We start from the raw sequence: 57,671 nt of genomic DNA, 5'->3' as shown, positions 1-57,671 counted from the left end.
ATTGAAGACGATATTGCGTTAACAGAAGAGCAATTCTTTGGTTTGGAACAAATTCAAACTTTAGAAAAGCAATACCGCACATTTAACTTAGTTACAGGAACTAATAGAACTATTGATATCCTTGGATATACGGCAAATAACGCCAATGGATTATCCAGTAAAGCGCAATCTGGTCTGAGATGGGCGGTAGCTAATTACAATAGACTAAGCGGTGTTTCATTGGACCTCAGGCTTACTTTTGGAACCAATTTCCAAGCAGCAGATATGGTGGTATATGATACTTCTAGCAGTAATTCTAGTAGTGGTGGTGTTGCCGGTTTCCCTAGTAACTCTGGAGTGCCAAATAAATTTGTGCAAATTTATAATTTAGAAGGCTTTTCTACTAATGTAAATGAGCACGTTATTACTCATGAAATAGGACACTCTATAGGTTTCCGTCATAGTGATTATTTTTCACGTCAGTCTTGTGGACAAAGTGGAGAAGCTGCTGGTACGGCAGGTGCTGTATATATTCCTGGAACTGCAACTGGATGGGATCCATCTAGTTTAATGAATGCTTGTTTTTCTGGGAGTACTGACGGAGAGTTCAATAACAATGACGTTACTGCATTGCAAAACATGTATTAATTTTTTAATTACCTCTTAAAATCAAAAGCGCTATCAATGATGATAGCGCTTTTTTTTTATTTTTAAACTTCTAATTTAATCTAGGGAAATTCCAACAGACTGCATCTGATAAAGCCCTTCTAAACAAACCATGTTCCTTCCAACTTTTTAAGCGAGATTTACTTGAAACATGTATCCTATAAGTGCCGTTAACCCCATAGCAAGCGTTCCCCAAAAGGTAATTCTGAGTACTGCTTTTAAAGGGTTAGAACCACCGGCTCTTGCAGCTACGATACCCAGCACCGCTAAAAATAAAATAGCAAAGGCGTACTGTATGTATTCCATACCGTTTAAAGGCGCTAGAAAAGCTACTACCACAGGTAAAAATCCGCCTACGGTAAAAGCCACTCCAGAAGAAAGTGCTGCTTGCAAAGGTTTTGCTTCTGTCATTTCATGTATCCCAAGTTCATCTCTTGCATGCGCTTCTAGTGCATTATGAGCTGTTAACTGTCGAGCTACTTCCAGAGCTGTTTCGGTCGTTAAGCCTCTTCCTTCGTAGATTTTTGCCAATTCTATGAGTTCTTCCTGAGGCGTGTCTATAAGCTCTTGTTTTTCTCGCGCCAAGTCAGATTTTTCTACGTCAGTCTGAGAACTAACTGACACATATTCTCCTGCTGCCATAGATAAGGCACCAGCCACCAAACCTGCTACACCTGCCAGTAAAACAGGATCTCGTGTACTGCTCGCTGCCGCAACTCCTATAATGATACTGGCGGTAGAAAGTATACCATCATTAGCTCCTAAAACTCCCGCTCTGAGCCAGCCGCTGCGATTCATGTAATGCTTTTCTGTTGATTGCTTATGCATGATTAATCTCCTATTAAATTAAAAGCGCCTTGGGTCAAGAACTTTGTCTCTGAATCAAAACTACTCTTATTTTCTATTACAGTAAAACCATTATAACTGCTTTTCACTTTTACTTCTTCTTGATTGAAATAATAGGTATCGCCTTCCTTTTGGTCTAAGACTAATACATAAAACACGCCATCTACTTCTACTACTGCTTCATTAGGTACCGCTTTTGCGAAAGCGGAATCTGTAATAATACTTGCATTTATAAACATTCCTGTTAAAAAGTGGGTTTTCTCTTCATTTTCTAGATGCCCGTGTACTTTAATCGTTCTGTTTTCTTCAATGGATGTACCTACCAAATGCACTTCAGCTTTGTACCTATCTGATGATGCTTCAGGAATTTTAAAGTCGATTTCTTGTCCTTTTTTTATCTTCATAATATCCTTCTCAAAAACAGAAAGTTCCAAGTGAATATGGTCTGTATCGATGATTTCTAAAATTTCAGTGGCTGGTGAAAGATAGCTGCCCTTTGAAATATTCACTTTGGTAATACTTCCTGAGATAGGTGCATAAATACTCACAACCGAACTGATAGTTCCAGAGCGCACAATCGATGGTGAGATGTGGAGCATTCTCAATTGTTTATCTAGACCTGTATGCTTTGCTACGGCAGTTTTATAATCGCTTTCTGCTTTTAAAAAGCTTTTTTGAGAGGTAATATTTTCAGCCTTCATACTTACTTGTCTATTGTACTCCGATTTGAGATAGGATAGTTGCTCATTTACTTCCAGGTACTCTTGCTGTAATTTTATAAATTCAGGATTTTCTAGGGTCACGAGGACTTGACCCTTGCGCACTACATCACCTACTAATAAGGAAGTAGTTTTAATATATCCTCCCATAAAAGCGTTGACTACTGCCCTATTTTCTGGTGGCACATCTATGATACCGTTGACAGAAACAATGCTCGGAAATGATTTTTCTTCTAAGGTTCCTAAAATCATATTGCTATGTTCCAATTGGGCTTGCGTGACCTGAATACGATTATCCATAGCAGCGGTACTTTCGGCTTCTATTTGATCAGATGTATTACTTTGTTCCCCACAACTGTATAGGGCAAGTATTAGACTTAAAGTTATTATGTTATATATATGACGTTTCATAACGTGTTATTTATAGGGTTAGGTAATTAATGGCAATAATGGTTTGATTGTATTCCTTGAGTTTATCGAGATGGCCTAGCTTGATATCATAAGCGCTTTCTAGACTTAAGATGTACTGGTAAAAATCTATTTCACCATTTCTAAAACTACCATCGGCTGTTTTTAATATTTCTTCAGAAAGCTTGTTGCCTTCGTTCTCATAATAATCTAACGCCTCTTGAAGCTGGGTGAGATTCACTTGTAACGCGTCTAACTTTGCACTTAATTGGATTTCATATTCGCTAGATTCTGCTGCAGCGATATCTTCTGCTATTTTTGCTGCTTTGATTCGAGAAGATTGTCCTCCAAAAAGCAGGGGTATTTTTAATCCGAATTGATAACCATAGAGGTTGCCATTCCATTGAGAATTGGAACCTTGAAAGTAGTTCAGACTGATATCAGGTAATAATTTTTGCTTTTCAAAACGGCGTTCTGCTTCTAACAAGGCTATTCTACTCTCATAAAAACTGATTTCTGGACTCTTCCCTATTTCTAGGCTGCGCATACTTACCTTAAGAGAAGGTTCTCTAGCGATAGTAATAGCTTGATCTACTTGAATTACTTTTAGTAAAGTACGGTAAGCAAGCATGACCTCTTTTTGTACTTGCATGTAGGCCAGATTGATTTGCTTTTGTTTAGAGGCAGCAGTGATTTTTTCCAGATAATTGGTCTCTCCCAGTTCAAATCGTCTGGTTGCTATCTTAGAGAAATTAGTGTATAAACTATCTAATTGCTTATACGTCTCTTCCTTTTCTCTAGAGATTTGATAATCATAATAAGCCGCAGTTACTTGACGTTTCATTCCCTTTTCCTTAATATCATATGCGTTTAAAGCAAGGGCAGAATTAGCTTGATTCCGTTTCTTTTCAGAAAAATAAACCGTTGGAAAACTGAAATTCTGCTGAATTCCAAAAACTTGTAAAGGCTCATTATTAAAAGCTAAGTTGTTCTCATCAAAATGATAATAAACCTCTGTTTTATCAAAACTAAAAGCACTGTTGATCAACGCATCAGATTGCTCTACTTGCAAGGCACTCGCTTTTAATCCTTCATTATTTTGAATTGCTAGCGGGATCAAATCCTCCAAGGTTTTAGGTTGTTGCTGCGCCCGTACATTCAGAGAAAATAGTAAGACCAGCACACTTGCACCAGCGATAGCCTTTTTAGAGGAGCCTTTCTTCTTTTCTTTAGATGGTGTATAGAGATAGGCATACAATACTGGAAGCACTACTAAGGTGAGTAAGGTAGCTGTTATTAAACCGCCTATAACTACCGTAGCAAGTGGACGTTGTACCTCAGCACCTACATTTGTAGAAATTGCCATTGGCAAAAATCCTAATGCGGCTGCAGAAGCGGTTAACAATACAGCTCTAAGCCTGTCTTTAGTTCCTTGTTTTATTAAAGCTTCCATACTCTCAAATCCTTCTTTTTGTAATTCTTTAAAATGCTCTATCAGTACAATTCCATTTAATACCGCAATACCAAATAATGCGATAAAACCAACTCCGGCCGAGATACTAAATGGCAAATCTCTTATCCATAACAATAAAACACCTCCTACAGCAGCAAGTGGTATTGCCGAGTAGATCATCAAAGCCTCCTGCACCGATTGGAACGCAAAGTATAAAAGAACAAATATTAAGATAAGCGCTATAGGTACAGCAACCATCAATCGTGATTTAGCACTTTGAAGGTTTTCAAATTGGCCACCGTAAGTGATAGAATACCCCACTGGCAACTTTATATTTTCATCGATAAGTTTTTGTATGTCATCAACTACAGACTGGAGGTCCCGATTGCGCACATTGATACCTACTACTATTCTACGTCTGGTATTATCTCTAGATATTTTGGCAGCTCCTTTTTGGTAACTGATATCTGCCAGCTCACTCAACGGAATTTTCCCGCCAGCCGGTACATCTATGTACAGATTTTTAAGATTATCAATATCTTGACGTTTTTGCTTATCAAGTCGTACTACAAGATCAAATCGCTTTTCACCTTCAAAAACACTTCCTGCTATTTTTCCTGCAAAGCCCATAGATATCATGTCATTCAGCTCTTGAATATTTAGACCGTATCTGGCAATTTTAGCACGGTCGTATTGCACGCTCATCTCTGGTAACCCAGCTACTTTCTCCACAGAAACATCTGCTGCACCTGGCACGTTTTCAATTAAAGCGCCTATTTCACTTCCTTTTTTTGCTAGCACTTCTAGGTCTTCACCAAAAATCTTTACTGCAATATCTGCTCGCACTCCTGTAATCAATTCATTGAAGCGCATCTCAATAGGTTGTGTAAATTCTACTTTCATTCCTGGAATCACTGCAAGTGCCTCTTTAAACTTATCGGCCAACTCATCTTTTGAGGAAGCAGAGGTCCATTCTGATTTAGGTTTTAATACAATAATCACATCACTTTCTTCCATAGACATAGGATCTGTAGGAACCTCAGCAGCCCCTATACGTGTGACTACTTGATTGACCTCAGGAAATTGCTTTAAGAGAATCTCTTCTATTTCTGTAGTTATTTCTATGGTATTACTCAATGATGTCCCCGTTTTCAATATGGGCTGAATCACAAAATCCCCTTCATCTAATGTAGGTACGAACTCGGCTCCCATAGTTGTAAACAGAAAGATGGAGAAGGCTAATAAACCGACAGCAATGCCCATTACTATTTTTTTACTCTGTAACGCCCAATGAATGACAGGTTCATACATTTTATTGAGCCACTTCATTAGTCTAACGGAGATATTTTTATCTGTTGCCGTAGATGGTTTTAAGAATATAGACGCTGCAACAGGCACATAAGTAAAACAAAGAATCATCGCTCCTATAAGAGCAAAACTAAAAGTCAACGCCATAGGTTTGAACATTTTTCCTTCTACGCCACTCAATGATAAAATAGGAATGAATACAATCAGAATGATCAGCTGCCCAAAAATGGCAGAGTTCATCATTTTTGAGGCTCCATTAAAGGTGATTTTATCTTTTAATTCTTGTCGCCCCGCTTTAGCGAGAGCATTAATCTCCCCCTTCTTTCTAGTGATTTCAAAAGCTATAAACTCAACAATAATCACCGCGCCGTCTATAATGATCCCAAAGTCAATGGCTCCCAGGCTCATCAAGTTGGCATCTACCCCAAAAATATACATTAAGGACAAAGCAAAAAGCAAACACAACGGAATAACCGATGCCACCACCAGTCCCGAACGGAAGTTACCTAGGAGCAATACCACCACAAAAATTACGATCAGACAGCCTAAAATTAGGTTTTCACTAACCGTAAAAGTGGTCTTTGCAATAAGCTCGCTTCGGTCAAGAAAGGGATTGATATAAACACCTTCTGGTAATGATTTTGAAATAGAAGCCACCCGTTCTTTTACAGCGTCGATAACCTTTTTAGAATTGGCATCCTTAAGCATCATTACTTGACCAAGGACTTTCTCCCCTTCGCCATTTCCTGTAATCGCTCCAAAACGTATGGCATTTCCAAAACCTACAGTTGCCACGTCTTTAATATAAATAGGAATGCCTTTTTTATTGATTACAACAATGTTCCTTATGTCTTCTAAGGAAGAAACAAGTCCTTCACCGCGAATAAAAAAAGCTTGATTTACCTTTTCAATATAACCTCCACCAGAAACACTGTTGTTCATTTCTAATGCCGTAAAAACATCGCGTGCTGAGATGTTCATCGCATTTAACTTTTCGGTATCTATGGCGACTTCATACTGTTTTAAGAGTCCTCCCCAAGTGTTCACCTCTACCACGCCGGGTATCCCAGAGAGTTGGCGTTTTACAATCCAATCCTGAATAGTCCTCAAATCTTCGGCGGTGTATTGATCTTTAAATTCTGGTTGTACATCAAGAATATATTGATATATCTCGCCTAAGCCTGTGGTGATAGGTCCCATTTCTGGTGTTCCAAATCCTTCAGGTATTTTATCTGAAGCCGATTTGATTTTTTCGGCAATAAGTTGTCTGGGTAAATAAGTTCCCATATCGTCTTCAAAAACAATGGTAACGACAGATAATCCAAACTTAGAAACCGAACGAATTTCCTTTACTCCAGGTAAATTTGCCATTTCTAGTTCTACGGGATAGGTAATGAATTGCTCCATATCCTGAGTAGAAAGATTGCGAGATGTGGTGATGACTTGTACCTGATTGTTTGTAATATCTGGCACGGCACCTATAGGAATTTGTGATAAAGAATACAGCCCAAACCCTACCATAAAGGCGGTAAATAAAAGAACAACAAACTTGTTCTTTATACTGAAATTAATAATTTGTGAAAGCATTTTGTCATAAAATAATATACATGAATAAAACCATAACACAATGGTGCTAGGGAACTTAAAAATAATCCTGATCTATTTATGAAAGCCTCGGTGGCTGGAAAAGTCCTTCTAAGTGTAGGGATGAGGAAGGCTCTTGGTAATGGAAATTATGTTCTTTACACTCTGGAAGTTCCATAGTTTTAAATTCTTCTCTAATAGAATTTAAAATAAAACTAGAACTGGAAGAAAGGTGGGACTGATGCTGGAATGGCAATTGCTCGTGATCTTCTTTTTCTTCTTGGTGATCTTTAGCATGGTCTGCCTTTAATTCTCCGTAATGCTTTGCAATAAATACGATTATGCTATCGCCATATTGCTCGTTATGAAATTGAGCGTGCTCTATAAATTCATCCATCTGAGATATATCATTAACATGCATCCCAAAGCTTTGCATCAGGATGATTAAAGAAACAGATAAGGAAAATAACTTTATCACTCGGTAAAGATAAGAAATTTAAAATGTCCTAATCAGTAACCAATGTTACTTTAAGTGATTATTAAACCTTTTGGATGGACTAAAAATAGAAGTAATGTTCCAAAAGTCAGTTGGTTATAGCATTCTTTTTTTTACAATCCCAGTATTGCCGCAGAGGGAACTTTCTAGAGTCCCAACCATATAAAATTTCCAAGAGAAATAAGCGAGCAGAGTGACGCCCAAAGAGTGAATTAAAATACAGTATAACCACTGGTTTGTGTTCCTGATCCATATATTTATTAGGGTATTCGTATGGCATTTGCAGTAGCTACTTATGTTATTTTACTTCTTTTAGGGAGGGCAAATCATCCTTTGATTATCTTTATAGCGATAATAGCTGTACTTACATTTACTTAGATCTATAATAAGAGCTGTTGCCAGAGCCATATGGTCACACCTCTTTTTTATGTACAACCCGCAGATCGCTAAAAAAAATCACTAATGATACAAGAACTTAAAGAATATTACGGTTCACAGTTTGAACTGCCACTTATAGAAGAAATTAACAATGTAGCTACCTTTATGGAAGTTCCCGCTGGACAAGATTTAATGAAACCGGGTCAGTATATTAAATCAATGCCCCTACTACTTTCTGGAAGTATCAAGATCATGCGACCCGATAGTGAAGGCAATGAGCTATTACTTTACCATCTAGAACGTGGTAATACTTGCGCCATGACCATGACCTGTTGTGTAGGAAATACTAAAAGTGAAATACACGCAGTAACAGAGACTCCTGTAAAACTACTCCTGATTCCTGTAGCTAAAATGGAAGAATGGTCGAGCAAGTACAAAACTTGGCGCAACTTTGTTTTTGCTAGCTACCACACTCGCATGATGGAACTCCTTGAAAGTATCGATAATATAGCTTTTAATAATATGGATGAGCGCCTGGAAAACTACCTCAACGATAAAATTAAAATATTAAATAGTAAGCATATTTACACTACTCATAAAGAAATTGCAGCAGACTTGCACACCAGTCGTGTAGTGATATCCAGATTACTTAAAAAGATGGAAAATATAGGTAAGATAGAACTACATCGCAGTTTTATTGAGGTCTTGTAACTTTTGTTACAAAACATCGATTCTTAACAGATTACCTTTATACCAGCAAACTTCTTCAATGGAAAGCATAGAAATACTTGGATATGTAGGAGCACTTTTAATAGGACTTGTTTTGGGACTTATAGGTGGTGGTGGTTCCATACTTACCGTTCCTATTTTAGTATACGCTCTTGCATTTAATCCTGTGCTAGCCACCGCTTATTCTCTTTTTGTCGTAGGTGCTACATCACTAGTAGGCGCTGTTAAAAATATGATGAAAGGAATGGTAGACTTTAAAACAGCTATTATTTTTGCAGTTCCTGCATTTATAGCTGTATACCTCACTAGAGCATATTTAATACCGGCGATTCCTGAAGAACTTTTTACACTAGGAGGCTTTTTGATTACAAAAAATATAGCCATAATGCTCTTTTTTGCACTCATCATGCTACTGGCATCTGTATCGATGATACGCAACAAAAGCAAAGAACCTGAAGCAGAAAGCATTATTACCTATAATTATCCACTTATCATTATAGAAGGTCTTGTAGTGGGTTTCATTACAGGAATTGTGGGTGCTGGAGGAGGCTTTTTAATCATCCCTGCCTTAGTGTTACTTGCTAAATTGCCTATGAAAAAAGCAGTAGCCACTTCTCTATTTATCATCGCTATTAAATCACTTATAGGCTTTTTAGGTGATGTAAAAAACCTAGAAATAGACTGGACATTTTTACTATCCTTTACAGCAGTTTCTATCGTTGGAATATTTATTGGTATATGGCTCAATAAATTTATTGACGGTAAAAAGCTAAAGAAAGCTTTTGGCTGGTTTGTCCTCATCATGGGCTTCTATATTATTTATAAAGAGCTCATTATGTAACATTAGTTACTGACAAAGAGGCTTATAGGTACTATTTTTATATGGTTCATCTCGTTTTGTGTTTCGCTTTCGCGAAAGCGAAACAGTTCACATTGCGAGGGCATAAAATAAACAAAAATGAAAATAGAACAAATCTATACGGGTTGTCTAGCACAAGGTGCTTATTACATAGAAAGTAAGGGCGAGGTTGCTATTATTGACCCATTAAGAGAGGTGGCTTCCTATCTCGATAGGGCAAAAAAAGACGCTGCACAAATCAAATATATCTTTGAAACCCATTTCCATGCCGATTTTGTTAGTGGTCACGTGACCCTTTCCAAAAAGACTGGTGCTCCTATAGTTTTTGGCCCAAATGCAAACCCAACTTTTGATGCGATTATTGCAAAAGATGGACAAGAGTTCCCACTAGGCGATGTAACTATTATAGCCCTTCACACACCTGGTCATACCATGGAAAGCACCACTTATTTATGGAGAGATGAGCATGGTAAAGACCATGCTATTTTTAGTGGTGATACCTTATTTTTAGGTGACGTGGGCAGACCAGATTTAGCTCAGAAAATAGGTGTTCTATCCGAAAAAGATTTGGCAGGCTTTCTTTATGACAGCTTGCGCAATAAAATAATGCCTCTTTCAGATGATGTTATTGTATATCCAGCCCACGGTGCTGGATCTGCTTGCGGTAAAACATGATGAAAGAAACTGTAGACACTTTGGGCAATCAGAAACAAATGAACTATGCCTTACGAGCAGACATGACCAAAGAAGAATTCATCGACGAAGTCACGCATGGATTAGTACCACCTCCACCCTATTTCCCGCTCAACGTCCAAATGAATAAGGAGGGTTATGAAGACCTTGATGAAATACTCAAAAGAGGCACACAAGCCCTTTCAGTCAAAGCCTTTAAAGCTGTTGCTATAGAAACTGGTGCTGTTGTTTTAGACGTACGCTCTCAAGATGAGTTTGCTAAAGGACATATCCCTAGGTCTATTTTTATAGGTCTTGACGGTAGTTTTGCCCCTTGGGTAGGCACGCTCATTGCCGATGTAAAACAACCCCTACTCCTAGTTACTGCACCAGGCCGTGAGAAAGAAACCCTCACACGACTTTCTCGAGTAGGCTTTGACCATAGTATAGGCTATTTAGATGGTGGTTTTGAATCCTGGAAAAAAGCTGCGATGGAATACGATACCGTAGCTTCTATCACGGCTAGCCAATTTGAAAAAGAAGAAAAAGAAAGACACTTGGAAGTCTTTGACGTGCGTAAAGAGAGTGAATACCTTTCTGAACATGTTGTAGATGCTCAAAATACACCTTTAGAATTTCTCAATGATCATTTAGCTTCCTTTCCAGAGCAAAGCTTTTTTGTGCATTGCGCAGGTGGGTATAGAAGTATGATAGCTGCCTCTATTTTAAAGAGTCGCGGTATACACAATTTGATAGATGTTAACGGGGGCTTTGAAGCCATTAAAGGAACCGGAATAAAAACAACAAATTATGTATGCCCCTCAACACTTTAAACGGCTTCTTGATTTTGTATCTTCGGTAAAATGAGTAGAAAACAGATCGTTTTTTACTGTAGTAATATCTGTGATGCTGCGATATTAATTGCTTACTTAATTTTTTTAAAAACAATCCTATGTCTATAACTAAAACGCTAGTAATTATGTCTTTTTTAAGCAGCCTTTTTGGCGCAACAGCTCAAGATACCAGTGCTATTAAGATACTTTCTACCACCGAATTTAAACAAGGTATTTCTAAAGATAGTGTTCAACTGGTAGATGTTAGAACTGCCCTTGAATTTCAAAGCGGTCATATCAAAGGAGCTTTAAATATTGACTTTTTAAAATCTAACCAATTTTTAGAAGACGTCCATAAATTGGATAAAGAAATCCCTATATACCTGTATTGCCGTTCTGGAGGTCGCAGCAATAAAGCAGCTCGACAACTAATAAGTCTTGGATTCAAAGAAATCTATGATTTACAAGGTGGATACCTAGGCTGGAAATAAAGGTATGAAGTTGTGCCTCATAAAAAACGAAATAAGTTATGGAAAAGTCAGACCTATCTCTTACAGATAAATTAGCTATTGATAGAACAAATCTAGCTAACGAACGTACATTTCTAGCCTATTTCAGAACGTTTATAGTATTCTTAAGTTCTGGTTTTGCTATTATTAAACTAGATATTTTAACAGATATCAGATGGGTAGGTTTTATGCTTATCAGTATAGCTCCTCTATTATTTTTAATAGGATTGTTTAGGTTTCTATATGTAAAAAAAGGAATTAATAAATATTATTAATTACATCAATTCTAAAACATGAAAATAAACCAGCCTACCATTCTAATGCTTATGATTTTATTAATATCACTAAGCATAAGCAGCTGTAAAGAGCTAGAAAAAGCGGAGTATACTAACCCCGATAAAGTAAAACAGAAAACAACTAACTATACCTCTGACCAACATCCCGGTAAAAAACTGATGGTGAACAAGTGCTATGTATGTCACCATCCTACTACTGAAAACAAAGGCCGTATTGCACCACCTATGGTAGCAGTAAAGTCACATTACATGACTAGTGATATTACCAAAGAAGCCTTTGCTAACGCCATGTGGAATTTTGTGGAAAAACCTTCTAAGGAAAAGTCTAAGATGCGAGGTGCGATACGTCGTTTTAACTTAATGCCCTATCGACCTTTTGTAGAAGAAGAAATCAGACAAATTGCCGACTATATTTACGATTTTAAAATCGATGAACCCGAATGGTTCCAAGAGCATATAGAAGAAGAAAGTAACGGCAAAATGCCATACCGCAATGATGGAAAAGAGGTGAAAAGTACCGCTTCTGATTTAGAAAACACACCTGCTGAACGCGGACTTGAATATGCATTAAACACTAAGAAAGAACTAGGCAAAAACTTGATGGGAACTATCCAAAAGAAAGGTGTTAAAGAAGCCGTATCCTTTTGTAATAAACAAGCCTATCCTATTACAGACAGTATGGCGACCGCGCAAAATGCAACCATAAAAAGAGTGAGCGATCAACCTAGAAATTCTATAAATCAAGCCAATTCAAGAGAATTGGAGATCATAGATAAATTTAAAAAAGCGGTAGCCCTTAATGATACCTACCAGCCTGTAACTGAAGTAAAAAATGGGCGTTCTCATTTTTACTATCCTATTATGACAAACTCGCTGTGTCTACAATGTCATGGCACAACTAGTAAAGATATACAGCCTGAAGTGCTTGCAAGTATTTCCCTATTGTATCCAGAAGATAAAGCCTTGGGTTATGATGTTAACGAAGTACGCGGCATATGGAGTATTAGCTTTGAATAGCATTAAAATAAAGCATCAACTCCTAATGTTTTACACCATAGGCCTCGTTTACAATATTCAATCACAAAATAAGAAACCGCATTATATCAGTTAGGAACTATTAAATACTATAAATGACTTCCATAAAAAGAGGCTTCTAAAAACTACTTTACGATGAAAACATTAGGAATGATTGGCGGAACATCTTGGCATTCAACTATTGAATACTATCGACTAATTAATGAATTAGTAGGTGAGAAAATTGGAACCCAAGGCAATCCACCACTAATTATACATAGTATAAATATTGAGTTAATGCGGAAACAGAATAAGGATGAGATCAATGCTAAATACCTCGATGTATCTCTAAAACTAGAACAGGCTGGAGCAGAAGCCATTATTATTTGTGCAAATACGCCTCATATGGTTTATGATTTTGTACAGCCACAAATTAACATCCCTATTTTACACATTGCAAATGCAACTGGTAAAGAAGCTAAAAGAAAAGGCTTAAAAAAGCTTGGATTATTAGGAAATAAACCTACTATGACAGGAGATTTCATCTCTAGTGTCTTAAGGTCTAATTATGATATAGAGACTATCATTCCTGAGTCCGATTACATTGTGCCAGCTCACAATTATGTATCTAAAGAGTTGACAAAAGGTCTCTTCACGAGCGAGGCAAAACAATTCTTTATGGATCAAATAGATTTGTTGGTAAAGCGAGGAGCTCAAGGAATTATTCTGGGATGTACAGAGCTACCACTTTTATTAAAACAAAAAGAGGTAAAGATCCCTGCGCTCGCTACAACCAATTTACATGCTCAAATGGCTGTGGATTTTGTTATCGACGGTACACATTAGAAAGATTGATTTACTTTCTTCACCATGCGGTTAGCTATCAACCTAACACTATATTAAAATAGCTCTTTAAGATATAAATCTCTAGAAGCAAATAAGTAATAAAAGGGGGCGATTACTAAACTAAAGTTCCATATTTAAAGCTGATCTAGAAGACGAAACTATTAATTTTCCCTCCTGTTTCAAACATATATGTATGACATTAGATTCTAAAGATTACATACTAGTTGGTTGACAAGCTGCTCTTTTATAGCATATCTATGTAATGTGCAACTTATTGAAATAAATATGCCAAAATATTTAAAAACACAAGGATTATTTATTTCTATTTTAGGCATCTCCATATTAATACTTTCAATGCTACAACTTAATAAAAACCTATCAGCGTTCCCAACGCCTAAGTCAAAAAGTCAACTCATTCAAAGCGGACTTTATAAACACATAACCCCTCCTGTTTACACAGGCATTCTATTAGCTTGTAGTGGTTATGCTTTATACAGCTATTATACGTTTAAAATACTCGTAACACTATTGTTGTCAGTGCTTTTATAAATAAGTCCCGCTTTTAAAGAGAAAAAGTGGAGTGCTAAGTTTCACGATTATAAAAACTATACAAAAACTACAGGCAAGTTCTTTCCCAAACTTTTGTGAAATAGATCTATTTATGACTGATTAGGCTTTCGCGAAAGCATCTATGTTGTTTTTTAGAACTTTGTTTTGTAACCTATGTTACTGTAAAAACCATTAATATAGCTTAAATTTATATCGTAAAATATTTCAATAAGTAAATACTATTATGGATAACTTGAATTTATTACCGGAACAACCTATTTCAATGCCAAGAATTGGAGATAAAGCTCCAAATTTTGAAGCCGTTACAACTAAGGGGGATATTAAAATGTCTGATTTTGCAAAAGACAAATGGATAGTTATGTTTTCACATCCAGCAGATTTCACTCCTGTTTGTACTACTGAAATGAGCGGATTTGCCATCAGAAAACCTGAGTTTGATGCTTTAAATACCGAGCTTTTGGGATTGAGCATAGACAGTATTCACGCACATTTAGGTTGGGTACAAAATGTAAGGGAGACTACAGGAGTTTATTTTGACTTCCCTATTATCGCAGATATTGATATGAAAGTATCAAAACTATATGGGATGTTACAGCCTAATGAAAGTGAAACAGCTGCGGTAAGAGCCGTTTTCTTTATAGACCCTGCAAAGAAAATACGTTTAATTATGTATTACCCATTGAATGTAGGCCGCAATATGGATGAAATACTTCGTGCGTTAGATGCTTTACAAATGTCGGATAAACACAAAGTATCAATGCCGTTAGACTGGAAAAGAGGCGATAAAGTAATTTGTCCACCACCAAAATCTCTTGATGCATTAAACGAGAGACTTGCAGATGATTCTGTAGAAAAAATCACTTGGTATCTCGCTAAAAAAGATCTCTAAAGAAATAAGGGCTTTATGTGGCAGCACTAAAGCACTTAATTAAATACTTGAAATTATGATAATAAAACAATTTGAATATAAGCCTTTAGCTCATTATTCCTACGTGATCGTAAATAATGGAGAAATGGCAATTATTGATCCAGAACGTGATCCTAGTCAGTATTACGCTTTCGCGAAAGCGAATAACGCAACAATCATAGCGGTAATAGAAACTCATCCACATGCAGACTTTGTCAGCTCACACCTACAGATTCACAAAGAAACTAGCGCAACTATCTATAACAGCAAAAAATTAGGCGCAGATTACCCTCATAAATCCTTTGACGATGGCGATAGTATAAAAATTGGAGATGTAATGCTAAGTGCTATCAATACACCAGGACACTCTCCAGATAGTATAACAATTGTTGCAACTAAAGATGATGAAACGGCCCTATTTACTGGAGACACTTTATTTATAGGTGATGTGGGACGTCCAGATTTACGTGAAAAAGCTGGTAATATGAAAGCTAAACGCGAAGAGCTTGCAGAAATGATGTATGACAGCCTTTCCACAAAGTTTAATTATTTACCAGATCATGCTTTAGTATATCCAGCACACGGCGCAGGTTCACTTTGTGGCAAGAGTATGAGTGATGCCGCTAGTAGTACTCTAGGAGATGAACGTAAAAGCAATTGGGCGTTTAAGAAACAGTCCAAGCAGAAGTTTATGGATACCATTCTTGATGGACAACCTTTTATACCTTCCTATTTTGGATTTGATGTAGATATCAATAAAGCTGGAGCAGAAAATCTAAAGCCGGCTATTGATAGAGTTCCGTTTAAAAGAGATACAACGGCGACTGGTTTAATTGTAGACATAAGAGATGAAGCTTTATTTAAAAAAGGTCATCTGTCAGGTAGTATCAATATACAAGCGGTTTCAGAAAATGCAAAGTTTGAGACCTGGCTAGGCGCAATCGTGGAGCCAGAAGAAGAGTTTACTTTGGTAATCGATAAAGAAGAGCGTAAAGACTACATACTCCAAAGAATTGCTAAAATCGGGTATGAAAAGCAATTAAAAGAAATCATTACGCTCCAAAAAGAAAACCTAATGGAAACTGACGTATTAGATTTAAAAGATTTCAAGAAAAATCCTGATAACTACACCATAATTGATATTCGCAATCTAAGTGAAGTTGATGAGGAAAAATTCTTTGAAAATGCAACATCACATCCATTAAACGAATTGAGACAAAGTGGAGTTCATATTCCAAGGAATAAGCCTGTAGTGGTTCATTGCCTCGGTGGTTATAGAAGTGCCGCGGGAAGTAGTATTTTATCAAGAATTTTAAAAGACACCACTGTGTTTGATTTAAGTGAAAGTATTAACGATTTTAAATAAATAATTATGAAGAACACAAACAACATAGGTTTAGATGTAAAAGCATCGCAAGCTACCGCTACAGAGTTAAATGATTTACTCTCCAACTATCAATTGCTCTATATGAACCTAAGAGGATTTCATTGGAACATAAAAGGGAAAAAGTTCTTTGAATTACATCTTAAATTTGAAGAGCTTTATAATGACGCATTAATAAAAGTAGATGAAATTGCTGAGCGTGTTCTCACTCTAAGTACAACTCCTCTGCACACCTATAATCAATACCTCAAGATCTCTGAAATAAAATCTGCAGAGAATGTGACTGATGGTGAAATAGCTATTAACAGCATTCTAGAATCGTTAAAGATTTTACTTCATAAAGAAAGAACCATTTTATCTATAGCTGCAGACGCTAATGATGAAGGTACTGTTGCGCTAATGAGTGATTATATTGTGCAGCAAGAAAAACTTGTGTGGATGCTGTCTGCATACCAGAATTAGAATGCTCCAAAAAAATAGTTGTTAAAAAAGCCCTTTTGCTATTTGCAAAAGGGCTTTTTAGTTTCTGCTTAAAATGCATACAGGGCAAATACAGAGAGGTTCCTGCCTGGATCATTAATGAGAACTCTTGTAAAATTTTCTTGATTGACAAAAGAGAAATTTAAGTGGCTGTTATAAGTGGTGTCAAACTACAGTAAACAGTAAAAAAACAAAAATCATGACTCAAAGAATTTCAAAATACCAGCGATTTAAAATGATGAATCCTATCATTCCGTTTTTTAAACTCATCTACCTCAGCATCAAGACTATGCTCGTGGTAGCTGATGGACACGGAGGTACTGATAGGGTAAAGTAAAGTGGTTGTAATTCCGCTTTCGCGAAAGCGGAACTTATAAAACAAATGTGATTCTTAGCAGCTTTCTAATTCCCTTTCACACGCGTCCACAATTCCACCAGTAACTTTTTAGCGTCACTAGTGTCTTTTTCGACCTCTGTAAAATATACGTTTCCAGTAGTATCCACGTCTATTTTGTATTGAAATACAAAGTTTTGGGAATTTGGCGCCATGCTTAAAAGTCCAAATCGCAAATCGTTAAAGTAGAGCTGGTCCTTCTTTTTAGTGATCGTGTACCAGTTCTCTGAAATAGCAATCATGCGTTGTACAGCTTCTTTTTCAACAAGATCACCTAGTAACTCGTGGTTCTTAGGATAACTTTCAAAAGTGATAGGTTGTGTGTCAAAAAACGAATAATTACTCCATAAAAAAGTTTTTTCAGTTTCTACATTTGCGCTCCACAGTACCGTATTTAAAGGAGCTGGTCTGGTATCGATTTTTAAATAATCAATATGTTGATTATTTAAAGCAGCCTCAAATTGCGAAAAGGCACTCCATTTTAAAAAGAAGGTAAAGAGTAAATACAAAGAACTTACTATAAGTCCCGTTTTATTATAAAAAGATCTTTTTTTAGAGCTTCGTTTTTGTCTTAACGCCAAAATTAAAAACGCTAAAAATGGAAGTGTATAGAGCGGGTCGATAACAAAAATGGTCTTAAAAGCCAGCCTCAAATCAAACGGCCAAAACAATTGTGTTCCCCAAGTTGTATGCGCATCTAATATAGGATGCGTGACAAATGCCCAAAAAAACAACCACGACCAAGCTTTAAAATCTTTATAGGTTTCATAACGAGAAACCAACCAACCTAGAACAGGCGCAAAAAGCAGCGAAAACACAATAGAATGTGTGAATCCGCGATGAATAGAAAGAGCGGTTACCGTATCTGTAAAGTAAGAAGCAGCTACATCTAAGTCCGGTATAGTTCCAGCAATAGCTCCATAGAGCATCGCCTTGTTCCCTACTTTTTTTCCTAAAACAGCCTCACCAACAGCCGCTCCTAATACTATTTGAGTTAATGAATCCATAGAACCGGTAAATTTAAGTCATGTACTTCAAACAAATGTCATGAAGTTGGGATTGGACTATTTTTTTTAGCGCTGTGTGACTTAGGTCACATAAAACTTTAATTAAGCAGGCTACTTTTGTCTATCAATTTATAACAATGAAGAAAATTCTAGTTTTTATAATAGTTAGTTTTGCAGCTTTACCACAAGTATTTGCACAACAAACCGTCTTGATTTCTAAAGAAGAAGTCGCGATAAAGGTCATTGAAAACAACAGCTCTATTAAAATTTCACAACAGGAATTTATGGAGGCAAAAGCTGATTTTAATCAGACCAACTCGGTGTTTCTACCCAATATAACCGCCAGCCATACGGGTATTATAACGACCAATCCGTTGATGGCATTTGGATCTAAATTAAATCAAGGGGTTTTAACACAAAATGATTTTAATCCAGACTTGCTAAACAACCCTGACCGTGTTCAAAACTTTGCTACTGTTATACAAGTGCAGCAGCCATTGATGAATCTAGACGGCTTGTATCAACGTAAAGCAGCACGAGCCTCTATGGATGCCATGTCTTTAAAAAGGCAACGTACAGAGGAGTACTTCTCTTTTGAAGTGGAGAAAGCGTACATGCAATTACAATTAGCTTATAAAGGAGTCGCTGTATTAGAAAAAACAGAAAAAGCCGCAAGAGCCAATTTAAAACTAGCTCAAAACAGATTTAAACAAGGTTATTTACAACGTGCTGACGTACTTAACGTAGAGGTGCGTGTTACAGAAGTACAAAACCAGCTACAAACCTCGCAAAGCAATGTTCAAAATGCCTCTAACTACCTATCGTTTTTAATGAACGATGAAAGTTATGTCGTCTATAAGCCTAGCGATAGTCTTGCTGTACAGAGCATTACGGTTAAAGAAAATGACTTCTCAGAAAACAGATCAGATATCAGAGCGATGCAACTGGCTACAAATGCTTACGAAGCCGCAAACAAAGCCGATAAAATGGCTTTTCTACCCAGATTGAACGCCTTTGGATCTTACGAATTATATGATGACAACCTCTTTCAAGCTAGTGCCAATGGTTATGTAGTAGGTGCACAATTGAGTTGGGACCTATTTAAAGGATCGCAGCGCATAGGCCAAGCTCAAAAAAGTAAAGCCACTCTTGAGAAATCAAAACTGGAATACGAGCAATATGTATCACAAAGCAAACTCGAACTCAACAAAGCGCTGCGCATGCTTACCGATGCCGGGAACAAATTAAAACTATCAGAATTAGCTTTAGAACAGTCTCAAGAATCATTGCGCATACGTACCAACAGATTTAAAGAAGGTCTCGAGAAAGCTTCCGACTTATTGAGTGCCGAAACACAATTTGCTCAAAAACAGATGGAATACTATCAAACCATTTTTGAGTTTAATTATGCCCAAGCTTACCTCCATTTTTTAACTAAAACAGCATAATAGCAATCAACGATCCCATTAACCATGTCGATACTCCATATCCATAAAATAAAAAGAATGAAAAACATATATATCATAAGCACTATTCTTATTGCTTTACTTGCCACAAGCTGTGGAGACAAAGAGCCATCAACTGTAGAAGACCTCTCTGAAGCAATTCCTGTTAGCGTACAAGCGGTTACAGATAATACCAACAGTTCTTTTCTATCGGTAAGCGGTAAAGTACAAGCCGTAAACAGTGCACAATTAAGCACACGTATGATGGGTTATGTCAACAGTGTTGCTGCAAATGTAGGTGATCAAGTGACTGAAGGACAATTATTGATTTCCATAAACAACACTGATTTACAAGCCAAAAGAGCCCAAATAAATGCCGGCATTACAGAAGCTACTGTCGCCTTTAACAATGCACAAAAAGACTACAATCGCTTTAAAAACTTGTTTGCAGAGAATAGCGCATCACAAAAAGAACTGGATGATATGACGGCCAATTTTAATATGGCAAAAGCACGGTTGGAAAGTGCCAAGCAAATGAAAAATGAAATCAATGCACAATTTGCTTATACCAACATAACAGCACCTTTTAGCGGTGTGATTACCAGTAAGAATGTGAAAAAAGGCGGTATGGCAAATCCAGGACAACCGCTTATTTCCATAGAAGCTCCAGGCCATTTTGAAGTGATGGCACTAGTTCCAGAGACCGAAATATCACAAATCCAAGCCGATACAAAAGTGAATGTAATGGTCAGCTCTATCGATGAAACGCTTGCTGGCACTGTGAAAGAAGTGAGTACTTCTGCTCAGCAAACTGGCGGACAGTACTTAGTAAAAATTGCATTAGACAAAACAGAGGTACCCATACTATCAGGAATGTTTGCTACAGTAGCTTTCCCTGTAGAGAGAAAGGCCACAAACAACAGTATTTTGATACCTACATCTGCACTGATTACAAACGGACAACTCTCTGGTGTTTACACGGTAAGCGAGAGCAATACAGCCCTGTTACGATGGTTGCGATTGGGTAAAAATATAGGTGATCAGGTAGAGGTTCTATCTGGACTAAATGTAGATGAGAGCTTTATTCTCACTGCCAAAGGCAAGCTTTTCAACGGGGCAAAAGTGTCCATTCAATAACAAAATGCTGCGTTAAGGATAGCAGTGAATATCCTTTTTGTGATTGTTTTCGCTTTCGCGAAAAGTGCCAAAAAAAGATAGACATATCTCGATAGAAATCGGGAAGCCTTTTAAAACGCTCAAAAAATATACCTAATGAAAGAAGGATTAGCCGGCAAAATTGCCAAAGTCTTTATGAATTCAAAGCTGACAGTGCTTTTAATGATCGTATTTATGGTCGTAGGTGTGTACAGCTCGTTTTTAATACCGAGAGAAGAAGAGCCTCAAATAGACGTCCCAATGGCCGATATTTTTGTTGGATACCCTGGAGCCAGCCCTACCGAGGTAGAATCCCGTGTTATCAAACCTTTGGAACAACTCATTTCAAACATCAAAGGAGTGGAATATGTCTATTCTACTTCGATGAAAGAACAAGGAATGGTGATTGTACAGTTTTATGTTGGAGAAGATATTGAACGCAGTTTTGTAAAGCTCTATAACGAGATCAACAAACATATGGATCAGATGCCAGAAGGTGTGACCATGCCGCTGGTCAAAACACGTGCCATAGATGATGTCCCCATGTTGGGACTAACTTTGTGGAGTGAAAATTATAACGGTTTTCAATTGGGACAGATGGCTCAAGAACTAAAAGCAGAAATTGAAAAAGTAAACGACGTTGCCATTACACATAAAATAGGGGGTAGTGAACGCCAGTTGCGTGTAGTCCTAGACAAAAACAAACTAGCTGCCAGCGGCCTGGATTTTATGTCGGTTTCTAAAATGATCAAGGCAAATAATGCCCAGTTAAACTCCGGTACTTTTGATAGAAATGATACGGAATTTACTGTCAACACAGGTAAATTTCTTTCGAGTGTAACCGATGTGGAAAACCTCGTGATCGGTGTGCAACAAAATCAACCGATTTATTTAAAACAAGTAGCTCAAATTATAGACGGTCCTCAAGTACCACAGAGTTATGTGAGTTTAGGTTTTGGTCAAGGAAGTGATAAAAAAACGGATTATCTATCGGAATATCCTGCGGTGACTTTATCTGTTGCAAAACGCAAAGGTGCTGATGCAATGAAAATTGCAGATATTATTATTGATAGAGTAGCGCATTTACGCAAGACTCTTATACCTGATGATGTTCACGTAGAAATCACAAGAAATTATGGTGAAACGGCTTCTCAAAAAGTATCTGAATTACTCTTGCACCTCATCGGGTCTATCTTTGCCGTAACATTTGTAGTGATGCTTGCTATGGGCTGGCGTGGTGGATTAGTAGTGTTTTTATCAGTACCTATCACCTTTGCACTGACTTTACTAAGTTATTACGCGCTGGATTATACGTTGAACAGGATCACACTTTTTGCGTTAGTTTTTGTGACGGGTATTGTGGTGGATGACTCCATCATTATTGCAGAGAATATGCACCGGCATTTTAAAATGAAACGCTTACCCTTCAAGGATGCTGCACTATATGCCATTAACGAAGTTGGAAACCCTACCATACTCGCCACATTTACGGTGATAGCATCAGTATTACCTATGGCTTTCGTATCTGGACTTATGGGACCCTATATGGCTCCTATGCCTATAGGGGCTTCTATTGCTATGATATTATCACTCTTTGTAGCCTTGACCATCACCCCTTATTTGGGATATATTTTCTTAAGAGAAAAAGAGAAAAAAGGAGCTGTTAAAAAAGCAGAGAAACCACTAGAAGAAACTTTGATTTACAGGTTGTATGCTAAATTTCAAGGTCCCTTGATGGAAAGTCGCTCCAAGCGCTGGCTGTTCTTAGGTGGTACCTTCGTGATTCTACTAGCTACTATGGGCTTATTTTTTACGAATTCTGTTGCGGTAAAAATGCTTCCATTTGATAACAAAAACGAGTTTCAAGTAATCATTGATATGCCTGAAGGAACCACTCTAGAGCGCACTGGTGTCGTTACTCAAGAAATTGCTCAATACTTATCCACAAGACCTGAAGTAGTCAACTACCAAAACTATATAGGAACCTCTGCTCCTATTACATTTAACGGATTGGTACGTCACTATGATTTACGTGGCGGTAGTAATATGGCAGACATTCAAGTCAACTTGATTGATAAAGGGAAGCGCGATGCACAAAGCCATGACATAGCAAGCCTGTTCCGACCAGACATTAAAAAGATTGCGGCTAAGTATAATGCAAATGTCAAGCTGGTAGAAGTTCCACCCGGACCACCGGTATTATCAACTATTGTTGCTGAGATCTATGGACCTGACTACGAGGGACAAATGGCAGTAGCTAAAGAAGTTAAAAACATCCTGAAAAACACAGATGATGTGGTAGATATAGACTGGATGGTTGAAGACGACCAAATAGAATATCAATTCACTATTAACAAAGAAAAAGCAATGTTATATGGAGTAGCTCCACAACAAATTGCTCAGACTATGAATTTAGCTTTATCTAACCGTCCTATCACATCGCTCTATGATGAAGATGCGGTGCAACAAATAGGAATTGTCCTGGCACTTGACGAAAAAGAAAAGTCCACCATACAAGATATTTCACAATTACGAGTGACATCAAATCAAGGTAATATGATACCGATTGCTGATTTGGTCGATATTACAAAAACCACAAGTGCTAAAAGTATCTATCGTAAGAATCAAAAGCGAGTGGTCTATGTAATGGCCGATATGGCCGGCGAACTTGAGAGCCCTGCCTATGCTATTTTAGGGATGGAAGAAAAGTTAAAAACCATACCCATGCCAGAAGGTTATGAACTTAATGAAATGTACTTAGGACAACCTGACTTTGAAGATGACTACACCGTAAAATGGGATGGTGAATGGCAAATCACGCTAGAAGTATTTAGAGATTTAGGTATTGCCTTCTTGGGCGCTATCATTTTGATTTATATTTTAATTGTAGGGTGGTTTCAGAATTTTAAAGCCCCTATTGTTATGATGGTAGCCATACCATTATCCTTAATAGGTATTATTTTAGGTCACTGGTTGATGGGAGCTTTCTTTACCGCCACCTCTTTTATTGGAATGATTGCTCTGGCAGGAATTATGGTCAGGAACTCGGTGTTGCTTATTGACTTTATCAATTTACGAACTGACGATGGCGTGCCTTTAAAACAAGCCGCTATTGAAGCTGGAGCTGTGCGTACGACACCTATTTTATTAACAGCTGGAACAGTGGTTATTGGAGCTTTTGTCATATTATTTGACCCTATTTTCCAAGGACTGGCCATATCCTTAATGGGTGGAACCATTGTTTCTACAGTGCTTACTTTATTGGTCGTACCACTGGTATATTACATGATAGAAAAGAAAAATTATAAATAACCATTTGCAAAGTCGCGCTTTCCGACTGCGCTGGAACTACCAAATCAGATAAAACGATGAAATTAGTAATAGTCACAACAGCAGAAGAGTTTCAAAATAAGGTATTGAAACTCTTTAAAAACGCACAGATAGAAAACGTGAGTACTTCAGACATTGACGGTTATAAAAATATAGCGACTTTGTTGAGTGCCTCTAACTGGTTTTCTGGTTCAGGTTCTGGAACAGAGTCTTGTCTATTTTTCTCTTTTACAGATGAGGAGCATATCGATATTTTGTTTCGGTTAATAGAAGAGTTTAATACAACATTAGAAACGAACAACCCTGTTAAGGCAGTGGTCGTTCCTATAGATAGATTTATATAAATAATAAAATAAGAATTATGTTAAATAAATATTTTAGAGTGATCGTAGGTACCATGGTATTATTGAGCGTTGTACTCAGCGTTTATGTCAACCCAAATTGGATGTGGTTTACCGTTTTCATAGGGGTCAACTTGATACAATCTGCTTTTACAAAGTGGTGTTTATTAGAAACCATCTTAGTAAAGTTAGGTGTGAAAAAAGAAGCGGCTAGCTGTGCTGTGCCACCTTCTAAAGGATAGACACTGAAAAGAAAATGAAAAAAAACCACGCTATTTTTTTAGCGTGGTTCCTTGTATGATTTTGATTTAGTATTGTTTCAACCTTTGCCTGCTGTGTGTGCTAATTGATCTCTTCAATCACACTTCCGCAGGTCAACATTGCATCACCGTAATACGGGTTTTTTATATCTTTTTCGGTACTCAACCACACAGCACCTTTGTTGTTGTTAGCCATAGGGCATTTCTGAACATATACAGGAGTTGCTCCTTTAACATTCATCGCGATAACTACCATGTTCTCATTCAGTATTACAAAATGATCTCGTTGGTTTTCAAGGTCTTCATTTTTGGCAATGGCGTCGAGCATTTCAATACTTTTCTTAATATGCGATTGTTCCATTTTACCCAGACTTCCTATAGTTATAGACTTTAAAGATTTTGATGTCGCTTTCGCGAAAGCGGAAACCTGCTCTGAATCACTGACTACAAAGGCATCTTTCATTTGCAAATAGGATTGTAAAACCTTTTTAAAGTCCTTCTGAAAGCTTTCAGAGAATTTCATTTTCATTTCAGACATGGGCATCTCAATAAGCTCTTCCTTTCCTTGGTTCATCATGGACTTTTTACCTTGTAATTGGGCAGCAGCATCAACGGTAAAAGTACCGTTGGTAACAATCTCATCGCCATTTTGAAGTCCTGCGGTAATCGTATAATTTTCACCACTACGGTTACCGATCCTTACTTCTCGCATTTCAAAAACAGGCTCATTAAGACTGGTTTTAATGTAAACTAACGAGCGTTCTCCAGTCCACATCACAGCACTTGCAGGAACTGTAAGTGATTCCTCGTTCCTATTTGTTTCTCCTTTCAATTTGCCAGTCACAAACATTCCGGGCTTAAAAATACCCTCTGTATTTTTAAGTGTTGCTCTAACGGTTAGCGTACGAGTGGCATTGTTAAGCATGGGATCTATAAAAGATACGGTGGCATCAAATTCCTTGTTGGCATAAGCGTTAGTCGTTACTTTTATTTGTTGTCCTTCTTTAAGGTTGGATAGTTGACTTTCATACGCATCAAATTCTGCCCAAACCGAATTCAAGTTAGTTACTTTTAGGATAGGTTGTCCTTGTTTGAGATAATCACCTTCTGCTGCCATTACGAGTACCACTGTTCCTGAAACTGTAGCATATACAGGGTAATTATCGCGTACCTTACCTGAAGATTCTATGGTATTAATTTGACTTTCCGACAGTTTCCAATTCTTCAATTTATTGCGTACCGCTTGATACAATTCTGGTTGAGATTCTTTTAAAGAAGCTGCTGTAATTAATTCTTGTTGCGCTGCTACCAGTTGAGGCGCATAGATCGTGGCTAATAATTGTCCCCGACTTACTTGCTGGCCTTCATAACTTACATTCAGTTTTTCCAAACGACCATCAAAATAACTGGCTTGTACAGAGTTATTTTCTTCGTTAGCAGCAATCTTGCCAGACAGCGATATCATTCCTTCATCATCAGAAGCCGCACCGCTACCTACCGTTGTGGTTTGAATATTAGCGAGTGCCATGGCATTTTTAGTCATTTTGATCTCATTTGCCGCAAGACCTTCTGCACTGGACTCGGCTGGAATAAGCTCCATACCGCAAATAGGGCAATCGCCTGGCTCTGATTTCATAATTTGTGGGTGCATGGAGCAGGTCCACATTTGTTCTGCAGATTCGCCTGCGTGGTCATGGCTGTCTGACATGTCAGACAGATCCTTACTGGATGGTGTATCTATGGAATTGCTTCCAAAAATGAGCCAACCAGCAAGCAGTCCTATAATTACCGCGATTCCTATATATAAAATGTTCTTATTCATAGTTTTTAATTTTTATAAATGGTTGACCTGCTATGGTTTAAACCTAACAGGTTTTTAAAACCTATTAGGTTTGTTTTTGTTGTTGTTTTTTGCGCTAGGGATAGAAGTGGAAATCCTTTTTTGTGCTTTTTCAGCATAAAAAAGATTGTAACGGATAGCCCGCTTGAGCGCCCAAATCATCATACTTAAACTCATACTATTTATCCTCCAGCCTATTTATCATCGCTTTCATTTCGCCTATTTCCTTTCTCTGAGCCTCAATAATAGCATTTGCTTAATTTCTAATTTTAATAAATGGTTGACCTGCTATGGTTTAAACCTAACAGGTTTTAAAAACCTGTTAGGTTTGTTTTCGTTGTTGTTTTTTGCGCTAGGGATAGAAGTGGAAATCCTTTTTTGTGCTTTTTCAGCATAAAAAAGATTGTAACGGATAGCCCGCCCGGGCGCCCAAATCATCATACTTAAACTCATACTATTTATCCTCCAGCCTTTTTATCATCGCTTTCATTTCGCCTATTTCCTTTCTCTGAGCCTCAATAATGGCATTTGCTAGCTCTTTTACTTCTGGATCCTTAATATCAGCACGTTCACTGGTCAAAATAGCAATCGAGTGATGCGGGATCATCGCCTTCATCCACAATACGTCTCCTACCGTCGACTCCTGATCACGTACCAATCCCAACGCGCCTAAAAAGAGAGCGATACTACCAACGATAATGGCACTATTCTTCTTTTTATTTTGATACATCCCTCGCATCGCTACAAACATAATAACGGCCATGGCAGAAATACCCAAACAACTCATATAAAATCGAGTCAAGCTGAAATAGACGTGATCAATGGAATAGGTATTCAAATACATCGTGATGTACATTGCCACAAATGATGCCGCAAGCATGACCACAAATTTTGTGTATTGGTTTTTGTTCATTGAGTCATGATTCATTTTGTCGTTGTTTTCCATGATACTTAGTATTTTAATTAATCCGTTTTTTTACTTTTCTAATCGTAGGTGAACTGGTAAACCATAGCAAAAAGCCACTGAACACCGTAATTAATCCTAATAGAGAAAATACTCTTAGGACGATGGTATTGAAATCATCACGTCCTTGATAATCCATGGTATGCGTCATCCACAGGAAATCAAACCAACGCCAGTCTCGATGTCGTACGGTTTGAAAAGCTCCGTTCTCCATAGCTACATAGGCTTTTAGGTTTTCATCGGTCTTGTAGGAAATCTCATAAGCTGGCAATGGCCGGCCGCGATACTCGTGATGATCGCCCACGGTTTCAATACGCTTTATTTGATCAAATTCTAAGTCTGAAAGCATATACCGCTGCGCTACTTGGATTGCCTCATCTGCCGTTAGTTCCTTTTTCTTTGCACCTGTACGCGCGTCATAAAGTGCCGTTTCATTAATCCAATAATAAGGTGAATCTGCAATCTCTAGCAGTTCCAACGAACGAATAGGCCCTTTGATCTTCAACTGCGAGCTTCCCAACAAATCTGAAAATGCGCTCTGATGTGGAACTTCCTTTTTGAAATGGTCGCCGTGAATCTCATCAATATCGGTCCAGCCGAAGTACATGCCACTAATGGTCCACATTAAAAACTGAATACCTAAAAAGATACCTAAATACCGGTGTGCTTTTCTAATCTTAAGCCCTGTTTTTCTCTTTACCATTCTATTTTACCGTAAATAGAAACTCGATCGTCACTTTTTCCCAACTCATACTGATTTTTCCTGAAGTGTCGCTGGTCTTTTCTACCGTGTATTCTAAATGCTCCTGAACATCTTCTGATACTGTAGGCATTACTTTAAATCGCAGTACATCATCTGTTTCATCATATTCGTCCTTGCCGTGTTGATCCCAATTGCTATTGAAAATGACTGTCCACTCCTTTTCATTGGGAATTACAAAGAATCCATATTTTCCTGCTTTCAACTCCTTACCAGCGATGCTTAGATCCTTATTCGTTTCCATCCAAGTAGCATTGTGAGCGCCCGCCTGCCAGACGGCATTATATGGAAGCAAGCCTCCAAATACAATACGATTGCGAACTCCTGGTGACGAATAATCAACATGTATGTGCGCATCACCTATCATTGCCATAGTATTTGCATGCGGGCTCAATGGTTTTTTCTCTGTTGAATCTGCTGCGGTTGTTTCCTGTACAGCAACTTCTTCCACTTGTTCCATTTCCATCTCTTTTGAGGTTTCCTTGCAGGAAGTTAATAGTACGAGGCCTAAAAGAATGATTGTATATTTCATTATAAATATAGATTAGTTGATTGATTTTGATTTGAGTCTTAAGGCATTTGCAATAACGGAAACAGAGCTAAAACTCATTGCTAAAGCTGCAATCATAGGGGATAATAATATTCCAAAGAAAGGAAATAATACTCCAGCAGCTACAGGCACACCCAATGTATTGTAAACCAGTGCAAAAAATAGGTTTTGCTTGATATTCTTCATTACGGCATGGCTTAAATTTTTTGCTTTTAAGATCCCGTGTAAATCGCCTTTGACTAATGTAATCATAGCGCTTTCGATGGCGACATCAGTTCCCGTTCCCATCGCGATTCCTACGTCACTTTTAGCAAGTGCCGGTGCATCGTTGATACCGTCACCAGCCATGGCAACCACTTTACCTTGTTCTTGTAATTTAGTTACTTCGTTGAGTTTGTCTTCTGGTAACATACCTGCTTTAAAATCAGCTAGGTGGAGCTCACTAGCTACGGCTTGAGCCGTATCATGATTATCCCCTGTCAACATGATGACAGCAATGCCTTTTTCTTGCAGCGCTGCAATTGCCTCAGCGCTGGTTGCTTTGATTTTATCACCAATCACTACATATCCAGATACCACGCCGTCTATCGCCAGATAAGAAACTGTCTTACCTTGTTTTTGAAAGGATTGTACCTCAGTTTCCATTTCTGGCGAAATGGTAGCATTAGCATATGCCATCATTTTGGCATTTCCTAAATCGAGTTTTTTACCATCAACGGTTCCTTCGACTCCTTTACCGGTTACGGCACTAAAGTTTTCAGTTTTTAAAATTTCCGTATTTTGTTCTTTACCGTATTTAACGGTGGCTTCCGCAAGTGGATGCTCGCTGGAACTGTTGAGGGATGCAACGAGTTGTGTTATTTCGCTTTCGCGAAAGCGATCTCCAAACACACCTATTTTTTCCACAGTCGGTTTTCCTTCTGTAATGGTTCCTGTCTTGTCTACTATCAAGGTATCTACGGTGTCCATTTTTTCCAGAGCTTCCGCATTTTTGATCAGCACTCCGTTTTGAGCGCCTTTACCTACGCCCACCATAATAGACATAGGTGTAGCTAGTCCCAACGCACAAGGACAGGCGATGATCAAGACGGCAATGGCATTGACCAAGGCAAATACATAAGCGGGCTCAGGCCCCCAAATCGCCCATACGGCAAAGGTGATGATGGAAATTCCAACCACCACTGGCACAAAATAACCGGAAACCGTGTCGGCCAACTTCTGGATGGGTGCACGGCTGCGACTGGCGTCGTTGACCATTTTTATGATTTGAGAAAGCAAAGTATCGCTTCCTACTTTTTCGGCCTTCATCAAGAAGGATTGGTTACCATTAATGGTACCGCTGCTTACTTGATCATTCTCAGCTTTATCAACCGGAATAGGCTCTCCAGAAATCATGGATTCATCCACGGTGGTTTTCCCTTCGGTGATAATGCCGTCCACAGGAATTTTATCACCTGGTTTAACTCTTAGAATATCTCCTTTTTGAATGTGGTCAATGGATACATCTTCTTCGTTACCATCTACCACACGTACTGCTTTATTAGGCGCTAGCTTCAATAATTCTTTGACAGCAGAGTTGGTTTTGCTATGTGCACGTGCTTCCAGTACTTGACCCATCAACACCAAAGTAAGAATAACAGTAGCCGCTTCAAAATAGACGTGTACGGCACCAGATTCTGTTTTAAACTGCTCTGGGAAAAAGTCTGGAAACAACATCCCAAAAACACTGAATAGCCAGGCCACACTTGCACCTATACCGATAAGGGTAAACATATTAAGATTCCATGTCTTCACACTTCTATAGGCACGTTCAAAAAACATCCAAGTCGCATAAAACACGACAGGAATGGACAGGCCAAATTGGATCCAGTTCCACCCTTTTTGTTCCATCACCTCGTACAGCGGGTTGTTAGGAATCATCTCACTCATGGCGATCAGGAAAATAGGCAGGGTGAACGCCACCGCAATCCAGAATTTCTTCAACAGTTTTTTATAGGATTTCTCTTCTGCCGAAATATCTGGCTGTATAGGAACGAGATCCATACCGCAAATAGGACAAGCTCCAGATTCGTCTTTTATGACTTCTGGATGCATCGGGCATGTCCACTGTTCGCTTGTGGTGGCCGATAAATTTTGTTCTTCTACAAGGTCCATCCCACAGACCGGACAGTCGCCAGGTTTGTTATAGGTCTTGTCATCCTCGCAGTGCATCGGGCAGTAGAACGTTCCAGTACCTTTACCGAGGCTGGAAGCTGGAGGTTGGGGGCTGGAAGTCTTTGATGTTTTTACTGTCTTTTCAGAAGAATGACTTTGCTCGCCAAGATTGTGAATGCTATAAGTCCCACCGTCGTTTTTTAAAACTTCTTGAAGTTTTTCAATAGGAATATGTTTATCCATCACTATGGTAGCTTCCTTTTTTTCTAAATCGACCGTAGCATTTGAAACTTCTTCTACTTCAGAAAGTATTTTTTCAACGTGGCTGCGGCAGCCGTTGCAGGTCATTCCGTGAATGGAGTAGGTGTGTGTCATCGAACCTTTTGCAATTTTTGGGCTCTTCTCCTTTGGGGAGGTTGGGAGGGGACTTTTATGAATCGAATACGTATCGCCATCTTCTTGAAGTGCCTTTTGAAAGGTCTCGAGAGGAATGTGGGATTCCATTTCAATGGTGGCTTCTGCATTTTCTAAATTTACCGAAACATGAGTTACACCATCCACTTTAGAAAGCGTCTGCTCGACGTGACTGCGACAACCATTACAGGTCATTCCTTGTATGTGATAGGTGTGTTTCATAATTACTGATTTAACTTCTTGAAGGAGGTGTGTGAATGTATGATTTTCCATTCCCCCTCAATTTTTTCTAAAATGGAGGTCGCCACGCCCTTACTTTCAATGGTGCGTTCCTTAATGCCCTTGGCTTCATCTCCTTTCAATACAATAGTATATAGATAGTTTTCTGTAGTATATGCATATGGCATATTCACAGTGGTATCTATTGCATAATCAGAAAAAGTAAAGCTTTTGAAATGACCTAATTCTGGACCTAAATGACCGTCTATATACTCCTTATAAGACCCCTCTACTTTACCTTGTTCAAATATGTTAGCATCTGTTGTGAACAGTTCAAAAGTACCCTCTGTCGTTAAGTTTTGAATCGCATCTTTATAGGATTTCATCACTGTGACAACCGCTTCTTTTTCTTTTGAAGTGTCAACGACTTCTTCATTACTAATTGTTGTCTCTTGCGCAAGTTGAGGTGTCTTTTCATAACAGGAAAGCACTGTTAATGAGATTATGAATACCGTACAAATAGCTTTAAAATTGTTCATTTTGGTTGGTTTTTAAATTGGTTAGTTTCTGTTCTCTTTTAACTTCACTAGGTACTCTATAACATCGGTTTGCTGTGCTTTGGACAGTACGGCATCACCGTGAATTAGGGTATAACTCTCTAGAGGCATCTCACCACTTTCAATCTGCTTCATCATTGACCTTAATTTACTGTTTTTCCTTCTACTGGAATAAGTCTCCCATTCACTGAAATTAAGCTCGGCTTTTCCTTCTTTAACATGATCTTCTAAGTACCAGGCAATAGGCTGGATGTTATTGTACCAAGGATAGGCCGTATTATTACTATGGCAATCGTAGCAAGATACCTGTAACTGATGCTGAATTTCAGCAGGCACGTCATTGACGACCATAAAATCAGTTTCAGGCCTTGAGTAGCTCTCATTGCGATCTATGGGAAAGAATTGTATCCCAATCAAAGCAACAAGAGCCAACCAAGCAATAAACTTAAAAATTTTCATTTTATATCGTTTAAGCTGCTATCCAGCTTCCAACTTCCAGCCTCCAACTTCCAACATCCTGCTTCCAACATCCAACATCCAACATCCAACTTCCAACATCCAACTTCCAACATCCATCTTCCAGCTTCCAACATCCAACATCCAACTTCCAGCTTCCAACTTCCAACTTCCAGCTTCCAACATCCAACTTCCAACATCCAACTTCCAACTTCCAGCTTCCAACATCCAACATCCAACATCCAACCTCCAGTTTCTAGCTTCCAACATTCAGCCTCTAATTGATCTCCCGCTGTACTTTACCACATTTCAACATGGAGCTACCGAAGTAAGGGTTTCTTATTTCTTCTTTGGTACTTAGCCATGCACCACCACCGTCATACATAGGGCAAAATTGCTCATACAGTTTCATTTCAGTTCCTGTAATAGCTACCATATCAGTAATATCTTTACTTAATATCTTAAAGTGCTCTCGTTGGTGTTTGATATCGCTTTCACCAATATGCTCTGCGTGCTCTGTGGCATCTTCAATAATATCCTTCAATTCTGACTGCTGACTAGCAGTATAGTTGGATGCATCAAAAGACTTTAGTGATTTTGTCAATGTCATTCCCAAATCCTTGGATGTTGAATTGTCATCACTAACTAATGCGTCTTTCAGACTGAAATAATCCTTCAAAACTGCTTCAGTACCTGAGTTTTGGTTGTTATCCATTGACATATCCTCTGCATCCTCCATGGACGATTGATGCATTTCATTGACCATAGGCTCAGGAGCCTCACTTTTGTATGCATCCTTGCAGGATACGGTAAGCGTCATTGCAGTAGCAAGAGCTACGATTCCTAAACTGTTTTTCATTGTTTTCATATTATTTGTATTTATAAAGGTTATTAATTTACGTATTTAAAATCTTAATGACAATCCACCACCAGCGCCAAACCTATTGTCATAGCTGCTCATCAAAGAAAAATTGCGACTTAAGACATATTCCAATCCAACTTGCCAAGTGGTTTCTTCTCCATAATCCTGTCCTTGTGGAAGGTTGCCATCCCAACCAAAATCCATCTGGTATTCATATTCTCCATAGATTCCCAATCGTGGGAAAATCATAAAGCCTGTACTGAACCTTATTTCTGGGCGCAGTTTACTATCAATCCTAAAGTCAGAATTAATGAGCAACGGCATCAACCAGCGCACTCCTGCAATCGCAGTAGTATTGATGTCCTCAAGACTATCTGCTCCTTCATTCTCTACATTTACCCCACCAAAAACACGGAAATAGTCATTGAGATACCGCTCATAGGTAAACTCTGTTTCCAGATTCTTGTTCCAGCCATATTCTCCCATTAGGGTAAATTGGTTTCTAATATTCGTAGCGGTGGCGTACAACTCTGTCATATGGCTGGCAGCGCTCACCTCGCCCCAGGTAAATATATGGTCAGCTTCATTGGTTAGGTTTTTTAAAGGATATTCCTCTAAACGCTCATCGCGTGGTGTATCATAACTAAAAACCCGTGCCATTCCACTCATCATATGATATAAAATATGGCAATGAAAGAACCAGTCACCTTGTTCACTGGCATCAAACTCGATCACCACCTTTTGCATGGGTGCTACATTAACCGTATGCTTCAGCGGTGAGTATGCTCCGTTTTCATTCAGCACTCTAAAGAAATGTCCGTGCAGGTGCATCGGGTGGTGCATCATGGTCAGGTTGTTGAGCGTGATGCGAACAACCTCGCCCTGCTTGATTTTTATCTTGTCTGTTTCTGAAAGAGGTACACCATTAATACTCCAAATATAGCGATTCATATTTCCAGTTAGGTTGAACAGCATCTCCTTCACTGGCTTATCATTTTTAATCACAGTAGATTCTTTCGCACGCAAGTAGTTGTAATTAAATGCTGGATTGCCACCGGTTTTCATATTGTCACCAACTACTTTATCATCTGGGATCATATAACCCATTTTCATTGTAGCCATTTCTGAATCATCTTCCATTTTCATGTTGTGATTCATCATCTGGTTGCCCTTCATCTTCATCTGCGATTTGGACATTTTCATATCTTTTTTCATGGCATTAGACTTGTCGTTATTTCGCTTTCGCGAAAGCGAATCCATCTTCATTCCCTGCATTTCTCCATCCATCTCCATTTTCATCTCGCCATCGTCCATTGACATTCCGTCCATTTGCATCCCGCTCATATCCATCTTATATTTTTCCATTACCTGAATGGAATCATTTTTAGATGGATTGAATTTAGAAGCTGGTGCACCCATTTTCATACCCATGGACATCATCTGTTTCATGCTTTTAATAAGGTTGGGTTCTGGATTTACTGGCGCTTCAAGTAGTACCCCTGTCCCGATAAATGCTGAAGCTTCTCCTGAACCATCTTGTGCTGTGGCTCTAACCTGTAATTTGCCATTTTCAGGAACGGTAACGATGAAATCATAAGTTTCTGCAACACCTATCAAGGTCTTATTATGTTTCACAGGAACGACATCAAGACCATCTGCCGAAACCAACATCGGGTCATCGCCACCAAAGGTTAACCAGTAATAAGTCGCTGCAGACGCATTTACGAATCGCAGTCTCACTCGATCACCAGCTTTGAAATCAGGATAGTTTTGCTGGGCACTTCCATTGATAAAGAATTTGTCAAAGTAGTTGTCAGAAATCGCCATATCTGGCATGCGCTGCCAGGCCATTTTCAATTTGGCGCCAACTGCGTTTTGTGCTATTAATTTATCTAAACTTTGAACCTGACCCTTTTTAATCAAATACCATTCGTTACCACGTTTCAGGTTTTTTAGTTGTGATTGCGGGTTTTCATCCATCCAGTCTGAAAGAACTAAAACCAGATCTTTGTCGTATTTCAGATCTGTAGTTTTTGGGTTTATTTGAATACTACCATACACACCACGTTGTTCTTGTAATCCTGTATGCGAATGGTACCAATAGGTTCCAGATTGTTTTAAAGCGAACTTGTATTGTAGCGTTTCTCCAGGTCTAATAGGTGGTGTGGACAAGTAAGGTACGCCATCGTAGAAATTAGGCAAAATCAATCCGTGCCAGTGAACTGATGTTTCTACATCCATCTTATTGGTGACATTGATAATCGCAAACTCCCCTTCATTGAATTCCAGATTAGGACCAGGAATTCCTCCATTCACTGTCATTGCTTTTATATGCTTTCCAGTAAAGTTTACTATTTCATAATCTATGCTAAGATCATAAACATGCTCTGGCCAGTTGTCCACATTTTCTTCCGTTTTATTTGCCGTCAATTGTGCCTTTGCCCCGAAGGAAACACTTAGAAAGAGCACAACTAATATTCTCATTCTCATAGTTTTTAATTTTAACACAATGGATATCAAATATACTTCTGTTATTCAGTGCGTTGTGTCACAATTATGGTTCATATCTATACAATTTGGTCCAATGGGTTTCTCGTGTTTTTTTGTTCTGCTTTGTATTCTGAAAGACTTAAGCCTGTTTCGGATTTAAATTGCCTACTTAAATGATTGATATGACTGTAGTCTAATAGCTGACTTATCTCCGTAAAGTTTTTCCTTTGTGTCTGTATCAATTCCTTGACCTTCTCGATCTTGAGTTTGATGTAATATTTCTCAATAGTAATGCCTTCTGTTGTAGAGAACACTTTGCTAATTTTTGAATAATCCTGATGCATTTTTTCTGCGAGATGGGTCGATAATTTCTCGTTTAGTTCCATTGGTAATTCCCCCAAAATTTTGATGAGATGGATCTTGACTTGCTCCGTCAATTCATCTTCAGGAGAATCAATAAGCTCAAAACCATTGCTCTCTAAAATCTGCTTCAGTTGATCTATTTCTAGATCATTCTCGACATTGAGCTGTATGCGCCCCAGTTCGATTTCAGTCAATTCAATTTCTTGTGCCTCGATCTCATTTTTGAGCACCTTAATACACCGATCGCATACCATGTTTTTTATGTAGAAATTTTGTTTCATAATTATTCTTTTTTAAACCTATTAGGGTTTTTAGACCTAACAGGTTTTAAAAACCTGTTAGGTCTGTATAATTCTATTCTAAACTGACTTCCTGATCATCGTCGACACCCACTTTTTTGGGTTTCAATACATATTTGAAATTCTCTACATCGTCAAAAAACTGAATCACCTCATTACGTTTTAATAAAGTTTCTTTTTGGCTGATCAATGCGGCATACGAGGAATATTTATAAGTCCTAAAGTCTTCAATTTGATGGTGCGATGGATTTGTGTTCACGTATATAATCAGATTTAAAAAAATATTGCTCTTCGGTGATTTTTATTCTTTTTAAATGTTCCTGAAATAGACTTCCTTTTCTGTTGTACCTTTTATTTATTGATTTGGTATACGCATTCAACATATTTGAAAACGGCTGGTGCAGCACTGGTTTTTTTTCTTTTTTATCTACTTGAAATTCTGAATCCTCTTTAAATTTTAGAAGAATGTGAAAATGGTTTGGCAATAAACAATAACTATAAATATTGCTTACCTGAAGTAGGTATTTTTTCATCAACTTCAAGAAATAGGTGTAATTTTCTTTTTCCAAGAAAATATTCTCATTGTTGTTCCCCCTATTATAAATATGGAAATAATGTCCTGTTTCAAAAGGTTGATACTTCATAGTGTTGTTTTGTTGTCTAGACCTAGCAGGTTCTTTTAGACCTAACAGGTTTTTAAAATCTGTTAGGTCTGCATCGTTAAATAATTGATAAGCGCCGCTTGCACATAATACATCTGCACAGATTCGATTTGGTTCATCTGAAATTTTAATTGCAACTCTTGAATATCCAGCACATCATTGAAGTTTATCGTTCCCGTTTCATAATTCTTAATGAGGATTTCTTCCGCATCGCGGGCTTGTTTCAGGTTTTTCTGTTGTGTATTGAATTTTATACGTGCCTGGTTGCGTTGGGATTTCGATTTCGCGAAAGCGGATTCTAACACATTCAACCGTTGCATCTTTTGGGTCTCAATTTCCTGCTGACGCAACTCATTTTGCTTGGAAATGGATTTATAACGATTATTGAAAATGGGAATGGAAACCGAAAACATAGGCATCAAAACGTCTTTCCCGTTATCCGAAGGGTTCATATCCGTTCGAGCGGTGACGGGCAGGTAATCCACACCGAAGCCCAACATAGGTAAACTCTCCCGCTTGTTGAGCAATTCTGACTGAGCCACAGATTCGTAAAGCCTGTCGTACTTGAGCAATTCCGGATTGAGTGTCAACGCATCTGAACCGTACACAAGATCTTCCGCTGGAATTTCTAGTGAAGGGACTAAGTCCACCGCCATCAGTTGATCACGGTTCAGTAAGTTATTGAACACCGTTTGTTCTGCCAGGAACTCTTCCTCCAGCACTTCTTTTTGTTGCTGCAATTCATTTTGCCGTATCTGTAACCGCAACACATCCACCGCTGATGCCTTGCCTACTTCTATGGAGGTAAGCGCAAGCCGTTCATAGGTTTCCAACAGTTGAATATTCTCATAAAGCACGACCTGCTTCGCTCGTATCTGATAAAGATTATAATAGCTTCCAGCCACGGATAGCGCTAATTTTCTTTTGGCAATTGTGACTTCCACATATTCGGCTTCAGCCATGGAGGAAGCAAAATTTTCACGAGCGGTGATGGTACCAAACCAGGGCAACATTTGCTTAAAACCAATTCTTGCTCGTTGCGCCCCTGTCCTAGTTTCTGGTTCGCTCACAAAGTAGCCTGCGCTTAGTTCTGTGCTGGGTAGCCAGTTGGCTTCATTGACTTTTTCTTCCGCAATATTGTAACGGAGATTAAAGGCTTGGATTTCAGGGTTGTTGGCTTGAGCTTCTTGAATGTATGATTCTAGAGACTGCGCCTGCACACCGTCTTGGATGAAAACAGCTATGGCTAGCGCTGTAAGAAGTTGGAAGCTGGAAGCTGGAAATTGGATTTTTGACAACTTCCACTTATTACTTCCTTTCATATTTAATATCCTATTTTTCATAGCTCTTCCAGTTTTGATGAAGCTTTGTAAGCATTCTACCGATTGAATCGTTCTTCTTAATTAAGTCGGTGAATACATCCTTAGGAAGATATCCACATTCAGAAGCGTCATTCAACCAGTCTTCCGTTTCAGAATTGGATCCCAACGAATGAATAAGATGCTGCTTAAAAACACCTTCATAAACTCGTTTTGCCCAGCCTTCACTAATATTTGCACTCACAGACCGCGATGACCGCACGATTTGAGAAGTCAAGGAATAAACCTCTTCCTTCGGAAATTTTCGAGTTACCCAAAAGATCTCCATTGCTAAGGCAAAAGACATTTTGTGAACTTCCAAATCTTTATACGATTGTATCATTCCGCTATTTTTTTTTTAAATTTCACTTCCAGCTTCTAACTTCCAACCTCCAGCATCCATCTTCCATCTTCCATCTTCCAATTTCCAACCTCCAGCTTCCAATTTCCAGCTTCCAGCCTCCGCCTTCCAACTTCCAGCCTCCAACTTCCAGCCTCCAACTTCCAACTTCCAACCTCCAGCCTCCAACTTCCAGCCTCCAACCTCCAACTTCCAGCTTCCAACTTCCAGCATCCAATTTCCAATTTCCAACCTCCAGCATCCAATTTCCAGCATCCAACCTCCAGCATCCAATTTCCAACTTCCAGCCTCCAACATCCAGCTTCTAACTTCTAGCATCCAATTTCCCACTTCCAGCCTCCAACTTCCAACCTCCAACTTCCAGCATCCAACATCCAGCTTCCAACTTCTAACTTCCAGCCTCCAGCTTCCTGCTTCCAGCCTCCAACCTCTCTTTTTTCCTCCATTGATATTCCTTTTGCCAACTATAAAGCACCGGCACCAAGAAATATGAAGTAATATCGATCACCATTCCCCCAAAAATTGGGATCGCCATAGGTATCATAATATCACTTCCTTTTCCAGTCGAGGTCAGTACAGGAAGTAAGGCGAGAATAGTGGTTACTGTAGTCATCAAACAAGGACGAATTCGTTGCTGAGCAGCCTCTAATGCCGCATGACGTATCCCTTTTACATCCACAGGTTTTTCCCGATCAAAGCTCTGCTTGAGGTAGGTTGCCATAACTACACCATCATCAGTTGCTATACCGAACAAGGCTATAAAACCAACCCAAACCGCCACGCTTAAATTGATGGTTTTCATGTTAAATAGATCGCGCATGTTCTCGCCAAAAAAACTAAAATTAAAGAACCAATCTTGACCATACAGCCAGATCATTATAAAACCACCGGCAAAAGCAACTGTGATACCTGTAAATACCATAAGCGAAGTGCTTACAGATTTGAACTGGAAATAAAGTATGAGAAAAATAATGATCAGTGCTAGTGGGACCACAACTGAAAGTGTTTTCTCTGCGCGCAATTGATTTTCGTAAGTTCCTGTAAATTGATAACTGATTCCTTTAGGAACCATTAGGTCACCAGCAGCTATTTTTTGTTGGATCAATGCTTGGGCATTTTCCACGACATCTACTTCGGCAAATCCATCGAGCTTATCAAACAACACATAACCTATCAAAAAAGTATCTTCACTTTTAATCACTTGTGGGCCTTTTTCATAACGTATATCTACCAGCTCTCCCAAAGGAACAGGGCTGCCTTTTTCTACTGGGACATAAATCTTTTTAAGATCGTCTGGATTGCTACGTAATTCTCTTGGGTAACGCACGCGCACCCCATAACGTTCTCGACCTTCTACCGTTTGTGTCAATGGCATTCCACCAACAGCCACTTGTAAAATTTGCTGCACATCCATAACTGATATACCGTATCGCACTAATTGCTCGCGTTTGATATCGATTAATAAGTAAGGTTTACCTACAATACGGTCAGCAAAAACAGCTTGTTCTTTTACCCCTTCGGCTTGTTTTAGAATCTCTTCTAGTTGTAAACCAAAGGCTTCAATTTGTGCTAAATCTTGACCTTTAACTTTAATTCCCATAGGTGCTCGCATTCCTGTTTGCAGCATGACCAATCGAGTTTCAATAGGTTGTAATTTAGGAGCAGAGGTCACCCCTGGCAACTTGGTCACCTTTACGATTTCATTCCATATATCATCGGGGTTTTTAATTTCAGGTCGCCAGTTGCGATAGTATTCCCCATCTTCATCTTCTAATAGATGCTTATTTTCCATGTTAAATGGATCTCTTAATTTGGAGGCATCGTACTCGTTCTTATTAGCGTCTATATCGGTATTAGGATTGATAACAAGATGCCCGTCTTTTGTTATAAAAAGCCCGTTTGCATCGACTTTATAGCGCTGTCGTTCTCCGTTTTCATTGCGCATATATTCAGACTTGTACTGAATCATATTTTCATACATAGAAAGGGGTGCAGGATCAAGTGCACTCTCTGTTCTACCCGATTTACCTACTACAGTTTCTATCTCTGGAATGCTAGCTACTGCCATATCCAATTGTTGCAATACGCGTTTGTTTTCTTCTGCACCCGCATGTGGCAAAGAGGTAGGCATGAATAGGAAGGAGCCCTCATTAAGCGATGGCATGAATTCCTTTCCTGTGGTATTCATGATCCATACACCAGAAACAAGTACTGCTGTAGGAATCACTAAAAACAAGAGTTTATTTGCTAATGCCCATCTCAAAATCCGACCGTAATACCTTCTCAATACAGAGAATAGCCCTAGAATTCCAAAGCAAATGATAGAGACAAAAATTAGATTAACAATAATGCTTCTGTCAAAGCCTAGTGGTCTCCAGTAAGTTGCCAGTAATACAACAATAGCAGCTGATGCTATAATGATATTTATAAGGTTGGCACGCTTTCGCGAAAGCGTATTTCTCAAGGTTAATAGCGTTGTAATACCAAAAGCAACTAAAATCAATCCTAACCAATACCCATAAATTATAGCGAAAACACCCAGTACTATAAGGGAACTATTCAGCACATAATTAAAGGAGATTTTAATATTCTTCTTCTTAAATAAATATGCGGCTAATGGCGGTATGATAAATAAAGCGATGACTAAAGATGCCGAAAGTGCCATAGTTTTTGTAAACGCTAGTGGCCTGAATAATTTTCCTTCGGCCCCTATCATAGTAAAGACGGGTACAAAACTTATGATCGTAGTCAGAACAGCTGTTAAAATAGCTCCAGAAACCTCTGCTGTAGCGTTGTATATAATTTCATTTGTGGTGAATTCCTCCCCGCTTTCGCTAAAGCGTAACTTCTCATCGTCCATATGCCGAATCATATTTTCGGCTAGAATAACACCCACGTCAACCATAGTACCAATGGCGATGGCGATACCTGAAAGTGCCACAATATTAGCATCTACATTGAAGATTTTCATGGCTACAAAAACCATTAAAACCGCAACTGGCAAAAGTCCAGAAATTAAGATAGAAGCTCTTAAATTAAAGAGCATGATGATAATAACCAAAATGGTAATTAAGATTTCTAGCGTCAATGCCTCGCTTAGCGTGTCCAGGGTTTCTTCAATAAGCTCGCTACGGTCATAAAAAGGAACTACGGTAAGTTGAGAGGTACGACCGTCTGCCAGCACTTTTGAAGGCAGACCACCTTTGAGTTCTTCAATTTTTGCTTTTACATTATTGATGACTTCCATAGGGTTTGCACCGTAACGCGCTACCACAACTCCCCCGACAACTTCAGCACCTTCTTTGTCCAGAATACCACGCCTGGCTTGGGGCCCTAAATGTACTTTTGCCACATCCTTAATGCGCAATGCTGTAAAGTTTTCTGAAGAAACGACAGCATTTTCAATGTCTGCTATAGACTTGATATAACCCAAACCACGAACTAAATATTCTGCTTGATTAATTTCTAAGGTTTGCGCTCCTATATCTTGATTGCTCTCTTTTACTGCTTTGACAATTTGGTTAAGGCCTATCTTGTATTGACGCATTTTTTCTGGGTCCACATCTACCTGATATTCCTGAACATACCCCCCTATAGAAGCTACTTCTGAAACCCCACTTGCACCAGAAAGGGCATATTTCACATAATAATCCTGAATGCTGCGCAGCTCTTGTAAATCCCATCCTCCGGTTACATTTCCCTTTTCATCACGACCTTCTAAGGTGTACCAATATATTTGACCTAAACCTGTGGCATCCGGTCCTAAAGAAGGATTTACATCATCTGGTAATAAGTTAGCTGGCAGCGAATTTAACTTCTCTAAAATCCGACTGCGGGACCAATAGAACTCTATATCTTCTTCAAAAATGATGTAGATACTGGAAAAACCAAACATAGAAGAACTGCGAATTGTTTTTACTCCAGGAATCCCCAGTAATGAGGTTGTTAAAGGATACGTAATCTGGTCTTCAATATCTTGTGGAGATCGACCTTGCCATTTGGTAAAAACAATCTGCTGGTTCTCACCAATATCGGGAATGGCATCTACTGCCACGGGATCAGAAGGTAGAAAACCTGTATCCCAACCAAAGGGTGCGTTTACCATACCCCAACCTACAAATAGAGTAAGCATTAAAACGGCAACAAGTTTGTTCTCGATAAGGAATTTGATTGCTTTATTAAGCATATGCTTTGATAATTAAACAGTTATAAAAGGATGGAACTTCTGGATTACAGAAAAACAAGCACCATACATTTTACCCTAGATGTAAGAACTTTAGGGCTTTTTCCCGATCCCGATAGTTAATGGGACTGGGCTAGTGTTTAAAAATCAAATTAAGAACGACTGGTGCAGTACTTGCACATTGCGTTTGACAAAAGGTGGTGCGTAATCTATAAAAGGAACCTTTTTTGAAGTTGTTCCTTCAAACAGACTGATATAAGTAGCGCTGAATGAAGCAACAAAGACTTGTTGCTCGAAGGTAAGATTTGAAAAATTATCTTTTAAATCATCTTGTCCCGCGATAATTACCTGCTCGTCTGAACAACAGGACTTTTTTTTCATTTCTGAATTCTCACAGCTAGGCGTTACAACTGCCTTTTCCATGTTGCAAGTAGCTGCATTGTGAAAGAAAGAGTAATCCACCATAGTATCCCCACAATAGTGCATATCAATAGTGAATGACATGGTAGTCATAAGCACTACAATTGCCATACAAACTGCTATTGATCTGTGGAATATTTGTTTCATTCTTTTACAAATATAATTTTTTTTAACCATTTAGATGATATTTAACGTATTGTCATTTTTTTTCAGGAACCTTGATCAGGCCTTATAAAGAATCTACTGCGTCAAAACATCCTAAATAACAGGCTGTTTTATAGCAAAGACAAGATGACACATCTGTAGGATACTCTATATGCTTATGGGATGTTCTGATAATGCTTTGCTTTAAAATATATTTTGCATTGATCGTGTTTGAGAATCATACCAATGCCCCTACTATTTGAATATTTTGTTCAACACATTGTCTTTGTCCAGTTTTTAGTTCACAAAAACGATTTTTCTGCAGCGCGTTTCTTGGAATGATATTCTACAGTACCCGCAAGAGTTATTGTGCCTTTATCTACAATAACATCAACTGAAGCTTTATCCATATTTGGTTGCCCCACTAAGTCAACAAAGGCGTTTTCTATAACAGTTACATCTGATTTCATCATGTGTTGATTTTTGATAAAACGATAATTAATTTATTGAGTTAGTCATATAGTTTCCGTATCTTGTTATCATTAATAACACGGGTTATGGAAGTATTTAAAGGTCAAAATATACTGAGTTTTGTGAAAGAACTGCCAGATGATGATACTTGTAAAGCATATTTAGCAAAAATAAAATGGCAGGATGGTTTTACATGTACAAAATGTGGTCACACTAAGGGCTGTGAAAAATCTGGTTATAGATATCACTGTTACAGTTGCAATCACGTTGAAAGCGCCACTGCAAACACCTTGTTTCATAAGGTTAAATTTGGTTTGCAAAAGGCATTCTGCGTTGTGTTTGAAATGAGTACTAGTACCAAGAGTGTTTCCAGTGTTCAAATGGGAAAGCGATTTGATATCCGTCAAGGTACCGCTTGGTATTTCATGCAGAAAGTTAGAAAGTCAATGAAAAGCAGTCAAAAATATCCTCTAACCGAAATAGTTCATGTAGATGAATTTACCGTAGGGGGAAAAGAACAAGGCAAGCAAGGTAGAAGTTACGATTCAAAAAAGAAAAAAGCAGTGATAGCGGTAGAACTGAGCGCCGAACATAAAATCAAAAGAGTTTATGTGAAGTCTATAGATGATTACTCAGCTAAATCACTAACTCCAATATTTGAAGAACATATAGATCCCTCTGCAAAAATAGTTACCGATAAATGGAGAGGTTATGCTCCACTTAAAAAGAATTATGATATAGAGCAGAAGCTAAGTAATAACGGAAGTAATTTTAAAGAACTACATGTTGTAATTATGCAGTTAAAATCTTGGTTGAGAGCAATACCTACCCATGTTAGTAAATGGCATGTGCAAAGCTACTTTGACGAATTCTGTTTTAGAATTAATCGATCTCAATCCAAACAGAGCATATTCCATAAAACAATAGAAAGAATGGTAATAGCTAAACCAATTTATCATAAAGATATAAAACAGATGCTAAGTGTGTAACTCAATTAATTTATTCAAATGTACTCTGCATCAAGAACATCTAAAAAGATGCAGGTCAGCGTTATATATTTATTCTTATTTACTGACTAATGTCATTTTATCTACCGTATCAAGGTTACATCTTTACGACTCACTTATTTATATATGTATCCTATGCAAACCAATCTTTCCTATCAAAACAAAAAGGAGTTCCGTGTATTCATAACCCATACGCATACAACACTTATTCAACTAAAAAAAGAAGGCAAACAAGCTTCGTTTAATGAATTGGTATTGAAAATAATGCCCGAAATAGAGTCCTATATCAATAGCAGACTGCATACGGCAATAAAAAAAGGTCACTTCTCCAAAGGGAAATATAAAGCCGCTGATTTTATAGATCAATTGTTTATTGAAATCTATGACAACATTGAAGAAGTTGAACATGAAAAAGATTTCTATCTCTGGCTGTATAAAAAGACCAATGAGCTGTTAGAAGATGTCATTATAGAAGAAGAGTTTGATGAAATTTTCTTTAAGAATATTGACGTGTATACAAAGCCTGAATGGGATGAAATGGAAGAGAAATACAGCACTGATGGAGGTGGCGATTTACTGATGATAGAAGAGTTAGATGATATGTCTTACAACCATAATGACTATAAGTTAAACCACGTATTTATAGAAAATAAAGAACAGGCCATGATCGATAAAATCGATAACAATATTAGTGATGAAAAGATTCAAAGCCACATAGAGATGGTGTTACATAACCTACCACCTGCCCTGCGCACTGTTTTTGAATTGTTTACAAACGAACATCTCGAGTTAGAAGAAATTGCTCAGATAAGAAACAGCTCTCTTAGAGAAGTTCAACAACTATTAGATGATGCTCAAAAATTACTGAAGGTTAGTTTATTTAATAGATATACAGTGGACTAAGATATTCCACTAGTACAGCTCAAGAAAATTAAAATTTACAATTATGGATGCTTTAAAATTAAACCCAAAAGCACTATATTTATTAGGTGCAGCATTAGAAGTTTTACATTACAAAAAATACGGAATGGTTAAATACCATTGCATTCTGGAAAGATGAGATACGATTCTTTGAAGATTTATTAAAGAAAAAGGAAGCGTCAGGAAAGGTCCCTACAAACTATGAAAAAATGCTAAAGAATCTGGATACGATCCACAAGGATTTATTTAAAGATCTGGAAAAGAGTGTTGTGGAACACGAAAAATTATTATCGAGAATTGACAAGGGTAAAAATGGAGTTTCTGACGCAACATCAAGAGAACAACATCACTATATCCTTTTAAAAATGGAAACTTTAACTACTAACTTTTAAATGTTTAATAAAAATGTTTTGAAGACTTAAAAGGTCTTTAGACACTCTATTACTGATCATAGACTTCTTTGCCAATCAATTTTAAAATAACAAATTATGGAATTAATACTATATACAGAAAGATATGATGTATCTCATGCCGTTCATAATTTTATGGACTTTTATTACTCCGTAAACATGAAATATTTGGCCAGTGATTTATTGGACAAAGGATTGTCTCCAGAACAAATTACAGCTGCTGTTGAAAAAGCTATCAAGGTAGCTCATTCTTCTGGTATAGGAGCACACAAACATTTTATGCCGATTTTTAGCGGGCTAGAAAACGGAGTTATCCAAGATTGTAAGCTCTCGCATTTAGCATATGGACTAGTGTTAATGAATGCAGATGCAAACCTGTATGCCGTAGGCGAGTTTCAAGTAGATGTTTTAAAAGGGTTTTTAAACATTAATTTATAAATTGAAATACGCTGCTGATAATTAAGAAAGCTATTTTAGGATCTCCCCGCTTTTTACTTGTTCAATAGTCTTAGAAGGTAGCGCGGCATTTGTGTAGAAAGCTCTTTATACTTCTGAATATATATATTTTTATGAAATTTTTTATGAATTCGTTCAGTGTTGTCACTGAAATATATTTTAATGGCTTTACTTTTAAAATGACCCTCGCCATTTCAGCATCATTATTTCCTTAGTTTCTTGGTAGCATATCCATATCATTATGAATAATAAGGCTCGTATATCGTTCTTCCTCTTATTTACTGTATTTCTAGTGTTGAGAAGTTGTGCACTAATTATTACAGCTCCTACTCTCGATACACCTCTACCACGGTGGTTTTATCCAGATAGAATTGAAGCCGTACGTTATGTATATTTTCCAGACTATTTGGTCTATTATGACCTCTCTGCAAGAAATTATCTGTACTTAGAAAACAGGGTTTGGGCTCGTGTCAATGTCCTTCCACAGCACACAGTACTATAGATTTAAACAAGAGCCGATTTGTTCGTGTAAATGCTTATCGCTTAGATACTATTCGCACCTATCCCAGATCAAATTAACCCAGCAGTCCCACATTTAGTAGATCGTCAAGATCAGGAAGTAGGAACGATGGACTTACCTCTTTCTAGCACAAAGTTGAAGGTTAATTTAACCGTAAAATTTTTACGAACTGATCTTTTATGAATGACTTACAGATTAAAGTATTAAATTGAGTAGAAAGTTATTTTACATGGTAGCACACAAAGAAGAAGATCAGACTCCCGATCATCATTCCATTTCAAGTCATAAAACAGAGTTGTTTTTTGCTCTTTTAAGCGGTATTTTTCTATTCACGAGTTTTTTGATGGAACAACTCATTGCTTTCCCAACAGGGGTATCTTTATCAGGCTATATCATTTCTTACTTTTTTGGAGGCTATTTTATTTCTATGGAAGCCTCAAAAAAAATCATCAAAGGTGGTTTTGATATCGATTTTCTAATGATTGCTGCTGCTGCTGGGGCGGCATATATTGATAAATGGCCAGAAGGAGCTTTATTATTATTTCTTTTTAGTTTAGGTCATGCGTTAGAACATTACGCCATGAATAAGGCTAAAAAATCTATTGAGGCTTTAGGTAAATTATCTCCAAAAACGGCTCTTTTAAAGAAGGAAGGTAGACTGGAAGAAGTCGCCATAAAAGACTTGCGTATAACTGATATTATCGTTGTAAAACCCAATACCAAAATTGCTGCTGATGGTGTCATTATTAGCGGCAGTAGCAGTGTCAATCAAGCTCCAATTACAGGAGAAAGTATACCGGTTGATAAAACATTTATCGCAGACAAAACTAATGTACCGTCATTTGATACTATTGATAAAAAACATATCGTTTTTACAGGTACGATTAACGGTGACAGCAGTCTTGATGTACTGGTACTCAAGTTGAGTAAAGATTCTACTGTTTCCAGATTAATTAAAATGGTCAGTGAAGTGGAAACTCAAAAGTCCCCTACCCAAAGACTCACTAAGAAATTTGAAGAATGGTATGTCCCTTTAGTGATACTTGTAGTTGTATTATTATGTTTTGCTTATGTAATTATTGACGAGAGTTTTAACAGCAGTCTTTACAGAGCTATTACTGTTTTAGTAGCGGCAAGCCCCTGTGCGCTGGCTATTTCTACACCTAGCGCAGTATTAAGTGGTATTGCGAGAGCTGCACAAAAAGGAGTACTCATAAAAGGTGGAAAAGCTTTAGAGAACCTAGGCGAAATTACCACTATAGCATTTGATAAAACCGGTACCCTCACAGAAGGAAAACCAAAACTTACTCATATAATTCCATGGAATGACTTTAAGGAAAGTGATTTTGTACAATTAGTACTTGAAGTAGAGAGCTTAAGTAACCATCCACTAGCCAGAGCTGTAGCTAAAGATATAAAAAGCCAGTACCACATAGAAGTTGCTAATAAAGCGACAAATGTGAATGCTATCCAAGGCAAAGGAATTGAAGCTACATACCTTCAAGAAAAAGTCTTTATTGGAAACATGAAGTTGATGGAAAGCGCGTCTATTGATATGGATGAAGTACTCGTTTCTAAAATGGAAGACCTTTTAAAAAATGGCCATACAGTAATGATGGTTGCTTTTAAAAATAAAATAGCTGGATTGATAAGTGTCATGGATACACCTCGTAAAACAGCTGCTAGTACTCTTAAACGATTAAAGGAAATCGGTATAAGACGCATGATCATGCTTACTGGAGATCATCAAAATGTGGGTGATGCTATTGCTCAACAAATTGGTCTGACCGAAGCAAGAGGAAACTTATTACCTGAAGATAAAGTAGCCGCTATTAAATCCCTTTTACAACACGATGGTAAAATAGCAATGGTAGGTGATGGCGTCAACGATGCCCCAGCAATGGCCTTAAGCACGGTTAGTATTGCTATGGGAGCTGCGGGTAGCGATGTAGCCCTAGAAACCGCAGATGTCGCATTGATGTCTGATAAAATGGAGAACTTACCTTTTGTGATAGGGCTGAGCAGGGCCTCTAAACGTGTTATAAAACAAAACATCTGGATAAGTTTGGGCGTGGTCGTTTTATTAGTTCCAGCGACTATTTTAGGTCTTACAAACATTGGTTTGGCTGTTGCTTTTCACGAAGGCTCTACTATTGTTGTAGTTCTAAACGCTTTAAGGTTACTTCGTTTTAATAGCAAGTAACTCAAAAGTTTGCTTTGCAATTTCCAACTCTTCGTTAGTTGGAATCACAAGTATTTTTACTTTAGAAACAGCCGTATTGATTTCCCTAACAGCATTGGATCGCTGTTCATTTTTTGCGTTGTTCAGATCAATTCCGAAGTACTCCATTTCTGTGCAAACTTTTTTTCTAAGCACACTAGAATTCTCCCCAATTCCCGCGGTAAACACTATGGCGTCTAGCCCATTCATAACGCTTACATACGCACCAATATATTTTTTAATTCGGTAGGCATTCATTTCTAGAGCGAGTATACAGTCTTTATTTCCGTTTTCTGCTGCTAGTTGCACATCTCTTAAATCAGTGTAACCAGTAAGCCCTAACAGGCCACTTTCTTTATTTAAAATACGCTCGATCTCTTGCAGGTCGTACCCTAGATGGTTTATTAAATAAAAGATAATAGCATGGTCTATATCACCGCTTCTAGAACCCATTATAAGACCATTAGAAGGCGCAAAACCCAAACTATGATCCACACTCTTCCCATTCATAACTGCTGTCATACTGCAACCGTTACCTAAATGAATGCTTATGATTTTGGATGGTTTGAATTGTAGGTATTCTATAGCCTTTTCAGAAACATATTTGTGACTAGTCCCATGAAAACCATAGACTTGTATGCTATCTTCTGTGTAAAACTTGTTGGGTATCGCATACTTTTTAGCCTTTTCGGGTAGGCTTTTATAAAAAGCTGTGTCAAATACTGCTATTTGTTTTGCTAAGGGAAAAAGATCTTCTGCGATAAGAATTCCTTCAAGATTATTTGGGTTGTGCAGAGGTGCAAGAGAAGAAAATTCTTTAATTTTACTCTTTACCTCAGCCGTGATTATAGTAGTATTTGAAAACAACTTCCCGCCGTGTACCACACGATGTCCAACCGCATGAATATCTTCCATGCGGTCTATGACGCCTTTATCTGGATGCATTAACAAGTTTACAATTTTATGAAAACCGTCTTTATGAGTTGTTATATTTCCTGTTTCAGTAACCTCCATACTACGTGTTTTGTAGGTGAGTACCGCATCAGTATTGCCTATACGTTCTAGAATTCCGCTACAAATAAGCTCTTCAGAAGGCATTTGTAGTACTTGAAATTTAATGGAAGAACTTCCGGCGTTGATAACCAATATATTCATTCTTGTTTTTTGATTTAAACTCCTTGAGCTTGAATGGCAGTAACTACAACCGTATTAAAAATATCCTCTACGGTACAGCCTCTACTTAAGTCATTCACCGGTTTATTTAAACCCTGAATGATGGGCCCAATTGCAAGAGCTTTGGTCTCTCGTTGTACGGCCTTGTAAGTATTATTACCTGTATTGAGGTCAGGAAAGATAAACACATTAGCCTGTCCTGCTACTTCAGAGTCAGGCATTTTTGCTTTTCCGATTTTCATATCTACCGCGGCATCATACTGTATAGGGCCTTCTACTTTTAGATCAGGGCGTTTTTGCTTAATTAATTCTGTTGCTATACGCACACGCTCTACATCTTCCCCTTTTCCCGAAACACCAGAGGAATAAGATAGCATAGCAATCTTAGGCTCTATACCAAATGCCCGACTTGTTGCTGCAGAAGAAATTGCTATTTCAGCAAGCTGCTCTGCTGTTGGGTTGGGATTGATCGCGCAGTCTCCAAATACAGAAACACGGTCTTCTAGACACATAAAAAATACAGAGGATACGATAGAGGCTTCAGGTTTTGTTTTTATAAATTGAAGTGCTGGCATTATGGTGTGCTGGGTAGTGTGAGCGGCTCCTGAGACCATCCCGTCTGCCTTTCCTTGATAGACCATCATAGTTCCAAAATAAGACACATCTTCCATCAAATCTTTTGCCATGGCAAGATTTACATTTTTGTGTTTTCTCAGCTCGTATAACGCTTTCGCGAAAGCGTCAAAATCTACAGATTTAACAGGATTAATAATAGTCACTTTATCTAGATCTAAGTCTATGTCTAGGAACGCAATTTTATCTTCTATCTGCTCTTTATCACCCAATAAGGTTATGAATGCTGCATCTGCATCAATAAGCTGTTTGGTGGCTCTTAAAATACGCTCGTCAAGTCCTTCTGGCAGTACGATGTGTTTTTTGTTGGACTTTGCCTGTTTTAATAGGTTGTACTGAAACATTCTAGGAGTAATTCCTTTCGTTTTAAAGGTAATGAGACGTTCTACCAGCGCATCTTCTTGCACATAAGTATCAAAATCCTTTATGGAGGTTTCTATCTTTTGTATGTTCTGTGCGTAGATTTGTGATTTTATAGTTCCTATATGGTTTGCAACCGAGAAGGTGCCCCCTTTTACTGAAATGATGGGAACTACCTCTGCAAGACCTTCGATCAGTTTAATAATCGCCTCTTCTGGTAAAAGACCACCAGTAAGCACAATACCTGATATAGCGGGATAATTAACTGAAATATTTGCTTGTAAAGCTCCCAATATAATATCTGCTCTATCGCCTGGGGTTATCACAAGACTATTTTCTTTTAGATGGGTGAGGTAATGACGTAATTGCATGGCCCCTACGCTAAAATATCCTGCTTGATTATTGATATGAGATTCTCCAAAAAGCACCGTCGCATGTAGCTCTTCAACAATTTCTTTGATAGACGGATTAGACAGAATAGGATTTAATGGTATCGCATTTACAATGACGTTAGAAGGCAACTGTTTCCTTAACTCAGCAACTATTAAAGCTTGATTCTCTGGTGCTACTTTATTAGCAATTACAGATAAAACTTCCACCTCCCTATCTTTAAAAGAATCATAAGTAATTTGAAGATCACTGACCAATCCTTCTAGAGTACTTCCCTCACCACTAGCTAAAATGATCGCTGGAATACCTAAGTTTTTTGCGATGACTACATTAATATCAAGTTCGATCATAGAGCCTTGTCCAGAAAAACTGGTCCCTTCTACAATGACAAAATCAAAACGCTTTTCAATAGCCTTGTATTTGTTAATAATAGTATGGATGATTTCATCATCTTTATCCTCATTTATTTTACGTAATACATCGCTTCGTTGAAAAGCATATGCATCTTCAAATTTAATATCTAGATTAAAAAAGGAGGTGATCGTATTAATATGATTATCTAGCTTACCTGGCTCAATATCATCGATGATGGGTCTAAAATAGCCTACTTTAACGACCTTCTTTAATAGCAATTGCATCAATCCTATAGATACAATGGACTTACCACTATTGGAAGATGTGGTGGCAATATAAATGGCTTTGTTCGTTGCTTTATTCGTCATATACTCGATCTATATTTTAATGATATCTGCGGGAGTTTCTACTAAGATAGTCGTATCACCTCTTAAAGCAATAGGCTGTTTCATAAGCTGCGGATTATGCTGTATCATTTTTATCCAATCGTCTGTAGATAATTTGTGATGTTCAAAAATAGATGAATATGCAGGGTGTTCTTGGTTGACAAGGTCTGCTACTTCTTTATGCAATCTACTAGCAAGCTCGACTATTTGCGTTCCAGTAAGTTTTGTTTTTAAGATATCTATTTCTTGAATGGGCAATCCTTCAGCTTTAGCATACGCCAAAGTTTGTTTTGCCCTCGAAGACTTTGAGCTATAGAACAATGTTATTTGCCGATCTGATTTTGCTATTTCTCCCATGATCAATTCTTATGAGTCTCTATATGGTGTTGAAGTAGTTGCTTTAGACTTTTCAGATACTCTTTCATTACCTCCTCATCCACATGTGGATGACTAGAGGTGGCAAGAGTGATTGGGTTTTCATCTAAAGAACGATAGAGCTCCGGATAATTGGTTTCCATCTTAGTCGTAAGTTCTGTTATTTCTAATAGTAGATCTTTCATAGTTGCGTTTATTTTTTACCTATTCCTTAGTTTATGGAATAAAAATTATGGGGTAATTGGGGTAATGATGTTGAGTTGTCTCACCAGTTCTTCTCCCTCCATAATGTATTCTGTAATTTTAAAAACTTCTCTTCGATTCTTTCTAAAGTCTTTTACAAATTGAGTAAGCTCCTCTTCAAGAGTTCCATGTTCGTCTCTAAATTGATGTGAATCATATCTAAAAGGATCATCACTGCAGTGGCTGAGATGATGTAAATGCTTGTTGGTTCTTTCCAATAACAAAGCAGCTTGTTTATCTACTTGGAGTAAGTTGATTTCTATTTCCTGAACCATATCAATATGCTCCTTTTTTGAAATCCATAGAAAATATTTATCGATAAGATGGTGTAGAAATCTGATATCGTCTCTAAAAAACAAAAGATCTGTTTTCCATTGTTCTGATAGGATGTATAGCTTTTGCCAGCTGGCTTCTTGAATGTAATTGTCCTTCGGCCTATTTCTGAAATCACTCATTATATGAAGTTTTAGAAAGTAAATGTAGAAATGCCACTTGCCGTATCAAATGATATATATCACTTATCTATATCAAATTATAAGGCTCCACAGGTGATCACTACCCCTACTAAGTCGATTACTTAATATTATAAAGTCGCCGGCTTAAGCACCTTCTCGGTGATGATCTAAAGTGTTTAACAAAAGACTTTGTATTTAATTTTAGTTAGTTAGGCACTACTTTCTATTCTTCTTTGAAAAAGAATATAAAGCCCAACAGGCCTCATTCTATCTACCAGGGTAGATCAAGAAGCTTCACTTCGTTTTGATAAAAATCTTCCAATTTTTGAACCAATTCTTTGGGCATAGGACGTTCTGCGCTTTCTAAATTACTTTTTAACTGAGCAATGGAAGTAGTACCTGGGATAACGGTTGAAATCGCATCGTATGCTAAACAAAATGAAATCGCTGCCTGTGCGAGACGATTTTCATGGTCTATTATATTTTTTACTTTTTTTATCAAATTACTTCTGGTGATAATATCCATTTTTGACCATCGGTTTCTGATACCGCTAAAAGTACTTTCTGCGTTATATGTACCTGAAAGCCATCCAGAATCAAGAGGGATTTTTGCAATAATTGCAACATCCTTTTTTTGTGCCAAAGCAAATGCTGAAGCCGTATCTTGATGGAGTATATTAAAAAATGCCTCGATAACTTTAGCTTTTGTGGTATCCATAAAAAGCTTCATATCCTCAGAAGTATCGAGGGAAGCTCCGTAGGCATTGATTTTACCTTCTTTGATTAACTCTTCAAACACCTCATAATGTGGGTTTTTATTTCCGTCTAGATATTCAATAGGCGGGCTGTGCATGATGACAGAATCTATATAATCTGTTTGTAATCTTTTCAAACTACCTTCTACTGATTCACGGATGTAATTGGAATCATAATTGATCCTTCCTGAAACCGTATGACCAAATTTTGTGTTGATCACTACCTTACTTCTATCCAAAGGGTGTAAGGCTGTTCCAAGCCTTATCTCACTTGTCCCATGACCATAATTAGGTGCGGTATCAAAAAAATTCACTCCAGATGCTACAGAGTTATGAACCAGATCAATAGCTTGTTTTTCAGACATACTTTTCCAGCCCGAATTTTCACCTAATTGCCAGGTTCCTAAACCAATTTCAGAAACTAATGTGGACTTTTTGATGTAGGTATTGTATTTCATTTTATTGAATATTAAGGTTGATAAGGAAGTACTTACTAGTTTTATGAAGTGAAAGAAGCACAATATACCGTATCACAAGCTACTTTACAGACCTAAGAAACCTCTTTTAAAGCAAATTTATAGAACAGATTTAGAAGAACCTTTTGTTTTCCATACCTAAGACACTTCGACAAGCCTTAAACCTATAAAAAAGAAGCAAACGTAAGTTCTTAAGTTATAGAAATTCTACTTAGAACAAAGGTGTTTCTCCTAACAGGCGTCTGATATAGGAGTAAAAAAAATGACCGTTATCGCAGAAATTCATATGAATGATGTCATAAGACTCATAGATATTTGTACCACCTATTCCTGTTCCCTAAATAACTTATTTCGCTAAATTCAACTGACATTCATCATTTTATTAGATAAGATAGCAACTTAATTTCACCCAAATAGAAACCCTAAAATTAAAATTATGAAAGCTCTTAAATTAATACTGGTATTCCTTTTCTGTATAGTTGACCCCGCAAGTGCACAACAACTTGAAAATATCGACAAAATAGGTGATTTTAATGATGGCCTTATAGCGGTAAGCAAAGATAATAGCTGGGGTTTTATAGATCTCCATGGAACACTTGTTATAGACTTTAGAAAAGACGTTGTAGCTGCGCCAGAGCAGTATCCTTTGTTTAGTAACGGCTTGTGTCTTATCAAAGAAATGCGAGAAAACGTCCACTATTATGGTTATATAAATACCAAAGGGGAAACAGTGATACCGACAGTATATATAGTTGCAACTGCGTTTGAAAATGGTTATGCGAGGGTTATTAAGCATTATAAAACAGATACGAATGGCACCAATGTACTAGGTAAGGATATAGTAAGCTATAGTTATAATGAATTAATTATCACCACTGAAAACAAGATGGCTTTACACATCCGTGGACCGTATAACTTATTGTTTTACAAATTAAAATTACAACAAGACATCCCTACTATACACTCTAAATTCATAAGCCCTCATCTTATAGCCGTTACAGAGGATAATAACAGGTTTAGCATTTTAAAAGTAGAGTAAGTAAAAGGTTGTTTATATCAAGTTTTAAAGTCTATTGTGGTCTCGTTTATAGTTGTTTGTTTCGCTTTCGCGAAAGCGGAAATAAAAACCACCTAAGCATCCCAATTTTACTTTGGTATCGGGTATAAACACCTGCCGTATTAGTTTTTATAAGACATGATTATAAAGCGCCTCATTTTTAAATAGATAAAAAGCAACCAATGTTTTGATACTCTTATCAAACATTAAGAATAAATATATGATAGAATTCAGATCTCTTAATAACCTATCTGTTCATTTAGATCAGCTTATTAAAGGCCGTTTGTGGCTTAAAGTAATTATCGGCCTCCTTTTAGGGGCTGGAATAGGAGTTCTACTCAATCCATCAACAGGATTAGTTCCAGAAAACATGAGTTTGCTGATGGCTGATTGGTTGGACCTTCCTGGTAAGATTTTTATGAGAATGGTTCAAATGATTATGATTCCATTGATATTTACATCCATAATTACTGGAATTGTAGGGAACACGTCAGATAACCTTAAAACCTTTGGTCTTCGATTGTTGTTATATTTCATTTTTACCACATCCATAGCCATAGTGATAGGAGTAGTTGTAACACTAATTTTGAAACCTGGTCAATATATTTTTGAGCTAGGTGGGTTTCCTAACAGTGGTCAGAGCCCAATAGTGCCTGATGAACAAACGGATATTATCGGTAACATTCCTAACGCGATATCTAACCTTATTCCTAATAATCCGATGGAGTCTATTCTAACAGGAGAAATGTTGGGTGTGGTCATTTTTACCATTATTATAGGTGTAGCAATTACCCAACTTCGTACAGAAACAGCAAAGCCTATCGTTCGGTTTTCTGAAGCCATTCAAAAAATATGCATGATTGTAGTGTCCTGGGCAATGATGCTCGTTCCTTACGCCGTTTTTGGTTTAATGGCTGCCTTACTCTCAAGAACCAGTATTGAAATATTCCTTGGTCTCGGGTATTACATGATTGTGGTAATTATAGGCCTGCTCGTATTATTGATATTCTATTTGATACTGGTATCAGTAGTTACTAATAAGAATCCGTTTGCCTTTTTAAAAGCGATCAAAGAACCTCAACTA

General features: G+C 37.8%; 54 protein-coding genes and 1 pseudogene (2 of these 55 cut by a window edge). 26 read left to right on the top strand and 29 right to left on the bottom strand.

The features are described from left to right. Positions 1 to 627, top strand: partial view of a M57 family metalloprotease gene (locus F0365_RS10510; RefSeq protein WP_169933644.1) — the 3' portion only. The gene continues 216 nt to the left of window position 1, outside the view; the window shows 627 of its 843 coding nt (coding positions 217-843); its start codon lies off the left edge, out of view; the stop codon is at positions 625 to 627. A gap of 147 nt (positions 628 to 774) precedes the next feature. On the opposite strand, the gene F0365_RS10505 is transcribed toward F0365_RS10510, so the two are convergent. The 4 genes from F0365_RS10505 to F0365_RS10490 form a co-directional block, all read right to left on the bottom strand. Further along, positions 775 to 1,473 carry a VIT family protein gene (locus F0365_RS10505; RefSeq protein ID WP_169933643.1) on the bottom strand — a complete coding sequence of 233 codons (699 nt, stop codon included), beginning with the start codon at positions 1,471 to 1,473 and terminating at the stop codon, positions 775 to 777. Positions 1,474 to 1,475: 2 nt separating this feature from the next. Then, a complete protein-coding gene (locus F0365_RS10500) occupies positions 1,476 to 2,621 on the bottom strand; it encodes an efflux RND transporter periplasmic adaptor subunit (RefSeq protein ID WP_169933642.1) in 1,146 nt (381 codons plus the stop codon). Positions 2,622 to 2,631: 10 nt separating this feature from the next. Beyond that, complete coding sequence (locus F0365_RS10495) at positions 2,632 to 6,966, bottom strand: CusA/CzcA family heavy metal efflux RND transporter (RefSeq protein ID WP_169933641.1); 4,335 nt, start codon at positions 6,964 to 6,966, stop codon at positions 2,632 to 2,634. 76 nt (positions 6,967 to 7,042) lie between these two features. Continuing rightward, positions 7,043 to 7,441, bottom strand: coding sequence for a hypothetical protein (locus tag F0365_RS10490; RefSeq protein WP_169933640.1), 399 nt, complete (start codon positions 7,439 to 7,441; stop codon positions 7,043 to 7,045). Between the two features lie 480 nt (positions 7,442 to 7,921). Here F0365_RS10490 and F0365_RS10485 point away from each other — a divergent pair, with 480 nt between their 5' ends. From F0365_RS10485 to F0365_RS10430, 12 genes and pseudogenes are all read left to right on the top strand, one after another. Beyond that, positions 7,922 to 8,548 (top strand): Crp/Fnr family transcriptional regulator, encoded by a 627-nt coding sequence (locus F0365_RS10485; RefSeq protein WP_169933639.1) that lies wholly within the window; start codon positions 7,922 to 7,924, stop codon positions 8,546 to 8,548. A 58-nt stretch (positions 8,549 to 8,606) separates the two neighbouring features. Further along, a complete protein-coding gene (locus tag F0365_RS10480) occupies positions 8,607 to 9,407 on the top strand; it encodes a sulfite exporter TauE/SafE family protein (protein WP_169933638.1) in 801 nt (266 codons plus the stop codon). Between the two features lie 117 nt (positions 9,408 to 9,524). Then, positions 9,525 to 10,930, top strand: a pseudogene (locus F0365_RS10475) (MBL fold metallo-hydrolase). A 119-nt stretch (positions 10,931 to 11,049) separates the two neighbouring features. Continuing rightward, positions 11,050 to 11,421, top strand: a complete 372-nt coding sequence (locus tag F0365_RS10470) for a rhodanese-like domain-containing protein (protein WP_240961605.1) — start codon at positions 11,050 to 11,052, stop codon at positions 11,419 to 11,421. 38 nt (positions 11,422 to 11,459) lie between these two features. Continuing rightward, on the top strand, positions 11,460 to 11,714 hold the full coding sequence (locus F0365_RS10465) for a DUF202 domain-containing protein (protein ID WP_169933637.1): 255 nt from the start codon (positions 11,460 to 11,462) through the stop codon (positions 11,712 to 11,714). Positions 11,715 to 11,732: 18 nt separating this feature from the next. Next, positions 11,733 to 12,752, top strand: coding sequence for a DUF3365 domain-containing protein (locus F0365_RS10460; protein ID WP_240961604.1), 1,020 nt, complete (start codon positions 11,733 to 11,735; stop codon positions 12,750 to 12,752). 153 nt (positions 12,753 to 12,905) lie between these two features. Next, the gene (locus tag F0365_RS10455) at positions 12,906 to 13,595 is read left to right on the top strand and encodes an aspartate/glutamate racemase family protein (RefSeq protein WP_169933636.1); all 690 of its coding nucleotides are present in this window, start codon (positions 12,906 to 12,908) and stop codon (positions 13,593 to 13,595) included. Between the two features lie 285 nt (positions 13,596 to 13,880). Beyond that, a complete protein-coding gene (locus tag F0365_RS16810) occupies positions 13,881 to 14,144 on the top strand; it encodes a methyltransferase (protein ID WP_206071275.1) in 264 nt (87 codons plus the stop codon). A 244-nt stretch (positions 14,145 to 14,388) separates the two neighbouring features. Further along, positions 14,389 to 15,054, top strand: coding sequence for a peroxiredoxin (locus F0365_RS10445; protein WP_169933634.1), 666 nt, complete (start codon positions 14,389 to 14,391; stop codon positions 15,052 to 15,054). 55 nt (positions 15,055 to 15,109) lie between these two features. Next, a complete protein-coding gene (locus F0365_RS10440) occupies positions 15,110 to 16,438 on the top strand; it encodes an MBL fold metallo-hydrolase (RefSeq protein ID WP_169933633.1) in 1,329 nt (442 codons plus the stop codon). Positions 16,439 to 16,444: 6 nt separating this feature from the next. Then, positions 16,445 to 16,918 (top strand): Dps family protein, encoded by a 474-nt coding sequence (locus F0365_RS10435; RefSeq protein WP_169933632.1) that lies wholly within the window; start codon positions 16,445 to 16,447, stop codon positions 16,916 to 16,918. A gap of 217 nt (positions 16,919 to 17,135) precedes the next feature. Further along, positions 17,136 to 17,273, top strand: a complete 138-nt coding sequence (locus F0365_RS10430) for a hypothetical protein (protein ID WP_169933631.1) — start codon at positions 17,136 to 17,138, stop codon at positions 17,271 to 17,273. A gap of 65 nt (positions 17,274 to 17,338) precedes the next feature. Here F0365_RS10430 and F0365_RS10425 read toward each other — a convergent pair whose 3' ends face one another. Further along, positions 17,339 to 18,337 (bottom strand): metal-dependent hydrolase, encoded by a 999-nt coding sequence (locus F0365_RS10425; RefSeq protein WP_169933630.1) that lies wholly within the window; start codon positions 18,335 to 18,337, stop codon positions 17,339 to 17,341. 137 nt (positions 18,338 to 18,474) lie between these two features. Between F0365_RS10425 and F0365_RS10420 the strand changes: the two genes are divergently transcribed. The 5 genes from F0365_RS10420 to F0365_RS10400 all read left to right on the top strand — a co-directional run bounded on the left by F0365_RS10420 (position 18,475) and on the right by F0365_RS10400 (position 24,850). Continuing rightward, positions 18,475 to 19,785, top strand: coding sequence for a TolC family protein (locus F0365_RS10420; protein ID WP_169933629.1), 1,311 nt, complete (start codon positions 18,475 to 18,477; stop codon positions 19,783 to 19,785). Positions 19,786 to 19,842: 57 nt separating this feature from the next. Further along, on the top strand, positions 19,843 to 20,919 hold the full coding sequence (locus F0365_RS10415; protein ID WP_169933628.1) for an efflux RND transporter periplasmic adaptor subunit: 1,077 nt from the start codon (positions 19,843 to 19,845) through the stop codon (positions 20,917 to 20,919). A 135-nt stretch (positions 20,920 to 21,054) separates the two neighbouring features. Beyond that, positions 21,055 to 24,249, top strand: coding sequence for an efflux RND transporter permease subunit (locus F0365_RS10410; RefSeq protein WP_169933627.1), 3,195 nt, complete (start codon positions 21,055 to 21,057; stop codon positions 24,247 to 24,249). 56 nt (positions 24,250 to 24,305) lie between these two features. Beyond that, on the top strand, positions 24,306 to 24,611 hold the full coding sequence (locus F0365_RS10405; protein ID WP_169933626.1) for a hypothetical protein: 306 nt from the start codon (positions 24,306 to 24,308) through the stop codon (positions 24,609 to 24,611). A 17-nt stretch (positions 24,612 to 24,628) separates the two neighbouring features. Beyond that, positions 24,629 to 24,850 carry a DUF2892 domain-containing protein gene (locus tag F0365_RS10400; RefSeq protein WP_169933625.1) on the top strand — a complete coding sequence of 74 codons (222 nt, stop codon included), beginning with the start codon at positions 24,629 to 24,631 and terminating at the stop codon, positions 24,848 to 24,850. A gap of 100 nt (positions 24,851 to 24,950) precedes the next feature. On the opposite strand, the gene F0365_RS10395 is transcribed toward F0365_RS10400, so the two are convergent. The 7 genes from F0365_RS10395 to F0365_RS10365 form a co-directional block, all read right to left on the bottom strand. After that, complete coding sequence (locus F0365_RS10395; protein WP_169933624.1) at positions 24,951 to 26,690, bottom strand: efflux RND transporter periplasmic adaptor subunit; 1,740 nt, start codon at positions 26,688 to 26,690, stop codon at positions 24,951 to 24,953. 472 nt (positions 26,691 to 27,162) lie between these two features. Then, the gene (locus F0365_RS10390) at positions 27,163 to 27,654 is read right to left on the bottom strand and encodes a DUF305 domain-containing protein (protein ID WP_169933623.1); all 492 of its coding nucleotides are present in this window, start codon (positions 27,652 to 27,654) and stop codon (positions 27,163 to 27,165) included. Positions 27,655 to 27,667: 13 nt separating this feature from the next. After that, entirely contained in the window at positions 27,668 to 28,375 is a 708-nt protein-coding gene (locus F0365_RS10385; RefSeq protein WP_169933622.1) for a PepSY domain-containing protein, read from the bottom strand. 1 nt (position 28,376) lies between these two features. After that, positions 28,377 to 28,964 (bottom strand): DUF2911 domain-containing protein, encoded by a 588-nt coding sequence (locus F0365_RS10380; RefSeq protein ID WP_169933621.1) that lies wholly within the window; start codon positions 28,962 to 28,964, stop codon positions 28,377 to 28,379. 12 nt (positions 28,965 to 28,976) lie between these two features. Then, complete coding sequence (locus F0365_RS10375; protein WP_169933620.1) at positions 28,977 to 31,772, bottom strand: heavy metal translocating P-type ATPase; 2,796 nt, start codon at positions 31,770 to 31,772, stop codon at positions 28,977 to 28,979. Between the two features lie 2 nt (positions 31,773 to 31,774). Further along, positions 31,775 to 32,308: a YybH family protein gene (locus tag F0365_RS10370; protein ID WP_169933619.1), complete on the bottom strand. Its 534-nt coding sequence runs from the start codon at positions 32,306 to 32,308 to the stop codon at positions 31,775 to 31,777. Between the two features lie 21 nt (positions 32,309 to 32,329). Further along, on the bottom strand, positions 32,330 to 32,785 hold the full coding sequence (locus F0365_RS10365) for a heme-binding domain-containing protein (protein ID WP_169933618.1): 456 nt from the start codon (positions 32,783 to 32,785) through the stop codon (positions 32,330 to 32,332). Positions 32,786 to 32,805: 20 nt separating this feature from the next. Here F0365_RS10365 and F0365_RS16805 point away from each other — a divergent pair, with 20 nt between their 5' ends. Beyond that, a complete protein-coding gene (locus tag F0365_RS16805) occupies positions 32,806 to 33,042 on the top strand; it encodes a hypothetical protein (RefSeq protein ID WP_410505484.1) in 237 nt (78 codons plus the stop codon). Positions 33,043 to 33,059: 17 nt separating this feature from the next. Here F0365_RS16805 and F0365_RS10355 read toward each other — a convergent pair whose 3' ends face one another. The 11 genes from F0365_RS10355 to F0365_RS10310 all read right to left on the bottom strand — a co-directional run bounded on the left by F0365_RS10355 (position 33,060) and on the right by F0365_RS10310 (position 44,397). Beyond that, a complete protein-coding gene (locus F0365_RS10355; RefSeq protein WP_169933616.1) occupies positions 33,060 to 33,650 on the bottom strand; it encodes a DUF3347 domain-containing protein in 591 nt (196 codons plus the stop codon). Between the two features lie 36 nt (positions 33,651 to 33,686). Then, on the bottom strand, positions 33,687 to 36,128 hold the full coding sequence (locus tag F0365_RS10350) for a multicopper oxidase domain-containing protein (RefSeq protein ID WP_410505446.1): 2,442 nt from the start codon (positions 36,126 to 36,128) through the stop codon (positions 33,687 to 33,689). Between the two features lie 83 nt (positions 36,129 to 36,211). Further along, positions 36,212 to 36,778: a helix-turn-helix domain-containing protein gene (locus tag F0365_RS10345; protein WP_169933614.1), complete on the bottom strand. Its 567-nt coding sequence runs from the start codon at positions 36,776 to 36,778 to the stop codon at positions 36,212 to 36,214. Positions 36,779 to 36,851: 73 nt separating this feature from the next. Next, a complete protein-coding gene (locus F0365_RS16560) occupies positions 36,852 to 37,055 on the bottom strand; it encodes a hypothetical protein (RefSeq protein ID WP_240961603.1) in 204 nt (67 codons plus the stop codon). After that, positions 37,024 to 37,440, bottom strand: coding sequence for a transposase (locus F0365_RS10340; RefSeq protein ID WP_240961602.1), 417 nt, complete (start codon positions 37,438 to 37,440; stop codon positions 37,024 to 37,026). Before F0365_RS10340 ends, F0365_RS16560 begins: the two co-directional genes overlap by 32 nt. A gap of 62 nt (positions 37,441 to 37,502) precedes the next feature. Beyond that, positions 37,503 to 38,801 (bottom strand): TolC family protein, encoded by a 1,299-nt coding sequence (locus F0365_RS10335; protein WP_410505445.1) that lies wholly within the window; start codon positions 38,799 to 38,801, stop codon positions 37,503 to 37,505. Next, positions 38,791 to 39,159: a four helix bundle protein gene (locus F0365_RS10330; RefSeq protein WP_169933613.1), complete on the bottom strand. Its 369-nt coding sequence runs from the start codon at positions 39,157 to 39,159 to the stop codon at positions 38,791 to 38,793. Before F0365_RS10330 ends, F0365_RS10335 begins: the two co-directional genes overlap by 11 nt. A 15-nt stretch (positions 39,160 to 39,174) precedes the next feature. After that, entirely contained in the window at positions 39,175 to 39,495 is a 321-nt protein-coding gene (locus F0365_RS10325) for a hypothetical protein (protein WP_169933612.1), read from the bottom strand. 70 nt (positions 39,496 to 39,565) lie between these two features. Then, on the bottom strand, positions 39,566 to 43,363 hold the full coding sequence (locus F0365_RS10320) for an efflux RND transporter permease subunit (protein ID WP_169933611.1): 3,798 nt from the start codon (positions 43,361 to 43,363) through the stop codon (positions 39,566 to 39,568). A gap of 144 nt (positions 43,364 to 43,507) precedes the next feature. Continuing rightward, positions 43,508 to 43,927 (bottom strand): HYC_CC_PP family protein, encoded by a 420-nt coding sequence (locus tag F0365_RS10315; protein WP_169933610.1) that lies wholly within the window; start codon positions 43,925 to 43,927, stop codon positions 43,508 to 43,510. A gap of 299 nt (positions 43,928 to 44,226) precedes the next feature. After that, positions 44,227 to 44,397 (bottom strand): hypothetical protein, encoded by a 171-nt coding sequence (locus tag F0365_RS10310; protein ID WP_169933609.1) that lies wholly within the window; start codon positions 44,395 to 44,397, stop codon positions 44,227 to 44,229. 84 nt (positions 44,398 to 44,481) lie between these two features. On the opposite strand from F0365_RS10310, the gene F0365_RS10305 reads away from it, so the two are divergent. The 5 genes from F0365_RS10305 to F0365_RS10285 all read left to right on the top strand — a co-directional run bounded on the left by F0365_RS10305 (position 44,482) and on the right by F0365_RS10285 (position 49,912). After that, positions 44,482 to 45,384, top strand: a complete 903-nt coding sequence (locus F0365_RS10305) for an IS1595 family transposase (protein WP_169931964.1) — start codon at positions 44,482 to 44,484, stop codon at positions 45,382 to 45,384. A 153-nt stretch (positions 45,385 to 45,537) separates the two neighbouring features. Continuing rightward, complete coding sequence (locus F0365_RS10300; RefSeq protein ID WP_169933608.1) at positions 45,538 to 46,305, top strand: RNA polymerase sigma factor; 768 nt, start codon at positions 45,538 to 45,540, stop codon at positions 46,303 to 46,305. Between the two features lie 227 nt (positions 46,306 to 46,532). Next, a complete protein-coding gene (locus F0365_RS10295) occupies positions 46,533 to 46,715 on the top strand; it encodes a hypothetical protein (RefSeq protein ID WP_169933607.1) in 183 nt (60 codons plus the stop codon). Between the two features lie 96 nt (positions 46,716 to 46,811). Beyond that, positions 46,812 to 47,171, top strand: coding sequence for a hypothetical protein (locus F0365_RS10290; protein ID WP_169933606.1), 360 nt, complete (start codon positions 46,812 to 46,814; stop codon positions 47,169 to 47,171). Between the two features lie 746 nt (positions 47,172 to 47,917). After that, positions 47,918 to 49,912, top strand: coding sequence for a heavy metal translocating P-type ATPase (locus F0365_RS10285; protein ID WP_240961601.1), 1,995 nt, complete (start codon positions 47,918 to 47,920; stop codon positions 49,910 to 49,912). Here F0365_RS10285 and F0365_RS10280 read toward each other — a convergent pair. The 6 genes from F0365_RS10280 to F0365_RS10255 all read right to left on the bottom strand — a co-directional run bounded on the left by F0365_RS10280 (position 49,889) and on the right by F0365_RS10255 (position 55,512). After that, positions 49,889 to 51,085 carry an acetate/propionate family kinase gene (locus F0365_RS10280; protein WP_169933605.1) on the bottom strand — a complete coding sequence of 399 codons (1,197 nt, stop codon included), beginning with the start codon at positions 51,083 to 51,085 and terminating at the stop codon, positions 49,889 to 49,891. The genes F0365_RS10285 and F0365_RS10280 overlap by 24 nt on opposite strands. A gap of 14 nt (positions 51,086 to 51,099) precedes the next feature. Beyond that, complete coding sequence (pta, locus tag F0365_RS10275; RefSeq protein ID WP_169933604.1) at positions 51,100 to 53,208, bottom strand: phosphate acetyltransferase; 2,109 nt, start codon at positions 53,206 to 53,208, stop codon at positions 51,100 to 51,102. Between the two features lie 9 nt (positions 53,209 to 53,217). After that, on the bottom strand, positions 53,218 to 53,583 hold the full coding sequence (locus tag F0365_RS10270) for an arsenate reductase family protein (protein ID WP_169933603.1): 366 nt from the start codon (positions 53,581 to 53,583) through the stop codon (positions 53,218 to 53,220). 2 nt (positions 53,584 to 53,585) lie between these two features. Next, complete coding sequence (locus F0365_RS10265; RefSeq protein ID WP_169933602.1) at positions 53,586 to 53,786, bottom strand: hypothetical protein; 201 nt, start codon at positions 53,784 to 53,786, stop codon at positions 53,586 to 53,588. A gap of 45 nt (positions 53,787 to 53,831) precedes the next feature. Further along, positions 53,832 to 54,299: a hypothetical protein gene (locus tag F0365_RS10260; RefSeq protein WP_169933601.1), complete on the bottom strand. Its 468-nt coding sequence runs from the start codon at positions 54,297 to 54,299 to the stop codon at positions 53,832 to 53,834. A 271-nt stretch (positions 54,300 to 54,570) separates the two neighbouring features. Further along, positions 54,571 to 55,512: an aldo/keto reductase gene (locus F0365_RS10255; RefSeq protein ID WP_169933600.1), complete on the bottom strand. Its 942-nt coding sequence runs from the start codon at positions 55,510 to 55,512 to the stop codon at positions 54,571 to 54,573. 454 nt (positions 55,513 to 55,966) lie between these two features. On the opposite strand from F0365_RS10255, the gene F0365_RS10250 reads away from it, so the two are divergent. Next, entirely contained in the window at positions 55,967 to 56,569 is a 603-nt protein-coding gene (locus tag F0365_RS10250; protein WP_169933599.1) for a WG repeat-containing protein, read from the top strand. A gap of 238 nt (positions 56,570 to 56,807) precedes the next feature. Next, on the top strand, positions 56,808 to 57,671 hold the 5' portion of the coding sequence (locus F0365_RS10245) for a dicarboxylate/amino acid:cation symporter (protein WP_169933598.1). It continues 447 nt past the right edge of the window; 864 of the gene's 1,311 nt are visible here — the first part of the coding sequence; its start codon is at positions 56,808 to 56,810; the stop codon falls past the right edge of the window.

The organism is Nonlabens sp. Ci31 (assembly GCF_012974865.1).
Classification (GTDB): domain Bacteria; phylum Bacteroidota; class Bacteroidia; order Flavobacteriales; family Flavobacteriaceae; genus Nonlabens.
This window is presented reverse-complemented; position numbering and strand designations above follow the sequence as displayed.

Bases quoted from the DNA above. Each gene is read 5' to 3' on its own strand.
- F0365_RS10400 (WP_169933625.1), top strand. From the start codon at position 24,629: ATGTTAAATAAATATTTTAGAGTGATCGTAGGTACCATGGTATTATTG.
- F0365_RS10370 (WP_169933619.1), bottom strand. From the start codon at position 32,308: ATGAACAATTTTAAAGCTATTTGTACGGTATTCATAATCTCATTAACA.
- F0365_RS10470 (WP_240961605.1), top strand. From the start codon at position 11,050: ATGTCTATAACTAAAACGCTAGTAATTATGTCTTTTTTAAGCAGCCTT.
- F0365_RS10330 (WP_169933613.1), bottom strand. From the start codon at position 39,159: ATGATACAATCGTATAAAGATTTGGAAGTTCACAAAATGTCTTTTGCC.
- F0365_RS10390 (WP_169933623.1), bottom strand. From the start codon at position 27,654: ATGGAAAACAACGACAAAATGAATCATGACTCAATGAACAAAAACCAA.
- F0365_RS10465 (WP_169933637.1), top strand. From the start codon at position 11,460: ATGGAAAAGTCAGACCTATCTCTTACAGATAAATTAGCTATTGATAGA.
- F0365_RS16810 (WP_206071275.1), top strand. From the start codon at position 13,881: ATGCCAAAATATTTAAAAACACAAGGATTATTTATTTCTATTTTAGGC.
- pta (WP_169933604.1), bottom strand. From the start codon at position 53,208: ATGACGAATAAAGCAACGAACAAAGCCATTTATATTGCCACCACATCT.
- F0365_RS10505 (WP_169933643.1), bottom strand. From the start codon at position 1,473: ATGCATAAGCAATCAACAGAAAAGCATTACATGAATCGCAGCGGCTGG.
- F0365_RS10355 (WP_169933616.1), bottom strand. From the start codon at position 33,650: ATGAAAACAATGAAAAACAGTTTAGGAATCGTAGCTCTTGCTACTGCA.
- F0365_RS10300 (WP_169933608.1), top strand. From the start codon at position 45,538: ATGCAAACCAATCTTTCCTATCAAAACAAAAAGGAGTTCCGTGTATTC.
- F0365_RS10480 (WP_169933638.1), top strand. From the start codon at position 8,607: ATGGAAAGCATAGAAATACTTGGATATGTAGGAGCACTTTTAATAGGA.
- F0365_RS10325 (WP_169933612.1), bottom strand. From the start codon at position 39,495: ATGCTAGAAGTTAGAAGCTGGATGTTGGAGGCTGGAAGTTGGAAATTG.
- F0365_RS10265 (WP_169933602.1), bottom strand. From the start codon at position 53,786: ATGAAAGATCTACTATTAGAAATAACAGAACTTACGACTAAGATGGAA.
- F0365_RS10310 (WP_169933609.1), bottom strand. From the start codon at position 44,397: ATGATGAAATCAGATGTAACTGTTATAGAAAACGCCTTTGTTGACTTA.
- F0365_RS10435 (WP_169933632.1), top strand. From the start codon at position 16,445: ATGAAGAACACAAACAACATAGGTTTAGATGTAAAAGCATCGCAAGCT.
- F0365_RS10250 (WP_169933599.1), top strand. From the start codon at position 55,967: ATGAAAGCTCTTAAATTAATACTGGTATTCCTTTTCTGTATAGTTGAC.
- F0365_RS10405 (WP_169933626.1), top strand. From the start codon at position 24,306: ATGAAATTAGTAATAGTCACAACAGCAGAAGAGTTTCAAAATAAGGTA.
- F0365_RS10430 (WP_169933631.1), top strand. From the start codon at position 17,136: ATGACTCAAAGAATTTCAAAATACCAGCGATTTAAAATGATGAATCCT.
- F0365_RS10500 (WP_169933642.1), bottom strand. From the start codon at position 2,621: ATGAAACGTCATATATATAACATAATAACTTTAAGTCTAATACTTGCC.
- F0365_RS10345 (WP_169933614.1), bottom strand. From the start codon at position 36,778: ATGAAACAAAATTTCTACATAAAAAACATGGTATGCGATCGGTGTATT.
- F0365_RS10410 (WP_169933627.1), top strand. From the start codon at position 21,055: ATGAAAGAAGGATTAGCCGGCAAAATTGCCAAAGTCTTTATGAATTCA.
- F0365_RS10320 (WP_169933611.1), bottom strand. From the start codon at position 43,363: ATGCTTAATAAAGCAATCAAATTCCTTATCGAGAACAAACTTGTTGCC.
- F0365_RS10255 (WP_169933600.1), bottom strand. From the start codon at position 55,512: ATGAAATACAATACCTACATCAAAAAGTCCACATTAGTTTCTGAAATT.
- F0365_RS10455 (WP_169933636.1), top strand. From the start codon at position 12,906: ATGAAAACATTAGGAATGATTGGCGGAACATCTTGGCATTCAACTATT.
- F0365_RS10375 (WP_169933620.1), bottom strand. From the start codon at position 31,772: ATGAAACACACCTATCACATACAAGGAATGACCTGTAATGGTTGTCGC.
- F0365_RS10445 (WP_169933634.1), top strand. From the start codon at position 14,389: ATGGATAACTTGAATTTATTACCGGAACAACCTATTTCAATGCCAAGA.
- F0365_RS10295 (WP_169933607.1), top strand. From the start codon at position 46,533: ATGCTAAAGAATCTGGATACGATCCACAAGGATTTATTTAAAGATCTG.
- F0365_RS10350 (WP_410505446.1), bottom strand. From the start codon at position 36,128: ATGAGAATATTAGTTGTGCTCTTTCTAAGTGTTTCCTTCGGGGCAAAG.
- F0365_RS10365 (WP_169933618.1), bottom strand. From the start codon at position 32,785: ATGAAAATTTTTAAGTTTATTGCTTGGTTGGCTCTTGTTGCTTTGATT.
- F0365_RS10460 (WP_240961604.1), top strand. From the start codon at position 11,733: ATGAAAATAAACCAGCCTACCATTCTAATGCTTATGATTTTATTAATA.
- F0365_RS10260 (WP_169933601.1), bottom strand. From the start codon at position 54,299: ATGAGTGATTTCAGAAATAGGCCGAAGGACAATTACATTCAAGAAGCC.
- F0365_RS10420 (WP_169933629.1), top strand. From the start codon at position 18,475: ATGAAGAAAATTCTAGTTTTTATAATAGTTAGTTTTGCAGCTTTACCA.
- F0365_RS10335 (WP_410505445.1), bottom strand. From the start codon at position 38,801: ATGAAAAATAGGATATTAAATATGAAAGGAAGTAATAAGTGGAAGTTG.
- F0365_RS10440 (WP_169933633.1), top strand. From the start codon at position 15,110: ATGATAATAAAACAATTTGAATATAAGCCTTTAGCTCATTATTCCTAC.
- F0365_RS10385 (WP_169933622.1), bottom strand. From the start codon at position 28,375: ATGGTAAAGAGAAAAACAGGGCTTAAGATTAGAAAAGCACACCGGTAT.
- F0365_RS10495 (WP_169933641.1), bottom strand. From the start codon at position 6,966: ATGCTTTCACAAATTATTAATTTCAGTATAAAGAACAAGTTTGTTGTT.
- F0365_RS10425 (WP_169933630.1), bottom strand. From the start codon at position 18,337: ATGGATTCATTAACTCAAATAGTATTAGGAGCGGCTGTTGGTGAGGCT.
- F0365_RS10305 (WP_169931964.1), top strand. From the start codon at position 44,482: ATGGAAGTATTTAAAGGTCAAAATATACTGAGTTTTGTGAAAGAACTG.
- F0365_RS10395 (WP_169933624.1), bottom strand. From the start codon at position 26,690: ATGAATAAGAACATTTTATATATAGGAATCGCGGTAATTATAGGACTG.
- F0365_RS10290 (WP_169933606.1), top strand. From the start codon at position 46,812: ATGGAATTAATACTATATACAGAAAGATATGATGTATCTCATGCCGTT.
- F0365_RS10280 (WP_169933605.1), bottom strand. From the start codon at position 51,085: ATGAATATATTGGTTATCAACGCCGGAAGTTCTTCCATTAAATTTCAA.
- F0365_RS10380 (WP_169933621.1), bottom strand. From the start codon at position 28,964: ATGAAATATACAATCATTCTTTTAGGCCTCGTACTATTAACTTCCTGC.
- F0365_RS10315 (WP_169933610.1), bottom strand. From the start codon at position 43,927: ATGAAACAAATATTCCACAGATCAATAGCAGTTTGTATGGCAATTGTA.
- F0365_RS10415 (WP_169933628.1), top strand. From the start codon at position 19,843: ATGAAAAACATATATATCATAAGCACTATTCTTATTGCTTTACTTGCC.
- F0365_RS10270 (WP_169933603.1), bottom strand. From the start codon at position 53,583: ATGGGAGAAATAGCAAAATCAGATCGGCAAATAACATTGTTCTATAGC.
- F0365_RS10340 (WP_240961602.1), bottom strand. From the start codon at position 37,440: ATGAAGTATCAACCTTTTGAAACAGGACATTATTTCCATATTTATAAT.
- F0365_RS10485 (WP_169933639.1), top strand. From the start codon at position 7,922: ATGATACAAGAACTTAAAGAATATTACGGTTCACAGTTTGAACTGCCA.